Origin of the sequence: Mesorhizobium sp. B1-1-6 (assembly GCF_006443035.1) — a bacterium.
Classification (GTDB): Bacteria; Pseudomonadota; Alphaproteobacteria; order Rhizobiales; family Rhizobiaceae; genus Mesorhizobium.
In genome coordinates, this window is the sequence record NZ_VFWR01000003.1 from 56732 (window position 1) to 114402 (window position 57671).

At 62.5% G+C, this 57671-nt stretch carries 49 protein-coding genes and 1 tRNA gene (2 of these 50 running past the window's edge); 32 read left to right on the plus strand and 18 right to left on the minus strand.

Annotated elements, in window-relative coordinates:
• The 5 genes from pdxA to FJ979_RS32455 all read left to right on the plus strand — a co-directional run.
• Positions 1-725, plus strand: partial view of a 4-hydroxythreonine-4-phosphate dehydrogenase PdxA gene (gene pdxA, locus FJ979_RS06965; protein WP_210241464.1) — the 3' portion only. 307 nt of this gene lie to the left of the window's left edge; 725 of the gene's 1032 nt are visible here — the last part of the coding sequence; its start codon lies beyond the left edge, outside the window; it ends in the stop codon at positions 723-725.
• 41 nt (positions 726-766) lie between these two features.
• Positions 767-2251, plus strand: coding sequence for an aldehyde dehydrogenase (gene aldA / locus FJ979_RS06970; RefSeq protein WP_140513323.1), 1485 nt, complete (start codon positions 767-769; stop codon positions 2249-2251).
• Between the two features lie 76 nt (positions 2252-2327).
• A complete protein-coding gene (locus FJ979_RS06975; RefSeq protein ID WP_140557683.1) occupies positions 2328-3470 on the plus strand; it encodes a substrate-binding domain-containing protein in 1143 nt (380 codons plus the stop codon).
• 165 nt (positions 3471-3635) lie between these two features.
• A complete protein-coding gene (locus tag FJ979_RS06980) occupies positions 3636-5219 on the plus strand; it encodes a sugar ABC transporter ATP-binding protein (RefSeq protein WP_140580355.1) in 1584 nt (527 codons plus the stop codon).
• Between the two features lie 11 nt (positions 5220-5230).
• Positions 5231-6163, plus strand: coding sequence for an ABC transporter permease (locus tag FJ979_RS32455; RefSeq protein ID WP_210243821.1), 933 nt, complete (start codon positions 5231-5233; stop codon positions 6161-6163).
• Between the two features lie 121 nt (positions 6164-6284).
• Here FJ979_RS32455 and FJ979_RS06990 read toward each other — a convergent pair whose 3' ends face one another.
• The 6 genes from FJ979_RS06990 to FJ979_RS07015 all read right to left on the minus strand — a co-directional run bounded on the left by FJ979_RS06990 (position 6285) and on the right by FJ979_RS07015 (position 12639).
• Positions 6285-7502, minus strand: coding sequence for a DUF2235 domain-containing protein (locus FJ979_RS06990; protein WP_140557677.1), 1218 nt, complete (start codon positions 7500-7502; stop codon positions 6285-6287).
• A gap of 141 nt (positions 7503-7643) precedes the next feature.
• Positions 7644-8843 carry a mandelate racemase/muconate lactonizing enzyme family protein gene (locus FJ979_RS06995; RefSeq protein ID WP_140496529.1) on the minus strand — a complete coding sequence of 400 codons (1200 nt, stop codon included), beginning with the start codon at positions 8841-8843 and terminating at the stop codon, positions 7644-7646.
• 9 nt (positions 8844-8852) lie between these two features.
• On the minus strand, positions 8853-9179 hold the full coding sequence (locus FJ979_RS07000) for an NIPSNAP family protein (protein ID WP_140496531.1): 327 nt from the start codon (positions 9177-9179) through the stop codon (positions 8853-8855).
• A 102-nt stretch (positions 9180-9281) separates the two neighbouring features.
• Positions 9282-10643, minus strand: coding sequence for a mandelate racemase/muconate lactonizing enzyme family protein (locus tag FJ979_RS07005; RefSeq protein ID WP_140580357.1), 1362 nt, complete (start codon positions 10641-10643; stop codon positions 9282-9284).
• A gap of 66 nt (positions 10644-10709) precedes the next feature.
• Entirely contained in the window at positions 10710-11876 is a 1167-nt protein-coding gene (locus tag FJ979_RS07010) for a mandelate racemase/muconate lactonizing enzyme family protein (protein ID WP_140580358.1), read from the minus strand.
• Between the two features lie 52 nt (positions 11877-11928).
• Positions 11929-12639, minus strand: a complete 711-nt coding sequence (locus FJ979_RS07015) for a GntR family transcriptional regulator (RefSeq protein WP_140524027.1) — start codon at positions 12637-12639, stop codon at positions 11929-11931.
• A 214-nt stretch (positions 12640-12853) separates the two neighbouring features.
• Here FJ979_RS07015 and FJ979_RS07020 point away from each other — a divergent pair, with 214 nt between their 5' ends.
• The 8 genes from FJ979_RS07020 to FJ979_RS07055 all read left to right on the plus strand — a co-directional run bounded on the left by FJ979_RS07020 (position 12854) and on the right by FJ979_RS07055 (position 20821).
• Positions 12854-14332 (plus strand): sugar ABC transporter substrate-binding protein, encoded by a 1479-nt coding sequence (locus tag FJ979_RS07020; RefSeq protein WP_140580360.1) that lies wholly within the window; start codon positions 12854-12856, stop codon positions 14330-14332.
• Between the two features lie 78 nt (positions 14333-14410).
• Entirely contained in the window at positions 14411-15370 is a 960-nt protein-coding gene (locus FJ979_RS07025) for a sugar ABC transporter permease (protein WP_140513309.1), read from the plus strand.
• On the plus strand, positions 15367-16257 hold the full coding sequence (locus tag FJ979_RS07030) for a carbohydrate ABC transporter permease (RefSeq protein WP_140496543.1): 891 nt from the start codon (positions 15367-15369) through the stop codon (positions 16255-16257). Before FJ979_RS07025 ends, FJ979_RS07030 begins: the two co-directional genes overlap by 4 nt.
• 10 nt (positions 16258-16267) lie before the next feature.
• Positions 16268-17365: an ABC transporter ATP-binding protein gene (locus FJ979_RS07035; protein ID WP_140496545.1), complete on the plus strand. Its 1098-nt coding sequence runs from the start codon at positions 16268-16270 to the stop codon at positions 17363-17365.
• A 31-nt stretch (positions 17366-17396) separates the two neighbouring features.
• Positions 17397-18560 carry a mandelate racemase/muconate lactonizing enzyme family protein gene (locus FJ979_RS07040; protein WP_140580362.1) on the plus strand — a complete coding sequence of 388 codons (1164 nt, stop codon included), beginning with the start codon at positions 17397-17399 and terminating at the stop codon, positions 18558-18560.
• Positions 18561-18584: 24 nt separating this feature from the next.
• Positions 18585-19325 carry a ribonuclease activity regulator RraA gene (locus tag FJ979_RS07045; RefSeq protein WP_140524019.1) on the plus strand — a complete coding sequence of 247 codons (741 nt, stop codon included), beginning with the start codon at positions 18585-18587 and terminating at the stop codon, positions 19323-19325.
• Between the two features lie 784 nt (positions 19326-20109).
• Positions 20110-20406: a hypothetical protein gene (locus tag FJ979_RS07050; RefSeq protein WP_140580364.1), complete on the plus strand. Its 297-nt coding sequence runs from the start codon at positions 20110-20112 to the stop codon at positions 20404-20406.
• 70 nt (positions 20407-20476) lie between these two features.
• Positions 20477-20821, plus strand: a complete 345-nt coding sequence (locus FJ979_RS07055) for a hypothetical protein (protein WP_140496551.1) — start codon at positions 20477-20479, stop codon at positions 20819-20821.
• A 115-nt stretch (positions 20822-20936) separates the two neighbouring features.
• On the opposite strand, the gene ggt is transcribed toward FJ979_RS07055, so the two are convergent.
• The 3 genes from ggt to FJ979_RS07070 form a co-directional block, all read right to left on the minus strand.
• Positions 20937-22676: a gamma-glutamyltransferase gene (gene ggt / locus FJ979_RS07060; RefSeq protein ID WP_140580365.1), complete on the minus strand. Its 1740-nt coding sequence runs from the start codon at positions 22674-22676 to the stop codon at positions 20937-20939.
• 212 nt (positions 22677-22888) lie between these two features.
• Complete coding sequence (gene rhaI, locus FJ979_RS07065) at positions 22889-24181, minus strand: L-rhamnose catabolism isomerase (RefSeq protein ID WP_140580367.1); 1293 nt, start codon at positions 24179-24181, stop codon at positions 22889-22891.
• Positions 24182-24268: 87 nt separating this feature from the next.
• On the minus strand, positions 24269-26371 hold the full coding sequence (locus FJ979_RS07070; protein WP_140580369.1) for a bifunctional rhamnulose-1-phosphate aldolase/short-chain dehydrogenase: 2103 nt from the start codon (positions 26369-26371) through the stop codon (positions 24269-24271).
• Between the two features lie 187 nt (positions 26372-26558).
• Between FJ979_RS07070 and FJ979_RS07075 the strand changes: the two genes are divergently transcribed.
• The 7 genes from FJ979_RS07075 to FJ979_RS07105 all read left to right on the plus strand — a co-directional run bounded on the left by FJ979_RS07075 (position 26559) and on the right by FJ979_RS07105 (position 33695).
• A complete protein-coding gene (locus tag FJ979_RS07075) occupies positions 26559-27362 on the plus strand; it encodes a DeoR/GlpR family DNA-binding transcription regulator (protein WP_140580371.1) in 804 nt (267 codons plus the stop codon).
• 58 nt (positions 27363-27420) lie between these two features.
• Positions 27421-28416, plus strand: coding sequence for a rhamnose ABC transporter substrate-binding protein (gene rhaS / locus FJ979_RS07080; RefSeq protein WP_140496561.1), 996 nt, complete (start codon positions 27421-27423; stop codon positions 28414-28416).
• Between the two features lie 81 nt (positions 28417-28497).
• The gene (locus FJ979_RS07085) at positions 28498-30039 is read left to right on the plus strand and encodes a sugar ABC transporter ATP-binding protein (protein WP_140580372.1); all 1542 of its coding nucleotides are present in this window, start codon (positions 28498-28500) and stop codon (positions 30037-30039) included.
• Positions 30036-31013 carry an ABC transporter permease gene (locus FJ979_RS07090; RefSeq protein WP_140564780.1) on the plus strand — a complete coding sequence of 326 codons (978 nt, stop codon included), beginning with the start codon at positions 30036-30038 and terminating at the stop codon, positions 31011-31013. The genes FJ979_RS07085 and FJ979_RS07090 overlap by 4 nt, the downstream gene beginning before the upstream one ends.
• The gene (locus FJ979_RS07095; RefSeq protein ID WP_140580374.1) at positions 31010-32005 is read left to right on the plus strand and encodes an ABC transporter permease; all 996 of its coding nucleotides are present in this window, start codon (positions 31010-31012) and stop codon (positions 32003-32005) included. Before FJ979_RS07090 ends, FJ979_RS07095 begins: the two co-directional genes overlap by 4 nt.
• Complete coding sequence (gene rhaM / locus FJ979_RS07100; RefSeq protein WP_140496569.1) at positions 32005-32322, plus strand: L-rhamnose mutarotase; 318 nt, start codon at positions 32005-32007, stop codon at positions 32320-32322. The genes FJ979_RS07095 and rhaM overlap by 1 nt, the downstream gene beginning before the upstream one ends.
• Positions 32319-33695 carry an FGGY-family carbohydrate kinase gene (locus FJ979_RS07105; RefSeq protein WP_140557652.1) on the plus strand — a complete coding sequence of 459 codons (1377 nt, stop codon included), beginning with the start codon at positions 32319-32321 and terminating at the stop codon, positions 33693-33695. The genes rhaM and FJ979_RS07105 overlap by 4 nt, the downstream gene beginning before the upstream one ends.
• Positions 33696-33711: 16 nt before the next feature.
• Here the strand turns inward: FJ979_RS07105 and FJ979_RS07110 are convergent, their stop codons facing one another.
• Entirely contained in the window at positions 33712-34962 is a 1251-nt protein-coding gene (locus FJ979_RS07110) for a D-amino acid dehydrogenase (protein WP_140496573.1), read from the minus strand.
• Positions 34963-35068: 106 nt separating this feature from the next.
• The gene (galE, locus tag FJ979_RS07115; RefSeq protein ID WP_140496575.1) at positions 35069-36064 is read right to left on the minus strand and encodes a UDP-glucose 4-epimerase GalE; all 996 of its coding nucleotides are present in this window, start codon (positions 36062-36064) and stop codon (positions 35069-35071) included.
• A gap of 276 nt (positions 36065-36340) precedes the next feature.
• Between galE and hemA the strand changes: the two genes are divergently transcribed.
• Positions 36341-37618, plus strand: a complete 1278-nt coding sequence (hemA, locus tag FJ979_RS07120; RefSeq protein WP_140523996.1) for a 5-aminolevulinate synthase — start codon at positions 36341-36343, stop codon at positions 37616-37618.
• 74 nt (positions 37619-37692) lie between these two features.
• Here the strand turns inward: hemA and FJ979_RS07125 are convergent, their stop codons facing one another.
• Both FJ979_RS07125 and mscL read right to left on the minus strand, forming a co-directional pair.
• Positions 37693-38859, minus strand: a complete 1167-nt coding sequence (locus FJ979_RS07125; protein WP_140580376.1) for a pyridoxal phosphate-dependent aminotransferase — start codon at positions 38857-38859, stop codon at positions 37693-37695.
• A gap of 110 nt (positions 38860-38969) precedes the next feature.
• Positions 38970-39392, minus strand: coding sequence for a large conductance mechanosensitive channel protein MscL (gene mscL, locus FJ979_RS07130; RefSeq protein ID WP_140496583.1), 423 nt, complete (start codon positions 39390-39392; stop codon positions 38970-38972).
• 222 nt (positions 39393-39614) lie between these two features.
• Between mscL and FJ979_RS07135 the strand changes: the two genes are divergently transcribed.
• Entirely contained in the window at positions 39615-43121 is a 3507-nt protein-coding gene (locus FJ979_RS07135; protein ID WP_140513281.1) for a PAS domain-containing hybrid sensor histidine kinase/response regulator, read from the plus strand.
• Positions 43122-43294: 173 nt separating this feature from the next.
• Here the strand turns inward: FJ979_RS07135 and FJ979_RS07140 are convergent, their stop codons facing one another.
• Together FJ979_RS07140 and FJ979_RS07145 are read right to left on the minus strand one after the other, a co-directional pair.
• Complete coding sequence (locus tag FJ979_RS07140; protein WP_140513279.1) at positions 43295-43954, minus strand: response regulator transcription factor; 660 nt, start codon at positions 43952-43954, stop codon at positions 43295-43297.
• A 126-nt stretch (positions 43955-44080) separates the two neighbouring features.
• On the minus strand, positions 44081-44515 hold the full coding sequence (locus tag FJ979_RS07145; RefSeq protein ID WP_140496589.1) for a hypothetical protein: 435 nt from the start codon (positions 44513-44515) through the stop codon (positions 44081-44083).
• A 107-nt stretch (positions 44516-44622) separates the two neighbouring features.
• Here FJ979_RS07145 and FJ979_RS07150 point away from each other — a divergent pair, with 107 nt between their 5' ends.
• Positions 44623-44973, plus strand: a complete 351-nt coding sequence (locus FJ979_RS07150; protein ID WP_140496591.1) for a DUF952 domain-containing protein — start codon at positions 44623-44625, stop codon at positions 44971-44973.
• Complete coding sequence (locus FJ979_RS07155; protein WP_140580377.1) at positions 44970-46049, plus strand: quinone-dependent dihydroorotate dehydrogenase; 1080 nt, start codon at positions 44970-44972, stop codon at positions 46047-46049. The genes FJ979_RS07150 and FJ979_RS07155 overlap by 4 nt, the downstream gene beginning before the upstream one ends.
• Here the strand turns inward: FJ979_RS07155 and FJ979_RS07160 are convergent.
• Positions 46042-47304 (minus strand): MATE family efflux transporter, encoded by a 1263-nt coding sequence (locus tag FJ979_RS07160; RefSeq protein ID WP_246679288.1) that lies wholly within the window; start codon positions 47302-47304, stop codon positions 46042-46044. The genes FJ979_RS07155 and FJ979_RS07160 overlap by 8 nt on opposite strands.
• 228 nt (positions 47305-47532) lie before the next feature.
• Between FJ979_RS07160 and FJ979_RS07165 the strand changes: the two genes are divergently transcribed.
• Entirely contained in the window at positions 47533-48435 is a 903-nt protein-coding gene (locus tag FJ979_RS07165) for a histone deacetylase (protein WP_140564791.1), read from the plus strand.
• A gap of 3 nt (positions 48436-48438) precedes the next feature.
• On the opposite strand, the gene FJ979_RS07170 is transcribed toward FJ979_RS07165, so the two are convergent.
• Positions 48439-48702 (minus strand): DUF6460 domain-containing protein, encoded by a 264-nt coding sequence (locus tag FJ979_RS07170; RefSeq protein ID WP_140496599.1) that lies wholly within the window; start codon positions 48700-48702, stop codon positions 48439-48441.
• Between the two features lie 440 nt (positions 48703-49142).
• On the opposite strand from FJ979_RS07170, the gene FJ979_RS07175 reads away from it, so the two are divergent.
• The 5 genes from FJ979_RS07175 (at position 49143) to FJ979_RS32460 (ending at position 54579) form a co-directional block, all read left to right on the plus strand.
• Complete coding sequence (locus FJ979_RS07175; protein ID WP_140580381.1) at positions 49143-50171, plus strand: glycosyltransferase family 2 protein; 1029 nt, start codon at positions 49143-49145, stop codon at positions 50169-50171.
• Between the two features lie 69 nt (positions 50172-50240).
• A complete protein-coding gene (locus FJ979_RS07180) occupies positions 50241-51731 on the plus strand; it encodes a hypothetical protein (RefSeq protein WP_140580382.1) in 1491 nt (496 codons plus the stop codon).
• 202 nt (positions 51732-51933) lie between these two features.
• Complete coding sequence (locus FJ979_RS07185) at positions 51934-53826, plus strand: acyltransferase family protein (RefSeq protein ID WP_140580384.1); 1893 nt, start codon at positions 51934-51936, stop codon at positions 53824-53826.
• Positions 53827-53934: 108 nt separating this feature from the next.
• Positions 53935-54008, plus strand: a tRNA-Gly gene (locus FJ979_RS07190).
• A 205-nt stretch (positions 54009-54213) separates the two neighbouring features.
• Positions 54214-54579 carry a hypothetical protein gene (locus FJ979_RS32460; RefSeq protein WP_140649375.1) on the plus strand — a complete coding sequence of 122 codons (366 nt, stop codon included), beginning with the start codon at positions 54214-54216 and terminating at the stop codon, positions 54577-54579.
• On the opposite strand, the gene FJ979_RS07200 is transcribed toward FJ979_RS32460, so the two are convergent.
• The gene (locus tag FJ979_RS07200; protein WP_140513261.1) at positions 54557-55546 is read right to left on the minus strand and encodes a LysR family transcriptional regulator; all 990 of its coding nucleotides are present in this window, start codon (positions 55544-55546) and stop codon (positions 54557-54559) included. The genes FJ979_RS32460 and FJ979_RS07200 overlap by 23 nt on opposite strands.
• 289 nt (positions 55547-55835) lie before the next feature.
• On the opposite strand from FJ979_RS07200, the gene chvE reads away from it, so the two are divergent.
• Positions 55836-56906: a multiple monosaccharide ABC transporter substrate-binding protein gene (gene chvE, locus FJ979_RS07205; protein WP_140496611.1), complete on the plus strand. Its 1071-nt coding sequence runs from the start codon at positions 55836-55838 to the stop codon at positions 56904-56906.
• Positions 56907-57004: 98 nt separating this feature from the next.
• On the plus strand, positions 57005-57671 hold the beginning of the coding sequence (gene mmsA, locus FJ979_RS07210) for a multiple monosaccharide ABC transporter ATP-binding protein (protein WP_140496613.1). It continues 866 nt past the right edge of the window; only the first 667 of its 1533 coding nucleotides appear in the window; its start codon is at positions 57005-57007; its stop codon lies beyond the right edge, outside the window.

Genomic DNA, 57671 nt, shown 5'->3' on the forward strand with positions numbered 1-57671 from the left:
TCGAAAAGGCTGTTCGCCTGGCCCAGGCAGGCTCGATTGCCGGCATCGTTACGGCCCCTCTCAACAAGGAAGCGCTCAACCTGGCCGGCTATCACTATGCCGGCCATACCGACATGCTGGCAGAACTGACGGGCGCCCGCGATTCCGTGATGATGCTTGCCCATGGCGACTTTCGCGTCAGCCATGTCTCGACCCATGTGGCGCTGGCTCAAGTTCCCTCGAAACTGACCGGACCTCGTTTGCGCCGGGTTATCAAGTTGACTGTCGAGGCATTGCAGGGCCTCGGCATTGCGCATCCGCGCATTGCGATTGCCGCGCTCAACCCGCACGCTGGCGAAGGCGGCATTTTCGGTCGTGAGGACATCGACATCACGACCCCGGTCGTCGCCTCTTACACATCGCCCGATTTCACCGTGGTTGGACCTGTTCCGGGCGACACGGTCTTCGTCAAGCTACGTGCGCGTCAGTATGATGCGGTGGTCGCGATGTATCACGATCAGGGCCATGTTCCGGTGAAGCTGCTCGGCTTCAATGTCGATCCCGCGACCGGTGAATGGAAAGCGCTCTCCGGTGTCAATGTGACGCTCGGCCTTCCGATCATTCGTACCTCCGTCGACCACGGCACGGCCTTCGACATCGCCGGCAAGGGCATCGCCAACGAGGACAGCCTGGTCGAGGCGATCGAGTTCGCCGTCCAGATGGCCGCGGCAAAATCCAAACCTTAGGCGCCGGCACGCCTGCAACGCACGAAGAAGCGGATCGAACCATGGCTGTAGAGACGTCCCATCTCATGCTGATCGACGGCAGATTTGTCACCGGCGAAGCCGGCACGCGCCCGGTGATCAACCCGGCCAACGGCAAGGCTTTTGTCGACGTGCCCGAGGCAAGTCCGGATCAGGCTCGCCAGGCGATAGAGGCAGCCCGTAAGGCGCAGAAAGCCTGGGGGCTCAAATCACCCCTCGCCCGTGCGGCGATCATGAAGCGGATCGCGGTCTTGATCCGGCAGAACGCCCGACATCTGGCCGAGGTGGTCGTCAGGGAACAAGGCAAGCCGATCAATGAGGCCATGGGTGAAGTCGGCGGTGCGGCCGAGTTCTTCGACTACTACGCCGAGTTTGCCCGCCGCATTCAAGGTGAGATCCTGCCATCCGACTATGCGGGAGAGCAGGTCTGGATCCAGCGCGTACCCGTAGGCGTCGTCGCCGCCATCATTCCCTGGAATTATCCGAGCGCCCTGGTCAGCCGAAAGGTGGCGCCCGCCATGATCGCCGGCGACACCATCGTCCTCAAACCGCATGAAGACACGCCGCTTTCGGCGCTCGAAATGGCTCGCATCTTTGTGGAAGCGGGCGTGCCGGACGGCGTGGTCAACATCATAACAGGACGAGGCGAAACCATAGGCGAGGTGCTGTGCACGGAACCCGGCGTCGACCTCATCACCATGACCGGAAGCGTGCCGACCGGCAAGCGCATCATGGCGAATGCCTCGCGCAACCTGACGCCCGTTTCGCTGGAGCTTGGCGGCAAGGCCCCCTTCATCGTCCTGGCCGATGCCGATCTCGAGCTGGCGGTGCGGTCGGCGGCCACTTCGCGCTACATGAATTGCGGGCAGGTCTGCATATGCAACGAACGCACGCTCGTTCACCGTTCGATTTACGATCAGTTCGTCACGCGCTTCGTGGAGTTCTCGAAGTCGCTGGTCGTCGGTGATCCGATGCAGGCGAATACCGATATCGGTCCCAAAGTCAGTCGTGAGGAATTGGAAAAGGTCGAGGTGGTCCTGGCGGAAGCCGTCGCGGGCGGCGCGAAGCTGGCTCTGGCCGGCGGACGCCCGGCCAAGGCGCCGATCGACGGCGGCTACTGGCTCAATCCGACCGTATTGACCGACGTGACGCCCGACATGCCGATCATGACGCGGGAAATCTTCGGCCCGGTCGTGCCGATCATGCCCTTCGACACCTTCGAGGAGGCAGTCAGCATCACCAATGCCAGTCGCTATGGCCTGTCGGCCTATCTTTTCACCAACGATCTGGGTCGCGTCATGAACGCCGTCAACGAGGTTTCGTTTGGCGAAATCTATGTGAACCGGATCGGGCCAGAAATGCTGCAGGGCTTCCATGTCGGCTTCCGCGAGAGCGGATTGGGCGGCGATGACGGCGTACACGGGCTCGAGAGCTACATGCGCAAGAAGACGGTCTACGTGAATTACTCGGGTGCCGCCACGGCGGCATTGATGCCTTACGGGCGCTGAACAGCGCCCAGACAGTACGACCAGCCAGGTCGCTACCCGGCCAAAATGGCCGTTTCATCTCATCGGGAGGAATAAAATGCACTATCGTGGATTCATGGCGGCGGCTTTGGCCGTGGCACTGTCAGGACTGGCCGCATCTTCGGCGATCGCCGACGACACCATTCCACCGGAAGCAAAGGCGCTGCTTGAGCCGCTGCCCCTATCGCCGAGAGGCCAACCCGTTCCGGGCTTCCCGGACGGTCCACCGGCGGTGTCGCCAGACGTGCTGAAATTCTCCGATGCCGACCTTGCAAAGCTGAAGGCCGGAAAGTTCACCGCCGGGCTGGTGATGCACACCATGGATGCCGGCTGGCCCCAATTGCAGGTGGCCGGGATCTCGAACACGCTCAAGGATTTTGGCATCGAGGTTGTCGGAACCACCGACGCCAAGTTCCAGCCCGGCCAGCAGATCAGTGATCTCGAGCAGATGATCGCACGCAAGCCGGATGTGATCTTCTCGATCCCGATCGATCCGAAGTCCGAATCCGAAGCCTACAAGAAGGCGGCGGCAGCCGGCATCAAGCTGGTTTTCATGGACAACGTTCCGGTCGATATGGCGCCGGGCAAGGACTATGTGTCCGTTGTCGCTTCCGACAATGAGAAGAACGCCTATTTCGCCGCGCAGGAACTTGTCGGGGCCATTGGCGGCAAGGGCGAGGTCGGCATCATCACGCTGGTCTATGACTACTACTACTCTGTCGCGGCCCGCAAGGTCGGCGCACTCAAGGCATTCGGCGAACACCCCGACATCAAGGTCGCGGACGTCGGTACCTTCACCGCGCCTGAGAAGGCCTACGAGGTCGCCACCGCCATGTTGACGGCGCATCCCGACATGAAGGGCATCTTCGTTGCCTGGGACACGCCCGCGCAGCAGGTCGTGGCCGCGGCCAAGACACTCGGCCGCGACATCGTCATCACCACGAATGACATTGCCGCAGACAGCGCGCTGAACGTTGCACGTGGCGAGTTTCTGGCCGTGGGTGCGCAACGCCCCTATGACCAGGGTGTCGCGGAGGCCAAGGCGGCCGCGCTTGCTCTGCTTGGACATGACGTCCCGCCGTACATTTCGGTACCGACGTTGCGCGTCAAGAAGCTCGACCTTCTCAGTGCCCTCAAGCAGGTCACCAAGGAAGATGCGCCGGCTTCGGTGGTGAAAATCTGCAACGGCGAGTGCTTCTAGAGCAGTTCACCGTTTCACGGAAACGGCGAACCGCTCTATCTCTTTGTTTTTGCGCAATTCCAGACGGAAAACCGTACACACTTTTCCTGGAATTGCTCTGGCTCCTTCTTTCGCCGGCGGGCCGCAGCAGTCCGCCGGCGCTCCCCGAGCGATCGAGAAATCGTCATGGCCGAAGCGAAAACTTCAACGTCCCAGCGCCCTATCGTAACGATGCAACGCATCGGCAAGTCGTTTGGCGCGAACCGCGTGCTGTCGGACATTTCGTTCGAGGTCAAGGCCGGCGAAACGCATGCACTGCTCGGCGAAAACGGTGCGGGCAAGTCGACGCTCATGAAGATCCTCATGGGCGCGTATCGGACGGACGAAGGCCGGATTCTGTTCGACGGCGAGGACGTCACCGCCCTGTCGCTTCGAGAGAGGATCGATCGCGGAATCGCAATGATCTTCCAGGAGCTGAGCGTCTTGCCGAACCGTTCGGTTGCCGAAAACCTGTTTATCCTTCGCGAGCCGCTCGCCTTCGGCCGACGTGTCGATGCCAGAAAAATGCTGCGCGAGGCCCGGGCTCTGATCGAGCGATTTGCCTTCTCGCTCGATGCTTCGGCACGTGTGGGCGACCTGGCGTTCGCTCAGCGCCAGATGGTCGAGATTCTCAAAGCGATCTCGCGGGGCGCCAAGCTGCTCGTAATGGACGAGCCGACTTCGTCCCTGACCATCCATGAGGAGGAAACGCTTTTTCGGACAATCGGTCAGCTCAAGCAGAACGGAATCGGTATCGTCTACATCAGCCATCGCATGGCCGATGTGCTGCAGCTTTCGGATCGCATCTCGATCATCAAGGATGGGCGACTGGTCGGCCCGCTCGATCCGGAGAAGACGTCCATCGAGGATATCGCGGCGTTGATGTCCCGGCCCAAGGTCCAAACGCCTTCCCCTGCCGCAGCCGCGCCAGCAAATCGGCAGCCTGCAACGCCCGCCGGGACGCCGGCTCTTGAGGTCCGTGACCTTGCCACCTCGCGCAAACTGTCCGGCGTGTCGTTCTCGATCGGCCCGGGCGAGATCGTCGGCCTTGCCGGGCTTGTCGGCAGTGGCCGCTCGACCCTGGGCAAGGCCTTGTTCGGCATCCTTCCGGATGTAACCGGCCACATCGCCGTCGGGAGCGACCCCGTCCAGCCGGGCAGTGTCAGCAGGGCCATCGCTGCCGGTATCGCGCTTGTCCCCGAAGACCGTCGGCTCGAAGGTCTTGTGGGTGGACGTTCGATCGAGGAGAACCTCGCGCTTCCGCGCCTTTCCGAGTTCTCGCTGGCGGGTCCGTTCGGGCCGATGGCGAAGGCCCGGATAACGGCTCTGTTCAGACAATACCGGGACGATCTCAGTATCCTGTGCCGCGGTCCCTTACAGAAAGCCCAGGAGCTTTCGGGCGGCAATCAGCAGAAGATCGTCTTCGCCAAATGGCTGGCCATGAAGCCGAAGCTGTTGATCCTCGACGAACCAACCTCCGGCGTCGACATCAATGCCAAGCGCGATATGCGCGAACTTGTGCGCCGCACGGCCGGCGAAGGCGTCGCCGTGCTGCTCATTTCTTCGGAACTCGAAGAACTCCTGGATTTGTCCGATCGCATTCTGGTGATGGCGCAAGGGCGGATCACGCGCAGCATCGATCGCGCGGACGACGAGACAAAACTTCGCGCGTTGCTGCAGGCCGAGGCGGCCAGACAAGCCAGTGCGCGCGCCCAGGGAGTTGCAGCATGAAACCGTCCCCTATGCCCTCGCACGCAAATGCGATAAATTTTTTCCGCGATCACATCACCTATGTGATCTTCCTGGCGATAACCCTCTACTTCGTCCTGTTTGCTCCACACTTCGCGTCTGTGTCGACCGCAAGCGCGGTTCTGCGCATCACGGCCATCGTTTCGGCAATGGCGATCGGCATGACATTCGTCATCATCTGCGGCGAAATCGACCTGTCGGTAGGATCGGTTGCAAGTTTTTCGGGGATGATCGGAGCGCTGCTGCTCGGCCAGGATGTTCCCACCTACGTCGCAGCTCTTCTGGTGCTGGCAGCCGGCGCAGCGATCGGGGCCACCTCCGGCATCCTTGTTACAAAAATACGCATTCCATCGTTTCTTGTGACCCTTGGCATGCTGTCGATCTTTTCCGGACTGGCGCTGACGATCACCGGCACCCGGCCAGTGTCGATCGTCGACGATGATTTCTCGAACCTGTTCTGGAACGGTAGTTTTCTGGGCGTGCAGGCGCCAATCTGGTGGACAATCGTCCTAACTTCCGTCGGCTATTATCTTCTGCACCAGATGCCCTTCGGCAGGCGTGTTTATGCGACTGGTGGAAACCCTGTAGCCGCCCGCTTTTCCGGGGTGCGGACGGACAGCGTCAAAATTTTCGCCTTTGTGCTGTCCGGCATGATGGCATCCCTTGCAGGGATGATGCTCGCGGCCCGCTCCACCGCCGGCAATCCCAGCCTGGGGGCGGGTCTCGAACTCGACGTCATCGCGGCCGTGATCATAGGCGGGACAAGTCTCTTCGGCGGCTATGGATCGATCGTCGGTTCTGTCGTCGGAGCAATCTTCATAGGAATTCTCGGATTCGGTCTTCTCGTGCTCGGTCTTTCGACCAGCATCCAGGAGGTGATCAAGGGCGCTATCATCATCATTGCCGTCTCGTTGAACCGGCGTTGAAAGCAGCAGAGTTCCATGACCCGACGAAACGCGCGCGTTCCACGCGTTGACTGCCGAAGTAGGACCGACCCACCCGAAATTCTCTGCCGTCACAGACCTGCTGGCCCGCTCGGTGTCTGCGCTAGGTAGCGGCTTCGTTGGCCAGGTGGTCCTGCATGAGGTCACCATAAGGTTCAACATCGAATGCGGTTGGAAAATTCTCGGGCTTATAGGCCGGGATCGCCGCCTTCCGATCCAGAACCGACTGATGGACCAGCGGCCGCCGTTCCTGTCGCTCGATCGTGCGCGGCTCGGCTTGCGGTAGGTAGAAGCCGAGGACGGATTTTCGCTTCCATTCACGCCATTTGACGGACTTTGGGATCCACTCGAGCGGCTTCCAGCCCACGGTCATTGAATCATGCACGATCCCCAACGGATCGGGGCTGACGAACGTCATCGTCCCCTCGCCCTTCCCTTCCCCGAAGACAAGCCGCTCCAGCATGCGGGAATTGGTCTGCAATCCAAATGCTTTGGCCTGATCAACCATCCAGTCGAGCGGAAATTTGGATATGGCGCTTTCCTCTTCAGGATAGCCACCGCCGACATCGGAATGAGATCCGGCGAACCAGACTTGTTTGATATCCTGCTCTTTTGCCGGCGAAATCTTGTCGAAAGGATTTTCGACGAATGGCTGCGGCTCGACCCACCGGTTCAGCCGGAACATGCGACGATGCTCATCGATCGCAATTGCATGTCGAAAGACTTCGACGCTCGGGTTGGTCCTCGTATGCGGCAGTGTCAGGAGCTGTGGTAGAAGCCGGTCGCTTCGCGGCACGATGATCGACGCCACGGTGTCCCAAACACCAAGAAATCTGATGCGCGCGTCCCGGGCTCCTGAAACCTTGGAAAAGTGCCAGGCAACGCTAAGGTCGTGCTCATCGCTGGCTTGCTTGTAAGAGCTTACGGCATACTCAACGATGTTGAGTTGGTCCGGATGCAGCAGGCCGATCATGTGGATCAAGCCCGCAACGGCGCGGGCTGTATAGGCTCCGCGGCTGAAGCCAAAGAGGAAGATTACGTCCCCTTCGACGTAGTGCCTGCAGATGAAGGCGTAGGCGCCGGCGATTTCGGCGTCGAGACCATATCCAGTTGCGAGCTCGAACACGGATTTCGCGTTCTGGCGCCATCGCGTCCAGGCATCGCTGGCACCGATGGTTCCTATGCCGGCGTCATAATAGACGCGCTGCTCCTCATTCTTCTTCAGGATGCGGAACAACTTCAAGACATTCGAGAGATTGCGCTCGATCTGGTTTCCCGTTCCATCGCAGCAGACAACGATGTTTTTGCCAGTCCGCTTCAACGCCACCGCCTTTGAAGGTCCAGTTCAGACCAACCGACTTTGACCCAAGCTGTGGATCACATCAACAGGCGTCTGACAATGGATACCGATGAGAATGTAGCGGCGCGGTCGGCGTGGTTCCGGTGGCGAAAGAAGAGGGCTTCAATCAAAGAAGCCCGTATCCTCTTCCCTGAGATACTTCCTGGCTGCTTCGGCGTCGATATCGAGGCCCAGTCCCGGCGCTTCCAGCAGGTCCACCATGCTGTCCTTCACGATCTGCGACGGCAGGCCGATCACGAGATCCTCCCACCAGGGGTCAGAGGCGCTCGGATATTCGAAGGCAATGTAGTTGGCGGGCAAGGTGGCGCAAACGTTGATCAGGGCGCCGAGGCCCAGCAGGCCGTTGGCGGTGCCGTGCGGCGCCATCAGGATGGAGTGCATATAGGCGTGCTCGGCGACCCATTTGAGTTCGGCAATACCGCCGATATCGGCAGGATCGGGGCCGATGACGCGCACGGCCTGCGTCTCGATCAGCTCCTTGAAATTGTGCCGCAAGTAGATCTGCTCACCGGTATGGATCGGCGTCGAGGTGGAGGTTGTCAACTCCCGATAGGCCTGCGGATTGACCCATGGCACATAGTCGCCGGTCAGCATGTCCTCGAGCCACATCAAATTGTACTTCTCCACCGCGCGAGCGAACTTGATCGCATCGGGCAGCATCCAGCCCGGGCCGCAGTCGAGCGCCAGGCTGACCTTGTCGCCCAGCACTTCCTTCATGGCGATCACGCAGTCGAGCATGTGGTTGAAACCGCGCTCGCTGATCACGCCCTGATCCATGGCACCGTGATAGCCGGCCTTCTTCTGCGTCACGCCATAATGGAAGTCCTCGATGCTGTCCTTCATGTTCGAGTGGAACGAGATTCCTTGCTTGACCATGAAGAAGTTCTGCGGCTGCTCCATCATCCATTTGACGTCGGCCGCATAATCCTCCGGCCGGTCGCCCGCGCGTTTCCGGCGGATCGAGCCGTTATAGACGCGCACCTTGTCGCGCACCTTGCCGCCGAGCAGTTTGTAGGCCGGCACGCCAGCGGCCTTGCCGGCAATGTCCCACAGCGCATGCTCGATCGCGGAGACGGCGGCGCCATAGGGCTTGAACGAACCTCGCTGGCGGATCTTCAGCATCACCCGCTCGACGTCGGTCGGATCCTCGCCGATCAGCGCCTCGCGGAAATGCAGCACAAAGGGCTTGAGATAGGTCTTTGTGAACTCGACCTCGCCAAGGCCATGGAGGCCCTCGTCAGTGACGACGCGAACGATGGGATGCCGCCCGATGACGGCGCAGCGCAGGTCGGTGATCTTCATGGCACAGTCCTATTTCACAGACGAGAAAGCTGTCGGTGTGAGCAGCTGGCTGGCGATATTGGCAACGATCTGCCCGTCACGCTCAGACTCGTCCCGGGCCCTGTGCCATGCCGGATCGGTGACGAAAGCCGCCCATTTCGCCTCACGCTCGGCCAGCGATTCCCAGGCGAGGAAATAGGTAAGGCGATTGCTGTTTTCGCCGATCGCCGTGGTGAAAAACCCGGCTTGGCGGATGCCATGCCTCTCCCAGATGGCCAGCGTTTGGTCGGAAAAGCGCTTGAGCAAAGCCGGCAGCCTGCCCGGCAGGCAGTCGTAGATACGCAGTTCGTAGATCATGGTTTCGTCCGTTTCTTTCTTCGCCTCTCCCCTCGGAGAGGTCGACACGAATAGTCGGTCGTTGGCCCTGTGAGCTTGAGGAATGAGGGCTGGGCGTCTGGGCTAACTCCAGGTCCGGTCCCAGCTATATTCATTGTCCCAATGCTCGGTGGATTGCCAGATGCCGGTGACACCCGGCTGCAGATGCTGCGAGATCACCTCGTCTACGACGTCGTCGATCCCCAGACCCGGCTTGTCCGGAACAGTGATGAACCCGTCCTGCACGAGCGGCTTGGGAAGGCCGGTGACGATATCGTCCCACCAGTCGACATCGGCGGAGTGATATTCGAGCGCCATGAAATTCTCGGTCGCGGTGGCGACATGGGCCGCGGCCATCGCGGCGATTGGACTTTCGGCCATGTGGATGGCCATGGCGACGCCGTGATCCTGCGCCATGTCGCCGATCTTCTTGGTCTCCAGGATGCCCCCGCTGGTGAGCAGGTCCGGGTGGATAATGGAGAGGCCACCGCTCTTGAGCAGAGGCTCGAACCCCTCCTTGAGGTAGATGTCCTCGCCGGTGCAGATGGGCACCGTGGTGGCGTCCTGCAACTGCCGGTACTGCTCGGTGTACTGCCAGGGGATTACATCCTCGAGCCAGGCCGGCACGTATTTTTCAATTCGCCTGGCGAGCCGAATGCCGTTCTGCAACGAGATGTGGCCGACGTGGTCAATCGCGAGCGGGATCTCCATGCCGATGACCTCGCGAACCTCGGCAATGTACTGCTCGAGCAGGTCGAGGCCCTTGTCGGAAAAATGGAGGCCGGTAAACGGGTGGGCGACATTATGCAGGTCGTAGGCCGCGTTGCGGGCGCGCCGCTCATCAACGGTCTTGAGTGGGCCGCGGGCAGGATGAACGCGATAGCCTTCCAGTGAGCCGGCAGGAGACACGACCGCGCCGGGCACATCCGCGATCTGCATCAGCCCCAGATCCATCTTGAGGAAGGTGAAGCCGAGCTCCATGCGCTGCTTGAGACGTTTGCCGGTCTCTGTGCCGCTCGGCACGGTTGCATCGGTATCGCAATAGAGGCGCACCTTCTCCCGAAACCGGCCGCCGAGCATCTGGTAGATCGGAACGCCATAGGCCTTGCCGGCGAGATCCCACAGCGCGATTTCGACCGCCGAGACGCCGCCGCCTTGCCGGCCGTGCCCGCCGAACTGCTTGATCCGGCGAAACAGGCGATCGATGTTGCAGGGATTCTCGCCAAGCAACCGGCTCTTCAGCATCAGCGCGTAGGTGGCGCTGGCCCCGTCGCGCACCTCGCCAAGCCCGACGATGCCCTGGTTGGTGTAGATCTTGAGCAGCGCCGTTGTGAACGGTGCGCCGACGATTTCAGCCACCCGCATGTCGGTGATGCGAAGATCGGACGGCTTGGAGTTCATGTTCACCCGATCAAGGGCTTCGTCGGCTCCACCGGTCTTGGGCATCACTTATCCTCGTTTTGGTAGGCGGGCTTTTCGGCGGCATGCAGCCCCGACATGAGGCGACATGCGTCAGCCCAGCTCAATCTCGTGGGCTTGCAGGTACTCGCGGTCCATCTCGATGCCGAGACCGGGCTTCGACGTCAGTTTCAGGCTGCCGTTCGAAACGTCGAGCGGTGTGTCGATGAGATGATCGTATTTACCCAGGTTCCACTCCGACGTCTCGAGCTTGTAGAAGTTAGGAACTGTCATCATCACCTGCGCCCCCGCCACCACGTTGATCGGCCCCGCGGCGTCATGCGGCGAGACCGGGACGTAGTAGGCTTCGCACAGGGCAGAGATCTTCTTGAGTTCGGTAATGCCGCCGGTCCAGGTGACGTCAGGCATGATGTAGTCAGCGAGCTTGTTTTCGAGCACCGGCACGAAGTCCCACTTGGTGTGGCCGCGTTCGCCCCACGAGATGGCGGCGCTGACCTTCTCACGCACCTGCTTGAGGGCATTGAGGCTCTCGGGCGGGCAAGGCTCCTCGAACCAGTCGATCTGGCCGGCTTCCTCGAGGCTTCGGCAGAGGCGAATGGCGGTCGGAACGTCGAAACGGCCGTGCGCATCGATGAGGATATCGACATCAGGGCCCGCCGTTTCGCGGATCAGAGCCGTGAGTTCGGCCGCTTCGCGCTCGTCCTTGCGAGTCATGTTGCCATCGAGGTAGCCGTCCCGCTGTTCGCGCGACACGCCATCGGCGCCACGTCCCTGATGCGGGAAAGGATCAAACTTGAGCGCGGTGTGTCCGGACTCGACGATGTCCCGAATTTCGCGGACCACCGCCTCCTTGCTGGTAAATTTGGACTGGTTGGGATGGGTGTAGAGCGCGATTTCATCGCGCACCGGCCCGCCCAGCAGCTCGTAGATGGGCTTGCCCAAAACTTTGCCCCGGATGTCCCAGAGAGCTATGTCGATGGCGCTCACGCATTCGACCGCGGCGCCGCGGCTGCCCATATAGGTGAAGCTGCGGAAAATCTTGTGCCAGAGATGCTCGATCCGGGCCGGGTCCTCGCCGGTCACGGCGGCGCCGATCTGCCGTAGGATCGTGCAGAGCGCGCGGTTGGCGAGCTTGGTGGTGGTCGTGATCTCTCCCCAGCCGCTCACCCCCTCGTCGGTCGTCACTTCGACGAACAGGTACTCTCCCCAATAGGACGCATCGGACTTGATCAGCCACGGCCGAATGCTCGTAATTTTCATGTCAGCTACCTCTGTCTGATCGTCTGGCTAACGATGTTCTGGATCGCGCATTCTATCCGGCCCGAGCGGCGTTGCGCGCACGCATATGTTCGAGGATGTGCCGGCCGGAGCCCTCGACATGGCGAGCAACGAGTTCGGCCGCCTTGTCGGCATCTCCCGCCTTTACCAGCGCGATGAGCTCGCGGTGCTCGCGAATGATCGCGGCACGCCGGGCAAGCGTGAAATTGAAACGCCGGCTCACGGCTCGCAGCACTTCACGATGCTTCCACCAAAGCTCGGCGGCATGGCGGTTGTAATGCCGCTGGTACATCACGGTGTGGAAGGCGGTATCCAGCTCGCTGTGCCTGAACGTATCGGCGAAGTTGTTCTCTTCAATCAGGTCCTGGAGACGTTGGAGTTCGGCGATGTCCTCGCCGGTGGCCATATTCACAAACCATCGCGTCAGGGCCGGCTCGATCAGAACGCCGATCTCATAAATGTCGCGGACAAACTCTTGATCGATAGGCCGGACGCGCGCCCCGCGGTTGGGGAGAAAGGTGACAAAGCCTTCGCCGCGCAACAGCTGCAAGGCTTCGCGCACGGGGTTGGTCGAGGTGCCGTGGCGCCGGGCGAGATCAGTGACCACGAGCCGTTCGTTGGCGGCAAGCCGTCCCTCGATGATGTCTTCCCTGATCAGCTCATAAAGCGAGGCGCCCTCGCTGGACGCCCCTATGGGGTCAATCCCCACCGGTGGCTTGGCTTTGAAATCGTTTGGTTCGGCCAAGGCCGGCTCCCCTGGATTAATACACACCCTTTCCGATTAACACGCAAAGTTTCGATAAACAATGTACGATCTAACGCGTTGACAGGCAATTCATGATCTGAAAACGTACAAGGCTCCCGAACGGGTACACAGATACAAAGACGTCCTGCGATCAAACGAGCAAGACCGCTTTGCCTCGCCGCAAAGCGGCATGGGAGAACCAGGGAGGATACCTATGACGAGGATTATACTCGGCAGTGCGGTCCTGCGCGGCACTGTCGTCAGCGTTTTGGCGGCATCACTGATGTCCACATCGGCGCTGGGCGCAACGCCGGTCGACCTCAGCAAGTGGTCGCCGGAATATGTCCGCGCCATTGCGGGCACACAGGATTTCGACACGGCGGCCGATTGTGCCAAGGTCACCCCGCTGGACTACAAGGGGCGACTGACCTTCTGGTATCAGGGCGTGTTCGAGGGCGACCCCGACCTCCTGCGCCAGTACTACAAGGAATTCTTCGAAACCTTCCGCAAGACCTATCCAAACATCCAGCTCGAGGAGCAAGCCCTCACCTATAACGACCTTCTCGACAAGTTCCGCACCGCGCTCCTCGGCAATGCCGCGCCGATGGCGGTCCGCTTGCAAATCCTGGGTGGTACCGAATTCGCTTCAAAAGGCTATCTGCAGCCGCTGAAGCCCGAGGATGTGGGCTATTCGACCGAGGACTTCTGGCCCGGCGCCATGAAGGCCGTGACCTGGGACGGGGTGACCTACGGCATTCCAACCAACAACGAAACGATGGCGTTCATCTGGAACGCCGACATCTTCAAACGCGCCGGCCTCGATCCGGACAAGCCACCGGCAACCTGGGACGACGTCATCAAGTACTCCAAGCAGATCCACGACAAGCTCGGCATTGCCGGGTATGGCCTCGTGGCTCGCAAGAATGCCGGCAATACGCCGTATCGCTTCATGCCGCAGCTATGGGCCTATGGTGGCGGCGTCTTCGACGAAGCGGCGGCAAACCCGACCTATGAGCAGGTCGAGCTGAACAGCCCGCAGAGCAAGGCGGCGCTGCAGGCTTCCTACGACATGTATGTTCGCGACAAGTCGGTTCCGGTTTCGGCACTCACCAACCAGCAGGCCGATAACCAGCCCCTGTTCGTCGCCGGCCAACTCGGCATGATGATCTCGCACCCGTCCGACTACAATGTCATGCTCGACCTGCAGAAGAAGGCGACGGGCACCGACAAGGACAAGGCGCAGACCGTCATAGACAACATGCGCTACGGCCTGATCCCGGCCGGGCCCGACGGCAAGCGCGCGGTCGTGTTCGGCGGCTCGAACATCCACATCCTGAAGCCCGAATATGTCGAAGGCGGCAAGGTAGACGAGCCGGCGGCGAAGGCTATCATCTGCATGTGGACGAGCCCTGAATGGTCGCTGAAGATGGCCTATGCCGGATCGAATCCCGGCAACCTGAACGGCTTCAAGACCAAATGGATGAAGGAACGTCTGGACAACATCAAATTCCTCGATGTCACGACCTCGATGCTGCCATACGGCATCCCGTTCCCGGCGCTGCCGCAGGCCCCGGAGATCATGAACATCATCGTCCCGGACATGCTGCAGAATGCTCTGACCGGAGCGATGACCGTCGACCAGGCGGCGGACGACGCGGCCCAGAAGGTGAAAGACCTGATGGGCGGGCTCTAGCCTGCGCCTGACCCACGACCTAACCGGCTGCGCTGACAGCGCAGCCGGTTCGTTCCGAAGAAACAAGGGCATACCATCGTGACGATCGTGACCGGCAACGCCGAGGCGCGCCGAAAATTGCAACCCGGCAGGTCCGGTGCGCTGCGGAATATCTGGGAGCATCGCGCCGACTACGCGTACGTGCTGCCCGCGATCGCCGTGATGCTCATCGTCATCGCCTATCCGATCTACTACACGATCGAGCTGTCGTTCTATAAAACGCCGCCCGGCTTGCAGCTTCGTGACAAGACCTTCATCGGCTTCGACAACTACACGGCCATCCTCACCAGCGAGGTGTTCTGGAAAGTCACCTGGAACACGCTGATCTGGACATTCGGGTCCACCTTCATCTCCTTTGTCCTGGGGTTTGCCACTGCGCTGGCGCTCCACCGCGACTTTATCGGCCGCGGTATGCTGCGCGCTATCCTGATCATTCCCTGGGTCATCAGCGCGGTCGCCGCCTCCTATATCTGGAAGTGGATCTACCATTCGGATTTCGGCATCATCGGCGCAGTGCTGGTCGGCCTCGGATTGGCCGACCGACCGCCGAATTTCATCGACAACGTCAGCACGGTTCTCCCCTCGCTGATCGTCGTCAATATCTGGCGCGAGTTTCCGTTCGCCATGATCATGATGATGGCGGGCCTGCAGACAGTCCCCGAGCAGTTGCTGCTCGCCGCGAAAGTTGACGGAGCCAATGCCTGGCAGCGCTTCTGGCACGTCACCTTCCCGCATCTGCGCAACGTCTCGGTGGTGACGATCCTGCTGCTGGCAGTGGCCAACTTCAATTCCTTCATCATCCCCTGGATCATGACCGGCGGCGGGCCGTCGAATGCATCGCATATCTGGATCACCCATATTTACGAACTCGCCTTCGGCCGGCAGCGCTGGGGCGTGGCATCGGCCTATTCGGTGCTCCTGTTCATCATCCTGATGACGCTGGGCTACTTCTACGTCCGTGCGCTGAGCGGCAACGAGCGGAAGGAGGGCGGCGCATGAGCGCGATTGCCGAGACGGTCTCCCGAGGCCAGACCCGTCGCCGTATGCGCGTCGACGGATGGCGGTGGGCCGGGCGCATCTTTCTCGTGTTCATGCTGCTTTATACAGCATTGCCGATGATCTGGATGCTGATCACCTCGATCAAATCCGGGTTCGCGGCGACGCAATTCCCGCCGCAATGGTGGCCGGACGAGCCGACCCTCGCCAGCTATCAGAAACTGCTCGATCCGCAGAACAGCGTCGGCCAGGACTTCCTCCGCTTCTTCTGGAACAGCCTGTTCGTGTCGACCGTCACGACAATCCTTTCCGTAATCGTGGCTGTCCCCGCGGCCTACGCTTTTTCGCGCTTCAGTTTCCCCGGACGGAACTTCCTGTTCTTCGCCGTTTTGCTGCGCAACATGTTTCCGGCAGTGATCTTTCTCGTGCCGCTCTTCATCCTGATGCGCGCGATCGGCCTGGTGAACACGCACGGCTCGCTCATTCTCACCTATCTGACCTTCGGGCTGCCGCTGGCGATCTGGCTGCTCAAGGGCTTCTACGACAACATCCCGGTGCAACTCGAGCAGGCGGCGCGCATCGACGGCGCAACGCGGTTCCAGGCCTTCATCCTGATCGTGATGCCGCTCTCGACGCCTGGGATCATCGCCACCGCGATCTATTCCTTCATCGGCGCCTGGAACGAATACATCTACGCCTACACCTTCCTTTCCAAGAACGAGCAATTGACGCTGCCGGTCGGCATCCAGCGCTTCTTCTCGGAAAACACGACGGACTTTCCGGGCCTGATGGCGGCCAGCTTCATGATGAGCGTGCCCGTCGTGGTGCTGTTCCTCGTCCTGCAACGATACTTCGTACGCGCCCTTACAGAAGGCGCGGTCAAGCATTAGGGAGTTGCCAATGGCCCACGTGGTCCTCAAAGATCTCGTCAAGACCTATGGCGGCTTCAAAGCTGTCAACGATGTTTCGCTGACGGTCAATGACGGCGAGTTCGTTGCGCTGGTCGGCCCGTCAGGCTGCGGCAAAACAACCACGCTCAATCTCGTCGCGGGGCTGACCTCGATCACATCGGGCGACATCGTCATCGGAGACCGGGTGGTCAATGATCTCGACCCCAAGGACCGGGACATCGCAATGGTGTTCCAGAACTACGCGCTGTACCCACAGAAATCGGTCTACAAGAACCTGGCGTTCCCGCTGCAGATGCGCAAACTCTCCAGGGACGAGATCGACAAGAAGGTCAGGGAAGCGGCGCGCGTTCTCGACATGACGCACCTGCTCGAGCGCAAACCGCGGGAACTTTCGGGCGGGCAGCAGCAGCGCGTCGCCCTTGGCCGTGCCCTCGTCCGCGACCCCGCTGTGTTCCTCATGGACGAGCCGCTCTCCAACCTCGACGCCAAACTGCGCGTGCAGATGCGATCCGAGATCAAGCGCTTCCACCAGGACCTCAAGGCAACGATCATCTATGTGACGCACGACCAGCTCGAAGCCGTGACCATGGCCGACAAGATGGCGGTGATGAATGGCGGCTATCTGCAGCAATACGATTCACCGGCGCAGGTCTTTGCCCATCCGGTCAACATGTTCGTCGCCAGCTTTATCGGCAGCCCGGCGATGAGCCTCATTCCGCTGGAGGCTTCGACGGCAAACGGCAGCACCGCGCTGACCAGCGCGGAAGGCTGGACGCTTGAGCTGTCGCAACTCAACGCGCGCAAGGTCCAGGGAGCGACCACCAAGAAGGTCGTGCTCGGCGCGCGGCACTCGACGATCAAGCTGCACAAAAGCGCGGTCCCGGGCGCCATTCCGGCCAAGGCCTATACGGTGGAGCCGACCGGAGACGTCACCTTCGTGCAAGCATTCCTGTCGGGCGCCATCGTCAACATCAGCGTGTCGCCCAACGTCGCCGTCAAACCTGATGAGCGGATCTGGCTCGAGTTCGACCAGGAGCGGATGCATCTGTTCGACGGCGAAACTGAAATGGCCCTCAAGGCCGACTGAGACAGGGGATGCGCGTGGAACGCGGGCGTGTATGACTAAGAACCTGAAGATCACCGCGATCAAGCCCTACCCGGTATGGGTGGGAACGCGCAACCAGATGCTCGTCAAGGTCGAGACCGACCAGGGTATCTTCGGCTGGGGCGAAAGCGGCTTGAGCGGTCGCGAGAAAGCCGTAGCCGGCGCGGTCGAGCACTACCGCGAGTTTCTCATCGGCCGCGACCCGATGCAGATCGGGCGTATCTGGCAGGAGGTTTATCGCAGCCAATACTTCGAAGGGGGTCGGGTCCTGCAGGCGGCGATTTCCGCCATCGACATCGCCCTTCATGACATTAAAGGCAAGGCGCTGGGGGTGCCGGTCTACGAGTTGCTTGGCGGCAAGCAGCGCGACCGCGTGCCCACCTTCGCCTCGACCGGAGACGAGGCCGAGGGCGATGTTGCGATCGAACGCGCCCGCGAACTGCGCGCGCAGGGCTGGCAGGCGATCCGCTTCTTCCCCATCGGACAAAGCAGCAAGGACGTCTTCGAGCCGCGTGAATCGATCGGCCCTACCGCGAGCATGCTGAACAAAGCGCGCGAGGCGCTGGGCGATGAGGTGGTGCTCGGCGTCGATTATCATCATCGGCTGTCGGTGGCCGAGGCGGCGAGCTTCTGCAACAAGCTTGGCCGCGGCGTGCTTGATTTCCTCGAGGAGCCAATACGGGCCGAGACACCAGAGGCGTACGAGTCCCTTCGTACGATGACCGACATCCCCTTTGCCATCGGCGAGGAATTTGCCAGCAAGTGGCAGTTCCTGCCTTACATCGAGCGCGGCATCCACCAGTTCAACCGGCTCGATGTCTGCAATGTCGGCGGGCTCACCGAGGCGATGAAAGTCGCCGGCTGGAGCGAGGCGCACTATGTAGACCTGATGCCGCACAATCCCCTTGGCCCGGTGTGCACGGCCGCAACCGTGCATCTCGCCGCCGCGGTGCCCAACTTTGCGTGGCTAGAAACCAGGATCCCCGAAAGGAAGCTGGGTTTCGACAATTCCGACTTTTTCCCCGTACAGCCAAGGCTCGACGGGCCCGATTATCCGGTCAGCGACCTGCCGGGCCTCGGCGTCGAGGTCAATGAAGCGGCGGTCCAGGCGCAGAGTTTCCGTTTCTGGGAAGCGCCACATCTCAAGCGCCGCGACGGCTCTGTCACCAACTGGTAATTCAATTTCAACCGGAGTCCGAAAATGACGCATACTCCCGATATCACGCGGCCGCCCAAGGACCTGATCGACGCGCTAAGGGAGATCGGCGCCGCTACGGTCGCGGGCACACTTGGCCATATGGGCTTTCGCAATCCGCACATGGTCGGCCCGGTGCCGCAGAACCATGGGAAGTCGATCGTCGGGCCGGCACTGACATTGCAGTTCATGCCGCAGAGACCGGACCTCTTCACCGAGGGAGAATATGCCGATCCGGAGACGCAACTTCACAGACATGTGCTCTACCATGCCCAAGAGGGCGACGTGGTCGTCGTCGACGCGCGCGGCGACATGAGCTCCGGTGTCTTCGGCGATATGATGTCGACCTATTTCAAGGGCAGAGGCGGCGCGGGCATCGTCATCGACGGGTGCATGCGCGACCGGCCCAATGTCGAAAAGCTCGACCTGCCTCTTTGGCTGCGCGGCTGGACGCCAAATTATCATGTGCAGACCAGCATCTATCCCAATGCGGTCAACGTTCCGATTGCCTGCGGCGGTGTCACGGTGATCCCCGGCGACATCATTGTCGCCGATGACGACGGGGTGGTGGTGCTGCCCGTCGCAATGGCCTCGAAGGTCATCGAAGAATCCCAGAAACATCACGATTGGGAGGAATTCTCACGAATGAAACTCATGGGGGGCGCGCCGTTGCAACGCTACTACCCACTGCACCCAAGCGCGAACGACGAGTACGAGGCTTGGCGGAAAGCCAACGCCAAACCTTGATAGACAGGATGAGCTGACAGTCGCCAGCGCGCGTCAGCCATTCCCCCTAATTTATCCTGGCGCCGCGCTGTGCGTCGAACAGGTGCGCCTTGCGCATCATCATCTCCAGCCCGATCTCCTGATCAGGTTTGAATGGCGGCCGATCCCGGCTCTCCGCCCGCTCGTTGACCTAAGCTGGGTTTAATCCCTGGCCACTCCAGACCTGTCCCTGCCGAAAGCTGGCGGCTTTTGCATCGGGAGATACCTGACCGCGCTGGTGGCGACACATTACCGTAACGGAAGCGGTCCTATCATTCATTCGGTGATTTTGGGCGGGGGCCGGGATCGTCGGCCGGGACCGTCAAGATTAGGGGACCTGATATGGCCACGCAGCTTTGTCACATAGAGACAGCATTCTCGGGAGCGGGCTCGGCAATGGCTCCAAAGTTCGCGGAATCATGCGCTTGGGCGAATGCACGAGGCGTAACAATCTATCAGCGTTCAAAAACGGTATGGATCGCGGCCGGCGGCTATCGAGGCCGCGATTTGAAAGTAAAGGGACGGTCGCCTGCCACCGCGCTCGCACTATGGATTGAGGCTGTCCAGTACAGAGGTTCTACATGAGGCTGACCAACGAGGCGTCCAAGGCACGCAAGGAGATCAGCATCCATCGTATCGCCGCCCTGATACCAGCTTAGGATATCGCAGGCCGTCGCCGAAAATCGATCCCCGGCCGAGCTTTGTCCATGCGATCAGCCCGGCCGCTTTGGTCGAGCTGGTTCATCATGAGCCCGCGAGCGCCAGCATGACGCTCGCCCCAAGTGCGGAACGCACCTGGCTCAACATCAAGCGGACGCCCGGAGCTGAAAATTTTAGGCGGCCGCGTCTGGCGCCGCGGCTCCGGTCGCGTAAAAATGCTTCTGTCGAAGCTCGAATCAACTCCGCCATCATGTTTTCTCCAGAAGAAACGCCCATATTAAAAACAGGTTGGCGGACCGTTGCCATTCGGGCAGATACCGCTGGAGTTGCGGCGGTGATCCGCACCCGCCAAAACGGTTGGCGCGCCCTGCCGGAACGGTTGGATATCGCGGTCAACACGTAGGGAGAAACACGCGATCGGGTTGCGCTCGGCATGTGTTGATGGTTTGTTGCCGGTCAGCGGAGAACGAGTGATGCGAGAATCCATCGGTCAAGACGAATACGGGTCGACCAGCCCCTTCGATCCGGATGACCTGCCGAATTTGAATGCGATCGGGCCGGCCATGGGTAGCGGTAATGACTTCGAGAGATACGCGGTCGCCGTCATAATCGTGTTCGGCGCCCTGATCATAGGCGGGCTGATGGCCGCGTCGATGACCTTCGGCCACCGCAACGGTTTCCTGTTCGCGCTCGGCGGCGCCACATCGGCCTGGATATCGGGAAACGCGCTTCTGCTCGACCGGCCGCGCATCTACGCACTGTTCGTCGGCATCGCGGCCCTGATGCTGATCGCATCCACCGTCACGCTGATTTCGTGACGGCTTGATCGTCAATTAGAGCGGTCGTTTCACGGAAACTCAGGTCGCCCTGTCTTTTCGTTTTCGGTGCGATTGCGGACGCGGGTTCACGCGCTTGCGGAGTGCGCCAGTCCCATCAGTAGCCGAGCGCCTCGCCGGAAGCGGCGCGGCTGTCGATGGCGCCATTGTAGCGCGCGCCGCCACCCTTCCCGATTTCCGCAAGGCTCTTGCCGCCGACCAGGATGCCCGCCGCCTGGCCCCAGGTCTTGTCGCTGAGATCGAGGTGATAACCCATGCCGGCCAGCAACCTTTCGGTGTCCGGCGACAGGCCGAACGGCTCGATGTAGACCGTGTCGGGCAGCCATTGATGATGGATGCGCGGCGCGTCGATCGCCTCCTGGATGTTCATGCCGTGGTCGATGACGTTGACGATGGCTTCCAGCGTAATGGTGATGATGCGCGAACCGCCGGGGCTGCCGATGACCATGAACGGCTTGCCGTCCTTGGCCACCACGGTCGGGCTCATCGACGACAGCGGCGTCTTCTTCGGCTGGATGGCGTTGGCCTCGCCCTGGACCAGGCCGTAGAGGTTGGGCACGCCGGGCTTCTGGGTGAAATCGTCCATCTCGTTGTTGAGCAGGATACCGGTTCCGTCGGCGACGACGCCGGCGCCAAACGAGCCGTTGAGCGTGTAGGTGACCGCGACCGCGTTGCCGTCCTTGTCGATGATCGAATAATGCGTCGTCTCCTTGCTCTCGCCGAACCCCTTCGGCATCAGGTCCTGAGAGACGCCGGCCCGGAACGGGTCGATCTTGTCGCGAATGTCCTTGGCGTAGGCCTTGTCCAGCAGTTTCGAGACCGGATTGTCGACGAAATCGGGATCTCCGAGCGCCGAGTTGCGATCGACATAGGCGTGGCGCATGGCTTCGATCATGACATGCACGGTCTCTGCCGAACCGGCGCCGAGATAAGACAGCGGGTAGCCTTCCAGCACGTTGAGGATTTCGCAGATGATGACGCCGCCGGAGCTTGGCGGCGGCGAGGAAATGATCTCGTAGCCGCGATAGGAACAGGTCACCGGCTTGAGCTCGCGCACCGCATATTGTTCGAAATCGCCCTTGGCCAGGATACCGCCCTTGGCGCCGCTTGCCTTGACGATGGCATCGGCGATGGCGCCCTTGTAGAAGGCGTCGGGGCCTTTTTCGGAAATCGCCGAGAGCGACGCGGCTAGGTCGGGTTGGACCAGCCGCTCGCCGATGCCATAGGGCTTGCCATCCGGCTTCAGGAATATGGCCGCCGCAGCTGGATCCTTCGCCAGCCTGTCGGCACCTCCGGCAAACGAGGCGGCGTCACCCTGATTGAGGATGAACCCGTCCTTGGCATAGCGAATGGCCGGCGCCATGAGGTCCTGCCGGGACAAGGTGCCGTATTTTTCGCGCGCCATCTCGAAACCGGCGACGGAGCCCGGCACGCCGACGGCGAGGTAGCCGTCGAGGCTGGCGCCTTTCACCGGTTTGCCGTCCTTGTCGAGATACATGGTCTTGGTCGCGGCCAGCGGCGCACGTTCGCGGAAATCGAGGAAGGTCGACTTGCCGTCCTTGAAGCGGACAGTCATGAAGCCGCCGCCGCCGATATTGCCGGCGTTGGGATAGACGACGGCGAGCGCATAACCAACAGCGACCGCCGCATCGACGGCGTTGCCGCCCTTCTTCAGGACTTCAACGCCCACCTCCGACGCCAGATGCTGCGCGGTGACAACCATGCCGTTCTCGCCCTTGACAGGCGCTGGCGAGGCGGCGATGGCGGCCGCCCATGGCGCGAAAGCGATCGTGAAGGAGAGGCTGACGGCGATCAGCGTGCGGCGAGTGATATGCATGGCGAGGCTCCTGGCGGGGGAACGCCTAGGAAACCGTGTTGGGGTGATCGAGTCCACTAACAATTGAGGGAGCACGAGAAAGAGCCCCCACCCGGATTGCCATCCGACCTCTTCCCTAGTGGAGAGGAGGCCGTCAGCGCTCGCGCCAGTCTCTTCTCCCCAGCGGGGAGAAGGTGGCCGCGAAGCGGCCGGATGAGGGGGCGGGCTCGGCCTCAGACAATGCCACCGCTGCCGCCGGCAACGGCCGGGCGTTCCGCCGCGACCTTGGCGCGGTAGCCTGCCGCCCGGTAGGCGGCGACCGGGTCGATGGCGCCGCCGGTGTTCAGCCGCGCCATGGCCAAGATCGGCTCGACATCGGTGCGGTAGGCTGATTTTAGCGTCTGCGTTGCCATCAGCGCGTCATTGCCGTCCTGAAAACCTTCAAGCGCCTTGCGGTCGACCAGCAGCGCCTGCGCGTAGGCGCGCTGCACCTCGACCGCGGACAGCATCAGGCTCTCGATCGGATCGGTGACGTTGTGGCTCTGGTCGAGCATATGCGCCGGATCGAAGCCGTCGGCGCCGCACAGTTCGGCGTCGACCAGTTCGTTGAAGACCAGGAACAGCCGGTAGGGGTCGATCGAACCGGCATCGAGGTCGTCGTCGCCATATTTCGAATCGTTGAAGTGGAAGCCGCCGAGTTTCCTGAACTGGATCAGCCGCGACACGATCATCTCGATGTTGACGTTGGGCGCGTGGTGGCCGAGGTCGACCAGGCAGAACGCCTTGTCGCCGAGTTCCTTGGCAATAATGTAATTGGTGCCCCAATCCTGCACGACGGTGGAATAGAAGGCAGGCTCGTATATCTTGTGTTCGGTGAACAGCTTCCAGTCAGCGGGCAGCCCGACATAGACCTCTTTCATGGCTTCGAGATAGCGCTCGAACGCCTTGGCGAAGTTGACCTGGCCGGGGAAGTTCGAGCCGTCGCCGATCCACACCGTCAGCGCCTTCGACCCAAGCGTCTTGCCGATCTCGATGCATTCAAGATTGTGCTCGACCGCTTGCCGGCGCGTTCCGGCATCGGCATGCGAGAGCGAGCCGAATTTGTAGGACAGCTTTTGGTCCCTGGCGTCGGAGAACGTATTGGAGTTCATGGCGTCGAAGCCGAGGCCGAAACGCGAGGCCGCCTGCTTCAGCCGGTTCGGGTCGGCCTTGTCCCAGGGAATGTGCAGCGACACCGTCGGTGTCGCCTGCGTCAATTGCTTGATGACGGCGCAATCCTCGATCTTGTCGAAGATGTCGCGCGGTTCGCCGGCGCCGGGGAAACGGGCAAAGCGCGTGCCGCCGGTACCGACACCCCAGGAGGGGATCGCCACCGCGAATTTCTCGACCTTGTCTCGGATCGCGTCGATGGCGATGCCGCGACGGTCGAGCCGTTCGCCGAGCGAGGCGTAGTCACGCTCGAGGTCGGCCTTGCGCGCGGCGTTGTTTTTTTCGACGACGTCAGCCGAGATGATGGTTTCGGACACTGCTGTTCCTCCCAGATTTCGTTCGGCTGGCGCTGCCCCTCATCCGCCTGCCGGCACCTTCTCCCCGTGAACGGGGAGAAGGAAGGCCTAGCGCGTAAAGCTTTGCGCGTTGCCGGCGTCGACATTGACGATGTTGCCGGTCGACTTGGCCGACATGTCGGAGGCGAAGAAATAGATCGCTTCGGCGATGTCCTCGGGAAACACCGAGCGCTTCAGCATCGAGCGCGAGCGGTAATGTTCCTCAAGGTCGTCGGTCGACATCTTGTAGGCGGCGGCGCGCTGTTCCTTCCACTCGCCGGACCAGATCTTGGAGCCGCGCAGTACGGCGTCCGGATTGACGACGTTGACCCTGATCTGCGCCTCCGCGCCCTCAAGCGCCAAGCAGCGGGCGAGATGAATCTCGGCGGCCTTGGCGGTGCAATAGGCGGCAGCGTTCGGCGAGGCGGCAAGGCCGTTCTTGGAGGCGACGAAAACGACGTTGCCGCCGATCTTCTGCACCCTGAACAGCCGGAACGCTTCCCGCGAGACCAGGAAATATCCCGTCGACAGGATGTCCATGTTCTTGTTCCACAGCGCCAGCGTCGTGTCCTCGATCGGCGCCGAGGAGGCGAGGCCCGCGTTGGAGACCAGAATATCAATGCCGCCGAACTCGACCGCCGTTTCGGCAAAGCCGGCGACGACCTGATCCTCCGACGTGACGTTGATGACCACGGGGCGGACAAAATCCTTGCCATAGGCCTTGGCCAGTTCGTCGTTGGCGCTGGCAAGTGCTGTCTCGTCGATGTCGGCGAGCACCACGCAGGCGCCTTCGCGCAGCAGCCGGCTCGCCGTCGCGCGGCCGATGCCGCCCGCGCCGCCAGTGACGAGCGCGATCTTGCCGGCAAGAGCCTTGGGCTTCGGCATGCGCTGCAGCTTCAGATCCTCGAGCAGCCAGTATTCGATGTCGAAGGCTTCCTGCGCAGGCAGGCCGACATAGGAGGAGACGGTCGAGGCGCCGCGCATGACGTTGATGGCGTTGACGTAGAACTCCCCCGAAATGCGCGCCGTGGCCTTGTCGCTGGCGAAGGTGAACATGCCGACGCCGGGCATCAGATAGACCACGGCATTGGGATCGCGGATGGCGGGCGAGTCCGCATGCTTGCAGCTGTCATAATAGGCCTGGTAGCCTACGCGGTATTCGGCAATGTCGTCGGCCAGCCGCGCGATGACGGCATCGACATCGGGCTTGGCCGGATCGAACTCGATGACCAGCGGCCGGATCTTGGTGCGCAGGAAATGGTCCGGGCATGAGGTGCCGAGTGCCGCCAGCGGGCGCAGATCCCTGGAATTGACGAATTCGAGCACGGCGGCGGAATCGTCGAAATGGCCGAGCTTATGGCTCTTTTCCGAGATCAGGCCGCGGATCCTCGGCATCAGCTTCGCGGCGATGGCGCGGCGTTCGGCGGGGTCGAGCGACTTGACCGCTTCGCCACCGAAAATGGCGACACCCTCGGAACGCCGCTCGAACCACTCGATCGCCTGGTTGATCACCGAGATCGTCGTTTCGTAGCATTCCTTCGGGCTGTCGCCCCATGTGAACAGGCCGTGGCTTTCCAGGATGACGCCCTTGGCGGCTGGATGGTCGAGGCAGAATTTCTCCAGCCACAGGCCAAGTTCGAAGCCCGGCCGCTTCCACGGCAGCCAGCCTATGGCGTCGCCGAAGATTTCCTTCGTCAGGGCCTTGGAATCTTTGGCGGCAGCGATGGCGATGATGGCGTCGGGATGCATGTGATCGACATAGGGCTTCGGCACGTAGGCATGCAGCGGCGTGTCGATCGAGGCCGCGCGCGGATTGAGATTGAAGGTGCAGTGGGGCAGATAACCCACCATCTCGTCTTCATGCTCGACGCCGCGATAAAGGCCTTTGAGGGCTCGCAATTTGTCCATGTAGAGCGTGGCAAAACCATCAAGCTTGATCGAAGCGCTGTCGCCGCCGGAGCCCTTCACCCACAGCACTTCCACGTCCTGTCCGGTGAGCGGATCCTGTTGCCGGATTTTCGACGATGTGTTGCCGCCGCCGTAATTGGTGACACGCTTGTCGGAGCCGAGCGTGTTCGAACGATAGACCAGAAGCTCGGGATCGCTCATCCCCCTTACCTTCGCATCATCCCAAAGATTGGCGAGGCGCGAGCCGGAGCGCTTGTCGAGCATGGGTAATCCTCCCTTGAAGCGCGGACGGTGCGCTCCTCTTTTCGTCGGGAATGTCTACGCAAGGCGTGGCTTTGTCAATCACAAACGATCAACATCAATCATATTGCACTGCACAATGAAATTATATGATCGGAAATGATTGACACTGCGCGATTTCTAATGCCAGATGGCCATGCAGGGAGGAACCATGCACGAAAAAGAGCGCCACAGGATCATTCTGTCCGCCGTCCAGGAAAAGCCTGTGGTGACGGTGCAGGAAATGGTCGACCTGACGGAGTCTTCCGAGGCGACGATCCGGCGCGATATCGCGGCCCTGCACGTGCAAAAGCGACTGCGCCGGGTGCGCGGCGGCGCCGAGGCGATCACGCCGCCACAGTTCATCGGCCTTGCCGGCAGGCCTTTTTCCGTCAACGAGACGCTCAATGCCGCGCAGAAGCGGGCGATAGCGCGGGAAGCGGTGGAACTCTGCAAGGACGGCGAGCCGATCATCATCAACGGCGGCACCACCACCTTCCAGATGGTGCATTTCCTGACCGGCCGCCGCATGCCGATCTTCACCAATTCCTTCCCGATCGCCGAAAGCCTGCTCAAGCACTCCAAGAACACGGTGATGCTGTCCGGCGGCACCATCTACCGCGAGCAGAACATCATCCTGTCGCCCTTCGACAATGACGTGACGCGCAATTTCTACGCGCGCCGCATGTTCATGGGCGCCCAGGGGCTCGGGCCGCTCGGCCTGATGGAAGGCGATCCGCTCTTGATCCAGGCGGAACAGAAGCTGATCGATCAGGCCGACGAGTTGGTGGTGCTGGTCGATTCCTCGAAATTCCGCAAACGCTCCAGCCTGATCCTGTGCGGCCTGTCGCGCATCACCACCGTCATCACCGACGACGGCATCGAGGACCGCGAGGCAAAGATGCTCGAAACAGCGGGGGTAACGCTGATCGTCGCCCGCAAGTCGGCAAAGGAAGAATCTTCGCTGCAAGCCTGAGAGACACCCTCACGCCCGCAGCGGCGATGGAATGCAACGCTCAAGGGAGGAATATTCGATGAGCTTTCTGAAGAAACTGATGGTTACGGCGGCCTTTTCCGCCGCCATGGTCGTGAATGCCGCCTATGCCGAGAACGTCAAGATCGCGCTGGTGGTGAAGTCGCTCGGCAACGGCTTCTTCGACGCCGCCAACAAGGGCGCCGAAGAGGCGGCCAAGGAACTGGGCGATGTCGACATCATCTACACCGGCCCGACCAAGGCGACCGCCGAAGCGCAAATCGAGGTGGTCAATTCACTGATCGCGCAAAAGGTCAACGCCATCGCCATCTCGGCCAATGACGCCGACGCGCTGGTGCCGGTGCTGAAGAAGGCCATGGAGCGCGGCATCACCGTCATCTCCTGGGATTCGGGCGTCGCCAAGGAAGGCCGCCAGCTTCACCTCAACCCGTCCGATACCGGCCTGATCGGCGAGACCATCATCAAGCTCGCCGCCGACTATTTGCCTGAGGGCGGCGACGTCGCCATCCTGTCGGCCTCCTCGACCGCGACCAACCAGAACGCCTGGATCGACGCGGCCAAGAAGGTGCTGCCGGAGAAATTTCCGAAGATCAAGCTCGTCGCCACCGTCTATGGCGATGACGATTCGGCCAAGAGCACCGACGAAGCCAAGGGCCTCTTGAAGTCCTATCCGAACCTGAAGGCGATCATCGCGCCGACCACTGTCGGCGTCGTCGCCGCTGCCCAGGTCGTCACCGATGAGAAGCTGATCGGCAAGGTCAACGTCACTGGCCTCGCGCTGCCGTCGGAGTTCAAGAAGTTCATCGACAACGGCGCTTCACAGGCCGTGGCTCTTTGGAACCCGATCGACCTCGGTTACTCCGCCGTCTACCTCGCCCATGATCTGGCGGTGAAGAAGGAAGAGGCCAAGCCCGGTGCGACGCTGTCGATCGGCCGCGTCGGCAAGGTCACGCTCGACGACACCAATTCGGCTGCGATGGCTCCGCCCTTCCAGTTCGACAAGACCAACATCGAGAAGTTCTCCAAGATCTACTGATCCGGAGCTTCAAGCTGACGCGGCGGGGTTCACGCCCCGCCGCAACTTCAAACGCACCTTGTTTCAGGGCTTGATACGACCATGGACACGACAGCCCAACACGGCACGGTGAAGGACGGGCCCCTGGCCTCCACGCCGCGCCTGACGCTGTCCGGCATCTCGAAGAGCTTTCCCGGCGTGCGCGCGCTGCACAATGTCAGCCTCTCGCTCTATCCGGGCCAGGTGACGGCGCTGATCGGCGAGAACGGCGCCGGCAAGTCGACGCTGGTCAAGATCATGACCGGCATCTACCAGCCCGATGCGGGCACGATCAGCATAGACGGGCAGGACGTCACCCTGCCCAGCGCGCACGCCGCCTTCGGCCACGGCGTTACCGCCATCCATCAGGAAACCGTGCTGTTCGACGATCTGACTGTCGCCGAAAACATCTTTCTCGGCCATGCGCCGCGCACCCGCTTTGGCACCATCGACTGGCGCACCATGCGCAGAAATGCGCGCGAAGTGCTCGACACCATGCATGCCCGCCATATCGACGCCGATGCAAGGCTGAAGGACCTCGGCATTGCCAACAAGCATCTCGTTGCCGTGGCGCGGGCCATGTCGATCGACGCGCGGATCGTCATCATGGACGAACCGACGGCCGCCCTTTCGATGAGGGAGATCGAAGAGCTCTTTTTGCTGATCGAGTTCCTCAAGAGCGAAGGCAAGGCGATCCTGTTCATCAGCCACAAGTTCGACGAGATCTACCGCATCGCCGACCGCTACACCGTGTTCCGCGACGGCGAGATGGTCGGCGAAGGGCTGATCAAGGATGCCGCCCAGAGCCAGATCGTGCGCATGATGGTGGGCCGTGCGGTCGATCACATCTTTCCACAGCGCAAGGCCGAGATCGGCGCGCAGGTGCTGTCGGTCTCCGGCCTGTCGCACCCCACCGAATTCAACGACATCGGTTTCGAGCTGCACAAGGGCGAGATTCTCGGCTTCTACGGTCTTGTGGGCGCCGGCCGCAGCGAGGTGATGCAGGCGATTTCAGGCATCACTCGCACCTCCGGCGGCACGATCACGCTGGACGGCAAGTCGATCGTGCCGAAATCGGCGGCGGATTCGATCGAGGCCGGCATCGTCTACGTGCCGGAGGAACGCGGCAAGCAAGGCGTGGTGATCGGCCTGCCCATCTTCCAGAATGTTTCTCTCCCGTCGCTGGCACGCACCTCCAAATCCGGCGTGCTGCGGCTGGCGGAGGAATTTTCGCTCGCCCGCTCCTACACCGAGCGGCTCGACCTCAGGGCCTCCTCGCTCAGCCAGGATGTCGGCACGCTGTCGGGCGGCAACCAGCAGAAGATCGTCATTGCCAAATGGCTGGCGACCACGCCCAAGGTCATCATCCTGGACGAGCCGACCAAGGGCATCGACATCGGCTCCAAGGCCGCCGTGCACGGCTTCATGGCCGAGCTGGTGGCGCAAGGCCTGTCGGTTATCATGGTGTCGTCGGAGCTGCCCGAAATCCTCGGCATGTCCGACCGCGTCGTCGTCATGCGCGAGGGCCTTGTCGCGGCCGTCTACGACAACAACGGACTGGACGCCGAGACGCTGGTCCGGACGGCGGCGGGGATCGCGGCATGAAAACTTTGCTGAAATATCGCGAAATCTGGTTGCTGGCGGCCATCGTCGTGCTGATCGGGCTGATCTCGACGCGTTTTCCCGCCTTCGCCGACCCCGGCAATTTGCGCCAGGTGTTCAACGACACCTCGATCCTGATGATCCTGGCGCTCGGGCAGATGGTGGTCATCCTGACCCGTTCGATCGACCTGTCGATGGCGTCGAACCTCTGCTTTACCGGCATGGTGGTGGCGATGCTGAACGCCGCTCACCCGGCGATCCCGATCCCGCTGCTGATCGTCATTGCCCTGGTCGTCGGTCTGGTGCTCGGCGCCATCAACGGCCTTCTGGTGTGGCGGCTGAACATCCCCTCGATCGTGGTGACATTGGGCACGCTGACCATCTATCGCGGCGCCACCTTCGTCATCTCCGGCGGCGCCTGGGTCAATGCCGACAAGATGAGCCCCGAGTTCATCGGCTTCCAACGCGCGGCCTTACTCGGCATTCCGGTGCTGTCCTGGATCGCCATTCTGGTCATCGCGCTGTTCTTCATCCTGATGACGCGCACCGCGCTCGGCCGCTCGATCTATGCCATCGGCGTCAATCCGACGGCGTCGGTCTATGCCGGCATCGATGTCGGGCGGACGAAATTCATCGTCTTCTGCATCTCCGGCATGATCGGCGGGCTCGCCGGCTATCTCTGGATCTCACGCTACGTGATCGCCTCGGTCGAGGTCGCCAATGGCTACGAGCTCAACATCATCGCCGCCTGCGTCATCGGCGGCATCTCGATTGCCGGCGGCATCGGTTCGGTCGGGGGCGCGGTGTTGGGGGCGCTGTTCCTGGGCATCATCTCCAACGCGCTACCGGTCATCAACATCTCGCCCTTCTGGCAGATGGCGATTTCGGGCAGCGCCATCATCCTCGCCGTCGTGCTCAACGCGCGCGGCGAACGCCAGCAGGGCCGCATCATCCTGAGAAAAATGGAGGCGGCATGAGCGACGTCCCTGCCCCGCGCCACATTCCGGACCGGCTCGACAAGCCGTTTCGTTCGGCGATCTTTTCCTGGGAAGCGCTGCTGGTCGTGGTGACCCTCGCCATCTTCGCCATCAACAGCTTCGCCTCGCCCTATTTCCTCGACCCCTATTCGCTGTCGGACCTGACCTTCAACTTCACCGAGAAGGGCCTGATCGCCTTCGCCATGGCGCTGCTGATCATTTCGGGCGAGATCGACCTGTCGGTCGCCGCCATCATCGCGCTGGCCTCGACCATGATGGGCATGGCGGTGCAGGCCGGCGCCGGAACGCCGGTGCTGGTGGCGATCGGCATCGTCGTCGGGCTCGGCTGCGGCGCCTTCAACGGCCTGCTGGTCACGAGGCTTGGCCTGCCCTCGATCGTCGTCACCATCGGCACGATGAGCCTGTTTCGAGGCATCGCCTTCATCATCCTCGGCGACCAGGCCTACAAGGGTTATCCCGAGAGCTTCGCCTTCTTCGGCCAGGGTTACGTCCGGTGGGTGGTGTCGTTCGAATTGGTGCTCTTTCTCATCGCCGCCGTCGTCTACTGGTTCGTGCTGCACCGCACGAGTTTCGGCCGCCGCGTCTTCGCCATCGGCAACAATCCGGTCGCGGCACAGTTTTCCGGCGTGCGTGTCGGCCGCATCAAGTTCATCCTGTTCTGCCTGACCGGGCTGATGTCCGGCATCGCCTCTGTGCTGATCACCTCCCGGCTCGGTTCGACCCGTCCCTCGATCGCGCAGGGCTATGAGCTGGAAGTCATCACCATGGTGGTGCTTGGCGGCGTCAGCATCCTTGGCGGCGCAGGCAGCATTGTCGGCGTCGTGCTCGCCGCCTTCATCATGGGGCTGGTGACCTTCGGGCTCGGCCTGCTCAACGTGCCCGGCATCGTCATGTCGATCTTCATCGGCCTGCTCCTGATCATCGTCATCGCGCTGCCGATCGTCTGGCGGCGGCTGCGCGGGGGACGCTGATGGCCGAAAAATACGCGTTCAAGATGATGCTCAAGCCCGGCATGAAGGCGGAATACAAGAAGCGTCACGACGAGATATGGCCATCGCTGGTCGCGCTGTTGAAGCAGGCCGGGGTTTCCGACTATTCCATCCATCTCGACGAGGAGACCAACATCCTGTTCGGCGTGCTGTGGCGGCGGGACGACCATGGCATGGCCGACCTGCCGAAGCATCCGGTGATGCAGCGCTGGTGGGCAGACATGGCCGACCTCATGGAGACCAGGCCTGACAATGAGCCGGTGGCCGTGCCCCTGGAAACCATGTTCCACATGGCATGAGTGCCCCGCGCCACATCGCCGTCATCGACATCGGCAAGACCAACGCCAAGGTGGCGCTGGTCGACCTCGCCACGCTGCGCGAGGTCTCGCTGCGCCGAGTGGCGAACGCGCCGGTGCGGCAAGCCCGCTACCCGCATCACGACGTCGAGGCGCTGTGGGCCTTCATCCTCGACAGTCTTGCCGATCTCAACCGCGAACAGACCATCGACGCCGTTTCGATCACTACCCATGGCGCGACGGGCGCTCTGGTTGAGGCCTCCGGCGAACTGGTGTTGCCCGTGCTCGACTACGAATTCGACGGCCCCGAGGAACTCGCGGCCGAGTATGACGCGATCCGTCCGCCCTTCGCTGAAACCGGCACGCCGCGGCTGCCGCTCGGCCTCAATCTCGGCGCGCAATTCTTCTGGCAGCAGAAGCGCTTTCCGACGGAATTCGCCAGGGCAACGGCGATGTTGATGTATCCCCAATATTGGGCGCTGCGGCTGACCGGCATCGCCGCCAACGAGGTGACCTCGCTCGGCTGCCACACCGATCTGTGGAACCCGTGGAAAGCGGATTTTTCGGCAATGATCGACCGCCTCGGTTGGCGCGCGTTGATGGCGCCGGTGCGGCCGGCAAGGGACCGGCTCGGCCCGCTCCTGCCGGCGCTTGCCGAGCGAACGGGGCTCGATCCGCGGACGCCTGTGTTCTGCGGCCTGCACGATTCCAACGCCTCGCTGTTGCCGCATCTTCTCGCCGACGCGCCGCCTTTCAGCGTCGTCTCGACCGGCACCTGGGTGGTGTCGATGTCGGTCAGCGGCAGATCGGTGGCGCTCGATCCGGCGCGTGATACGCTGGTCAACGTCAACGCGCTGGGCGATCCCGTGCCATCGGCGCGCTTCATGGGCGGCCGCGAATTTTCCGTGCTGACGGATGATCAGCCGGAGAACTGGACCGAAGACGATGTCGGGGCCGTGCTGGCAAAAAGGACGCTGCTGCTGCCATCGACACAACAGGGGTCGGGACCGTTCCCGCATCATGCGGCGGCGTGGCTCAACGCTGACGGCATGAATAGCGGCCAGCGCTTTGCCGCCATCTCTTTCTATCTGGCGCTGATGTCGGCGACCTGCCTCGATCTGATCGGCGCCGACGGCCCGACCATTGTCGAAGGCCCTTTCGCCCGCAACCGGCTCTTTGTCGGCATGCTGGCGGCGGCGACCGCCAGAAGCGTCGTCGCCTCCGAAGCCGCGACCGGCACCAGCATCGGCGCCGCGTTGCTGGCATCGGACAAGGCTGAGGCGCATGGCAAGGGCTTGAGACAAGAACCGCCGGTCGACCCCGCCTTGACGGATTATGCAAGCACCTGGCGTGCGGCGGTCGAAGGGCGGGGCTAACTACGGATCCGCTTGCCTAATCTTCATAGACCAGCCCCTGTGGATCGATTTCGGGCTTTCGGCCGGCGACGAGGTCGGCGAGGAATTTGCCCGAGCCGCAGGCCATGGTCCATCCGACATGGCCGTGGCCGGTGTCGAGATAGAGATTTTTGTAGCGGGCCCGGCCGATGACCGGCACGGAATTGGGCATCATCGGCCGCAGGCCCGCCCAGAACATGGCCTTCTTCTCGTCGAAGGCGCCAGGGAAAAGATCCTTGCCGGTGCTGATGATGGTGTTGAAGTCAGCGGGCTTGAAGCTTCGGTCAAAGCCGGTGAACTCGGCCGTCGAGGACATCCGCAAGCGGTTGCCCAGCCTGGAATAGCCGATCAGCCGGTCCTCGTCGGCGCCACCCATAGTCGGCCCCTTGCTTTCGTCCTCCAGGGGGATCGTCGCGGTATAGCCTTTCACCGGATAAACCGGCAGGTCGATGCCGTAGCGGCGGCCGAGTAGGCCGCTTTCCGGGCCCATTGCGATGACAACCGCATCGCCGGCCACCGGGCCTGACGAGGTGATGACGGCCCGCACCCTGTCGCCTTCGATATCGAAACCTTCGACCGTGGTGCCGAACCGGAACTCGGCGCCAAGCCTCTCGGTCGCATAGGCGGCGAGCCTGTCGACAAACAGTTTGGAATCGCCAGTCTGGTCAGTGGGCGAATAAACCCCGCCGGCTATCTTGTCCTTCACCCCGGCAAGCCCCGGCTCCAGTTCGACCAGCCGGTCGCGCCCGACGATCTCGATCGGCAAGCCATGCTCGGCAAGATAGCGATAATTGTCGGTCCCGGTGTCGAGACTCTTCTGCGAGCGGAAGAAGTAGAGGATGCCCTTCTTGCGCTCGTCATAGTGGATGCCGGTCGCCTCCGACAGCGCATTGATGCAGTCGCGCGAATAGAGCGCGAGCCGCAGCTTGATGTCGGTGTTGGCGCGCAGGCGCGCCACCGTGCACTGGCGCAGGAAGCGCAGGCTCCAGGCGAGAAAATAGGGATCGAAGCGCAGTCGCACCTTGATGCCGAGATCGTGGTTGTAGAGCCCGCGCAGGAAGGTCTTCAGCGCCGCCGGGGAAGCCCAGGCGGTGGCATCGCCCGGCGACACCAGCCCGGCATTCGACTGGCTGGTGCCCCGCGCCGGCGCCGGATGACGCTCGATGACGGTGACCTCATGGCCGTCGCTCGCCAGATAGTAGGCGGCCGCCGTGCCGACGACGCCGGCCCCGAGCACCGTTATCTTCATGTCGTCCCCCCAAAAAAGGTCGAACCGGGCAGCGCGCTTCCGCACCCTCCGCGAACGCTTCCATAGCGCTTCGCGGAGCGGCTTGCGAGCCCTTGGGAAAACCCGCTCAACCGCGTGCGGAATTCTTCCCCGTCAGGATACGCTCCCAGGCGAGCGCATCTGCAACGATCTGGTCGAGATCGTCGCGTTGCGGCGTCCAGCCGAGTTCCGTCCGGGCGAGATCGGAATTGGCAACCACCGCGGCGGCGTCACCGGGGCGGCGCTCGCCCGTCCTGACCTCGAAATCATGGCCGAAGGCGCGGCGCACGCTCTCGATCACCTCCAGCACCGAGTAGCCGTGGCTGTAGCCGCAATTGGCGACGAGGCTCGCGCCCCCGGCGCGCAGCCGCTCAAGGGCCAGGCGATGCGCCGCGGCCAGGTCGCTGACATGGATATAATCGCGCATGCAGGTGCCGTCGGGCGTCGGATAATCGGTGCCGTACACCTGCATGAACGGCCGCTTGCCGAGCGCCGTCTCGCAAGCGACCTTGATCAGATGCGTGGCGCCCGGCGTCGACTGGCCGGTGCGCCCCCTGGGATCGGCGCCCGCGACGTTGAAATAGCGCAGCGCCGTGTAGCGCAGGCCATGCGCGATCGCCGCATCGCGCAGCATCCATTCGCTCATCAGCTTGGAGAGGCCGTAGGGCGATTCCGGCGCCAGGCGGGCATCCTCGCGCACCGGTTCCAGCCCAGCGCCGCCATAGACGGCGGCTGTCGAGGAGAAGATGAAGTTCGGCACGCCCTCGCGCACCGCCGTTTCGATCAGCGTGCGCGTCTTGCAGGTGTTGTTCTCGTAGTAGCCGAGCGGATCGGCGACGGATTCGGGAACGACGATCGAGCCGGCAAAATGGATGATCGCATCGACATTGTTGTCGCGGATGATGGAGCCGACCAATTCCTTGTCGGCGACATCGCCGACGACCAGCTTTGCCTCCGGTGCCACCGCCCATTCGAAACCGGTCGAAAGCCGGTCGAGAACGACCACGCTTTCGCCCGCATCCAGCAATTCCCAGACCATATGGCTGCCGATATAACCGGCGCCGCCCGTCACCAAAACCGTCATTCCGCGTCCTCGCATTCAAGATCTATCGGAAACTGTCTCAATACCGCTCTACTGGAAAGCCCGCCCCATGACCAATAAAACCCTGCGTAACCGACTTGGCCGGCATATGGCATCATGCCGAAACAAAAGCGCCCTACAGGCCGTTATCGCCAGGAAATAGGCCATGATCCGCCCCTCGTTAGGAACAGGTGCGGGGCGTGGCATTTTGACCAAAACGGGCCGGTGGACGGCCAATCGGGCAATGATTATGATCCAGCGCAAAACTGGGAAGCCGACATGAATTATCAGCGGTTCTTCGAGGACGCGATCGACCAGCTCCATGCGGAACGACGCTACCGCGTCTTTGCCGACCTCGAGCGCATAGCGGGCAAATTTCCGCGTGCCATCTGGCGCGCCAACGGCCGCGCAGAGGAAATCACCGTCTGGTGCTCCAACGACTATCTCGGCATGGGCCAGCACCCGGATGTCATCGCAGCGTTTCAGAACGCGGCGGGCCGGATGGGTTCGGGCGCCGGCGGCACCCGCAACATCTCCGGCACCAGCAATCCGCTGGTCGAACTCGAGCATGAGCTCGCCGACCTGCACGACAAGGAAGCCGCGCTGGTCTTCACCTCCGGTTTTGTCTCCAACGAGGCCTCGATCTCGACCATCGCGCGGCTTTTGCCCAACTGCCTGATCATCTCGGACGAGTTGAACCATGCCTCGATGATCGAAGGCGTGCGGCGCTCGGGCGCGGAAAAGAAGATTTTTCGCCACAACGATGTCGCGCACCTGGAAAGCCTGCTGCAGGCGGCGGGCCGCGAACGCGCCAAGCTGATCGTGTTCGAGAGCGTCTATTCGATGGATGGCGATATCGCGCCGATCAGAGAGATCGTCGACCTCGCCGAGCGCTATAACGCCATGACCTATATCGACGAGGTCCACGCCGTGGGCATGTACGGTCCGCGCGGCGGCGGCATCACCGAGCGGGAAGGCCTCGCCGACCGCATCGACATCATCGAGGGCACGCTCGCCAAGGCTTTCGGCACGCTGGGCGGCTACATCACCGGCACGAGCGCTGTCATCGACGCCGTGCGCTCCTATGCGCCGGGCTTCATCTTCACCACCGCGCTGCCGCCGGCCATCGCCGCCGCTGCCACCACCTCGATCCGTCATCTCAAGCGCTCGCAGGCCGAGCGTGACGCCCAGCAGCAGCAGGCGACGCGGACCAAGCAGATCCTCTCCGCCGCCGGCCTCCCGGTGATGGACTCGGCGACCCACATCGTGCCAGTGCTGGTTGGCGACCCCGAGCTTTGCAAGATGGCAAGCGACCGGCTGCTCGGCGTGCACGGCATCTACATCCAGCCGATCAACTATCCGACCGTGCCGCGCGGCACGGAGCGGCTGCGCATCACGCCGACGCCGTTCCATTCGGATGCGCTGATCGCCGAGCTGCAGGACGCCCTGGTCGAGACCTGGGACGCGCTCGGCATTTCCTATGGTTCAGCAGGACGACCTTCCGTGGCCAAGACCGACCGGATCATTCCCCTGCTGGTGCCCAAGTCAGGCGGCTGAAACCCGTTTGAAACTCCACTCCGGCGGCCGTCTGGGGCGCCGGAGCGACTTTCAATTCGGGCGTCATCAACCTCTCAAACAGTCGTCATCCACTTCGCCAGCCTGTGCGCCGCCTCCTCGAGCTGGTCGAGGCGGCGGTGGAAGCACAGCCTGAGGAAGGCTTCGCCGCCTGGGCCAAAGGCCGTGCCCGGCGCCAGGCCGACATTGGCCTTGTCGACGATCTCGAAGGCGGCGCTGCGCGAATCGGTGATGCCGTCCACCCTGAAGAACAGGTAGAAAGCACCTTGCGGCACGGTGAACCGGGCGCGGTCGGTGGCGCCGAGAATGCCGCAGACCAGATCGCGCGCCTTTCTTGCCCTCTCCACCTGTTCGGCGACGAAGACATCGCCTTCATCGAGCGCCGCGACCGCGCCGCGCTGCATGAACTGGGCGACACCTGAATTCGAATACTGGATCAGGTTCTCGAACACCTGCTGCAAACTCGGATGGGTCTTGATCCATCCGACGCGCCAGCCGGTCATCGCCCAGTTCTTGGAGAAGCTGTTCACGAACAGGATGCGGTCCTCTGCGGTCGCGATGTCGAGGAAGGACGGCGCGCGGCCTTGGCCATAGTGGAACAGCGAATAGATCTCGTCCGCGATGATCCAAAGGCCATTTGCCCGGGCGAGATCGAGAATGGCGCGCAAAGTCTCGTGGTCGGCGGTCCAGCCGGTCGGATTGGACGGCGTGTTGATGAACAACGCCCTGGTCTTGGGCGTGATGGCGGCCGCGATCTTCTCGACATCGCACGACCAGCCATTGCCGGATTGATCGAGCGTGACCGGCACCGGCACGGCACCGGCGATGGCGGCGGCGGCGTCGAAATTCGGCCAGGCGGGCGACAGATAGATCACCTCGTCGCCGGCACCGGCGAGCGCGTCGAGCGCAAGCTGGATCGCATGCATGCCCGAGCCGGTGACGATGAATTCGTCCTCGGCGAAGTGTTTGCCGAAATGCCTGTGGTAATAGCGGGCAAGCGCCTGCCTCAGATCGGGGATGCCCCTCTGCCAGGTGTAGAACGTCTCGCCACCGGCCAGCGCTTTCGACGCGGCATCGGTGATGAAGGACGGCGTCGGCAGATCGCCCTCGCCGGCCCAGAGCGGGATCAAGCCGTCGCGCAGCCTGCCATAGTTGACGACGGCGACGATACCGCTTTCGGGCGCAGCCAAGGCCTCGGGGCGCAGGTTCTGGATCAGGGTCATGGGCAGGTCCGTTCGAACAGGGATAGCATGCCGGCTGTTCTACTACGGGCGAAAGCAAAAAACCCCGGCCGTGAACGACCGGGGTTTTGGTCCAGAAGAACCTGATGTCTCTATCTCCTGGCAAGCAGATCGCGGATTTCGGTCAGAAGCTGCACATCGGCAGGCGGCGGCGCGGCGGCAGGCGCGGGCTTTTCGGCCTCCAGGCGCCTGCGCAGGTTGTTCACCGCCTTGACCATCAAGAAGATGATGAATGCGAGGATGAGAAAGTTCAGCACGACCGTGATGAAGCTGCCATAGGCGAAGACGGCGCCCTCTTTCTTTGCCTCCGCCAGCGTGCCCGAGTGGACGTTCGAGGACAGTCCGAAGAAGTAGTTGTTGAAGTCCAACCCGCCGAAAATCGCGCCCACGATCGGCATGATGATGTCGTTGACAAGGGAATCGACGATCCTGCCGAAAGCAGCGCCGATGATGACGCCGACGGCCAGGTCCATCACATTGCCCTTGGAAATGAATTCCTGGAATTCTTTCAGCATTTCGACCCTCCTTGCCATGATCGGCCGCGTTCTCCAGCGCCGGCCAAGCCCACAATAGCAAAAACCTCCGGTTGCAAAACCGGAAAAAGGGCCAAGGCACCGGTTTGTTTTTACCCGCATCATCAGACGTCCATGCGCCGAACGCCGCGATGGACTCAGCTTCCAAGCTGTGGTTGCGTGCGGTGAGCGGGCGTCGAGCCGGCCAGGGAGGAAGCGCGAGCCGTGCAGGGCTTGTTCATCGTTGTCATCGCGATCGCTTATGTGACGCTTCTGTTCGCCATCGCCAGCCTTGGCGACCGCCGCTCGGCCAGCTCCGGGCCCGGTCGCGCACGTCCGTTCATCTACGCGCTCAGCCTGGCCATCTATTGCACCTCCTGGACGTTTTTCGGTTCTGTCGGCCTGTCTTCCGAGCGCGGCCTGGAGTTCCTCGGCATCTATACCGGCCCGGTGCTGGTGTTCGTGTTCGGTTTTCCCTTGCTCAACCGTCTCGTGCGGCTGGCCAAGACCGAGAAGATCACCTCGATCGCCGACTTCCTCGGCGCGCGCTATGGCAAGAGCTTCACCGTGGCCGCCATCGCCACGCTGATCGCGACCATCGGCGCGGTGCCCTATATCGCGCTGCAGCTGAAGGCGATCTCCGGTTCCGTCAGCCTGATGGTCGAGCATTACACCGGCTCGCCGCCCTCGTTCGATCCTTTCGTCAGCGACATCTCGCTGGTGGTCGCCATGCTGCTGGCGCTGTTCGCGGTGCTGTTCGGCACGCGCCACGCCGACGCCACCGAGCACCAGGACGGGCTGGTGCTGGCGGTGGCGGTCGAAACCGTGGTCAAGCTTGCCGCCTTCCTGGCGATCGGCCTGATGGTCACTTTCCTGATCTTCGGCGGGCCCGGCGACATGTTCGGCAAGCTGGCCGAAAACGGCCAGGTGCGGCAGGCGATGAGCTATTCGACGTCACTCGCCACCTGGCTGGTGCTGACCTGCCTGAGTGGCTTCGCCATCATCCTTCTGCCCCGGCAATTCTACGTCACCATCGTCGAGAACCGCAGCGAGGCGGAACTGCGCACCGCGACATGGGTGTTTCCGCTCTATCTGGTGACGATCAACCTGTTCGTGCTGCCGATCGCCTTCGCCGGACTGTCGCTGGTCGGCACGAAGACGAGCAGCGACCTATATGTGCTGTCGCTGCCCTTGTTCGGCGGTCACGATTTCCTGGCCATGGCTGCCTTCATCGGCGGCCTGTCGGCGGCCACCGCCATGGTCATCGTCGAGAGCGTGGCGCTGTCGATCATGATCTCCAACGACCTCATCATCCCGCTGTTCGTGCGGCGGCTGCTGAGGACGACGTCTTCCGAAAACGAGGACTGGTCGACGCTCATCCTCAACGTGCGGCGGGCATCGATCTTCATCATGCTTTTCATCGCCTTCCTCTACTACCGCGAGAGCACCGACAGCGCGCGGCTGTCGTCGATCGGCCTGATGTCGTTCGCGGCGATCGCGCAATTCGCGCCGGCGCTGATCGGCGGGCTGATCTGGCGCGGCGCCAATGGCAGGGGCGCGGCCCTCGGCATGGTCGCCGGCATCCTGATCTGGGGCTACACGCTGCTGTTGCCATCGCTCGTCGCGCCCGAAACCGGCATATTGGTGCATGGCCTGTTCGGCTTCGAAGCGCTGCGGCCGCAGGCGCTGTTCGGCACCGTTGCGGAGCCGTTGAACCACGGCGTGCTGTGGAGCCTGTCGATCAACGCACTGTTTTTCGTACTGGGCTCGCTGTCACGCGCCGCGGTGCCGCTGGAGCGCATCCAGGCGTCGATCTTCGTGCCGCGCGAAGCCGGGCCGATGCCCAGCCTGCGCCGTTTCCGCACCGCCGTCACCGTCAACGACCTGAAGGACACCATCGCGCGCTATCTCGGCGTGCAGCGCACCGAGCGGTCGTTCCAGTCCTTCGAAAAGACCACCAACGTCATCCTGCATGGCAATGAGCAAGCCAGCATGGACGTCATCCGCTTTTCCGAGCAGCTTTTGGCCAGCGCCGTCGGCTCTTCGTCGGCGCGGCTGATCCTGTCGCTGCTGTTTCGCCGCCACGACCGCGAATCCAGGGATGCCTTCCGGCTGCTCGACGACGCCACGGAAGCGTTGCAACACAATCGCGACCTGTTGCAGATCGCGCTCGACCAGATGGAACAGGGCATCACCGTCTTCGACCGGGATTTCCGGCTGATCTGCTGGAACCGCCAGTACCGCGAGCTGTTCGACCTGCCCGACGACATGGGCCAGGTCGGCGTCTCGCTCGACCAGATCCTGCGCCATCTGGCGGAGCGCGGCGATATCCCGACCGACCAGCGGGTGACGATGCTCAACCGGCTGACCAGCTTCGTCAGCCCCTGGCAGATGGAACTGAAGACCAGCGGCCGGATCCTGGAGCTGCGCTCCAACCCGATGCCGGACGGCGGCATCGTCGCCACCTATGCCGACATTTCCGGCCGCGTCGAGCAGGACCTGGCGCTGAAGCGGGCGAACGAGTCGCTGGAACAGCGGGTGAAGACCCGCACCATCGAACTGACCAGGGTCAACGAGGAGTTGACCCGGGTCAACGAGGAACTGGCGCAGGCGCAGATGCTTGCCGAGGAGGCCAATCTGGGCAAGACGCGCTTCCTCGCCGCGGCCGGCCACGACATCCTTCAACCGCTCAACGCCGCCAGGCTCTACTGCTCGTCGCTGATCGAAAAGGCCGGCAAGGGCCCGGCCGGCAAGGCCGCGGTCAACATCGACTCCTCGCTGGAATCGGTCGAGACCATTCTGGGCGCCGTGCTCGACATTTCCCGCCTCGATGCCGGTGCCATGAAACCGGACGACACGGCCTTCAACCTAGACGCATTGCTGCGCCAGATCGGCAATGATTTCCGGCCGCTTGCCGCGGAAAAGCAACTCAAGCTGACGATCATGCCCTCGTCGCTGACAGTGATGACGGATCGCAACCTGTTGCGCCGCCTGATCCAGAACCTCGTTTCCAATGCCATCAAATACACACGTCACGGCCGCATCCTGGTTGGCGTGCGGCGGCGCGGCGAACTGGCGGAAATCCAGGTGATCGACACTGGCATCGGCATTGCCGGCGACAAGCTGAACACGGTGTTTCGCGAATTCACCCGGCTGGACGAAGGCGCGCGCGAGGCCGAAGGCCTCGGCCTCGGCCTTTCGATCGTCGATCGCATCGCGCGGGTGCTGAGGCTTGAGATCCGTATTTTCTCCAATCCGGGCAAGGGCACGCGCTTTTCCGTCATCCTGCCGGTGGCGGCCGTGCAGGAACCGAAACGCGAGGTCGAAACCAGGGCGCCGGCCCGCGCGGCGGCTTCGCTGGCCGGACTGAGCGTGCTGTGTATCGACAACGACGCCCGCATCCTCGAAGGCATGCGGCTGCTGCTCGAAGGCTGGGGCTGCGCCGTCGAGACCGTGTCCGGCACAACGAACCTGGATATCGCGATCCGCCGCCCGGACATTGTCCTTGCCGACTATCATCTCGATGGCGAAACCGGCCTCGACGCCATCGTCGGGCTGCGAGCGATCCACGGCGACGACCTGCCCGCCGTGCTGGTCACCGCCGACCGTTCCAACGAGGTACGCACGGCGGCGGCCGGGCTCGACGTCCCGGTGATCAACAAGCCGCTCAAACCGGCCGTGCTGCGCTCGATGATGGCCAGGGTCAGGCCGCTGGCGCCGGCGGCGGAGTAACTGTCAGATCTGCTTCATTTCGGCCCCGCCGACGGCGCCCAGGCTTCGAGATAGGCGCAAAACATGTCGGCCATCGCATCGGCATGGCTTCTATCTCTGCCGACGGGCGAGGCGTTTCCGAAAAACTGGTCGCCGGGCCGACATCCGCATAACCATCCGCCAGGTTCGGGCGCTCAGCTCACCGGCTGCAGCGGATCGCTGCCGATCTTGGACAGCAGGATCACCGCCTGGGTGCGGCTGTCGACGCCGAGCTTCTGCAATATCGCCGAGACATGCGCCTTGATCGTCGCCTCTGAGACGCCGAGCTCATAGGCGATCTGCTTGTTGAGAAGGCCTTCCGCCAGCATGCCGAGCACGCGGGTTTGCTGCGGCGTGAGCGCCTGCAAGCGCTTGATCAGGTCCGATATTTCGGGATCGCGCTCGACACCGAGATCGATGCCGGCCGGTGCCGCGATATCGCCCGCAAGGACCGATCGCACGGCGTCGCGGATTTCCTCCATGCTGGCCGATTTGGAGATGAAACCGGACGCGCCGAGGTCGAGCGCGCGCCGGATGGTCGCCGGGTCGTCATGGGCGGAGACCACCACCAGCGGCGCCGCCGGATGGATGCCGCGCAACGAGATCAGGCCGGAAAGGCCGCTCGCGCCCGGCATCGACAGGTCGAGCAGCACCAGATCGACCTCCTCGTTGGCCACGACCAGCGCCTTGGCGCTTTCGAAATCGCCGGCTTCGTGAATAGCGGTGACATTGCCGATGCCGGCAAGCGCTTCGCGCAACGCACCGCGAAACAGCGGGTGATCGTCGGCGATGACGAAAGAATAGCCTGATGGCAAATATCCCTCCCCGGATCCCTTGATGGTCTTCTGTTTTCTCGGGACCTGATGCAACGATTATGAGGCGCTTCGCGCTGTTTTCAAGCAGCAAAGCCGGCGCACCGGATTTCCCCAGACGGCCTGTCTTCAGGTCTTCTGCGAGTTGGGTTTGGCGCCGTCGCCGCTGTCCTTGTCCATATCCTTGACGATGCCCATGAAGCCCTTCAGGAAACGCTCCATGTAGCTCATCGTCTTGTTGAAATCCTCCTCGCTCGGCAATGTCGATTCGAGGCGGGCCGAGAGCGAATTCTCGAGCCTGGTGACGCGCTCGTCCATGGCTTTCATCGAAGTTTGCAGGCGATCGACCTCGTCCTGGAAGGCAGCGCGTTCATCGGCCGCCATCTTGCAGACGAGTTGGCCGGAACGCTCCTCGCAGATCGACATCGCGCCCGTCTGCGTGTCCATGCGGACATAGCCGTTGGCGGATTTCTCCAGACGATAGCGGTCGGTCTCCTCGGAAAAGGCGGACGCCGCGACCAGCGAAACGAGCGCGGCGGGGATCAAGATGTGCTGCAGACGCATGTTGTCCTCCATGGCCAAAGCCTGAGATATCGCATGTTTGCGCCGGAAATGGGGAAGACGCTTGGCACGGCCTTCCCCGCACGGCTGGTTCGGACTATAGCGCAACCATGTCTCAGATTATCTACAAGATAACCCCGGAAGGGCCCTGGCGCGAGGCCGAAGCGAACGGCCGCTTCACCGGTGCGCCGATCGATGTCGCCGACGGCTTCATCCATTTCTCCACGGCGGCACAGGTCAAAGAGACGGCGGCGAAGCATTTTGCCGGCCAGGCGGGGCTTCTGCTGGTCGCCATCGACGGGACCAGCCTGGGCGATGCGCTAAAATACGAAGCCTCGCGCGGCGGCGCGCTGTTTCCGCACCTCTACGGCGTGCTCGACCTGAAAGCCGTGCTGTGGGTCCGGCCGCTGCCGCTCGGCGCCGACGGCACCCACCAGTTCCCGGCGCTGGAGGCCGAATGAGCGTGCTCGACCGGATTGGCCAGAAGCTGCTCTTCACGTTCGACCCGGAAACCGCGCATGGCCTGTCGATCGCGGCGCTGCGCTGTGGCCTGCCGGTCGGCGCACGGACGGCGCGAGATGCGCGGCTGAAGGTCAGCCTCTGCGGCCTCGATTTCCCCAATCCGCTCGGCATGGCTGCCGGTTACGACAAGAATGCCGAGGTGCCCGATGCGCTTCTCGGCCTCGGCTTCGGCTTTGCCGAGGTCGGCACGGTGACGCCGCTGCCGCAGCCTGGCAATCCGAAGCCGCGCATCTTCCGGTTGCCGGCGGATGAAGCGGTGATCAACCGGCTCGGCTTCAACAATGAAGGCCATGCGGCCGCCGAGAAACGCCTGGTCGGCCGCAAAGGGCGCCCCGGCATCGTCGGCGTCAACATCGGCGCCAATAAGGACAGCGCCGACCGCGTCGGTGACTATGAGCGCGGCGTCATCCGCTTCGCGCCCTACGCCAGCTATCTCACCGTCAATATTTCCTCGCCCAATACGCCCGGCCTGCGCACCATGCAGGCGCGCGAACAGCTTGGCGAGCTCCTGTCGCGCGTCATGGCCGCGCGCGCGGCGGCGGCAAGGCAGCCGCCGGTGTTTCTCAAGATTGCGCCGGACCTGGTCGAAGCCGAGCTGGAAGACATCGCCGCCGAGGTCACCCAGAAGGCCATAGACGGCATCATCGTCTCCAACACCACCATTTCTCGCCCGGCGCTACGCTCCAGCGGCGCGGCAAGCGAGACCGGCGGGCTTTCCGGCCGGCCATTATTCGAGCGCTCGACCATCGTGCTGGCCCGTATGCGCAGGCTGCTGGGGCCGGACGTGGCCATCATCGGCGTGGGTGGGGTCAACTCCGCCGAAACGGCGCTGGAGAAGATCCGCGCCGGCGCCGATCTCGTCCAGCTTTACACCGGCATGATCTATGCCGGGCCGGCGCTGCCGGGACGCATCGCCGCCGGCATGGCGCGTTTCGCCGACACGGAACGGCTCAACTCCATCAGCGATTTGCGCGACCGCCATCTCGACCAATGGGCTTCAAGGCCGCTCAACTGAATGCCGTCCGCAGCCGCAACCGCAGGATGGCCAGCAGGCTGAGGCCACGCACCAGCAGGAAGACATGCAATGCCGCCCACAGCCCATGATTGCCGAAAGCGGGCGCCAGCGTAATCAGCGCGGCGGCGAAGGCCAGGAAAGACAAAAGCATCATGTTGCGCATGTCGCGCGACCAGGTCGCGCCGATGAAGACGCCGTCCATCTGGAAAGCCAGCACGCCGCTCAGTGCGGTGAAGGCCGCCCAGGGCAGGTAGGTGTCGGCCACCGAGCGGACTTCCTGCGACGTTGTAACGACGGCAACCAGATTGGCACCGGCCAGCAGAAGCACCAGGGTTGCGGCGCCCGCCAATCCGAACCCCCAGAACAGGGTCAACCGCACCGCGCGCCGGAACGGGTGCTCAGCCCGCGCACCGACGGCGCGGCCGGCGAGCTGTTCCGCGGCGGTGGCGAAACCGTCGAGGAAATAGCCTGCGACGAGGAAAAAATTCATCAGCACGGCGTTGGCGGCCAGCGTAACCGTGCCGAATTGCGCACCCTGGCGGGTGAACAGCCCAAAGGCGGCAAGCAGCGAGAACGAGCGGATCATGATATCGCGGTTGAGCGACAGCATGCGCAGGAACGCGCTCATGTCGAGCAGGCGTTGGCGTGGCACGGGCGGGCTTGCACTGAACCGCCTGATGACGATGGCGAGGCCAAGCAACATGGCCAGGAATTCGCCGGTGACGGTTGCCCATGCGACGCCGGCGACGCCCCAGCCAAGCTCCAGCCCAAGCAGGATGCAGAGCGCGATGTTGATGCCGTTCAGCACCAGCTGCAGCACCAACCCGAGCCCGCCCTCGCCTCGGCCGAGGACATAGCCGAGAATGGCGTAGTTGATCAGCGAGAAAGGTGCCGCGAGCAATCTGATGCCGATATAGACGCCCATCGCCTCGCTGACGCGCGGTCCGGCATCCATGAACCACCGCCCGCCGGCCGCGATCAGCGGCGAAAGCGCAGCCAGCACGATGCCGGCGACAACAGCGATCAGCACCGCGCGCCAGAACACCGCCTGTTCCTCCAGCGCGTCGTTGCGCCCGAAAGCCTGGGCGACCAGACCGGTGGTGCCGGAGCGCAGGAAATTGAAGGTGGTGAAGACGACGTCGAAGACCAGTGCGCCTGCCGCCAGGCCGCCAAGCAAGGCGGCGTCGCCGAGCTGTCCGACAACAGCCGTATCGACCATGCCGAGCAGCGGCGTCGTCAGGTAGGCGAGCGTCATCGGCACGGCGATGACGAGCACCGTGCGGTTGGTCACGACAAAGGATCCGGGAACGATTGGGGATCCGGCGTCGGCTGGGATTGCACCCTTCTCCAAAGAATTGCTGCCTTGCTGATTGCGGCTTGATCGAACAGCCGGTGTGCCCCATTTTCCGGCCACCGCGCAATCCACCCTTGCCATGGCGGCCAACCGAAATTCCGGTCTGGCGCGAGCCGCCGGATCCGGTCCATGTCCCTCCAGATCGTCCATCATCCCGACTACGACGCCGGCTTCGCCGTCAACCATCGCTTTCCGATGAGCAAATATCCGCTGCTGATGGAGGCCTTGCGCGCACGCGGACTGGCCATGCAGGGGGCGCTCAGCATGCCGGAAGCGGCACCCGCACCATGGCTGAAGCGTGCCCATGCGGCTGACTATGTCGACCAGGTCATCAGCTGTTCGGTGCCGGAAAAGATCGAACGCGAGATCGGCTTTCCGGTCGGCCCGCGCGTCTCGCTGCGCGCCCAACTCGCCACCGGCGGCACCGTGCTGGCGGCCCGGCTGGCCTTGCGCCACGGCATTGCCTGCAACACCGCCGGCGGCAGCCATCATGCGCGGCGCGCGCAAGGCGCGGGCTTCTGCACCTTCAACGACGTCGCCGTCGCTTCGCTGGTGCTGCTTGCCGAAGGCGCGGCGCGGAACATACTCGTGGTCGATCTGGATGTGCATCAGGGCGACGGCACGGCGGACATCCTGGCCGGCGATCCGCGCGTGTTCACCTTCTCCATGCATGGCGAGCACAACTATCCCGCGCGCAAGATCGCCTCCGACCTCGATGTCGCACTGCCCGACGGCACGGGCGATGCCGCCTATCTCGAAAGGCTGATCGCCATCTTGCCGGAGCTGTCCGCCCATGCGCGCTGGGACATCGTTTTCTACAATGCCGGCGTCGACGTCCATGTCGAGGACCGGCTCGGCAGGCTGGCGCTTTCAAACGACGGGCTTCGTGCCCGCGACGCCATGGTCATCGGTCACTTCCGCTCGCGCGGCATCGCGCTATGCGGCGTCATCGGCGGCGGCTATTCTACCGACGTGGCCGCGCTCGCGGCGCGCCACGCCATTCTGTTCGAGGCGGCGGCGGACTACGCCTGACCGCTATTTCCTGTAGTTGGCGATTCTGAGCAGGATGAACGCCGGAACCACGATCGCCGCACCCAGCAGAATATAACCCAGGAAGCGGTCGATGGCATGGAAGCCCAGATTCCAGAGATCCAGGAAGAATTTGCGGATGCCATAGAGCACGTCCATCGGCGACCAGCCGAAGGCGGTCATGACGAGGCCGACGAGGAACGACACCACCAGCAACTTCAGGAGTACCCTGAGCGGGGTGTCGCCGAGAAAGCGCGTCAATGCGGACAAGACCTGTCTCCGGCTCTGATCGCCCGACTCGGCGACAGGATCAGAAATACGCACTTGGCCGCCCCGCTTCAAGCCGGGCGGGCCAAGGCTCTGAACCTGGCTGACAAAGCCTATGACGGCCGGTCCGGCGGTGCCGCCGGCTTTTCATGATAGGAATTTTTTCCTTGACGGGGTGAAGGCAACTATGCTAGATATTTGGCTATGGTGCTGAGTTGCGCCAGGGACCCGCCGCACAGGCGGGTTTATCCGTTCAAGGCTCCGTCAACAGCGCGCCGTCGAAGGCTCCGAAGGAACTCGTTAACGCGGATCGTGCCCTGGTACCAAGCCGGCGACCATAGGCGCATGGCAGGCGAGCAGCCGGCGGCGGCTGATCGCGGCCGGCTTATCTGTTTTCTAACCAATTGCCGCTATGCCATTCCTGGAGCGGGAGCCAGGCTTTGATGGAAGCGGAAAAAATCGGCGCGCGCCGCGCGGTCATGCTTTCGGTTGTCGTGCCGTGCTATAACGAGCGGGACGGCGTGGCTGAGCTTCACCGACGCGTCACCGCCGCTTGCCTGGCGCAAAACCCTTCCTACGAGATCGTGCTCGTCATCGACGGGGCGACCGACGGCACCCGCGAGGCCGTTTTCGAACTGGCGCAAAAGGACGACCATGTCGTCGCCATCGACCTTGCCCGCAACTATGGCCACCAGATCGCGCTGAGCGCGGGGCTGGAGTTCTGCCGGGGCCAGCGCATCCTCATTCTCGATGCCGATCTCCAGGATCCGCCTGAACTGCTCGGCGCGATGATGGCGAAGATGGATGAAGGCTTCGATGTCGTTTACGGTCAAAGGGCCAAGCGTGATGGCGAAGGCTGGTTCAAGCTGGCTTCCGCGTCGATGTTCTACCGGCTGCTGCGCCGGATGGTCGACGTCGAGATCGCGCCGGACACCGGTGATTTCAGGCTGATGAGCCGCCGCGCCCTCGACCATCTGAACGCCATGCCGGAGCGCTACAGGTTCATTCGCGGCATGGTGAGCTGGATCGGGCTGAGACAGGCCGCCTTCTCCTATGAGCGGCAACGGCGTTTCGCCGGCGCCACCCACTATCCGCTCAAGAAGATGGTTCTCCTGGCTGTCGATGCGATGACCAGCTTTTCCATCGCGCCGTTGCGGTTTGCCTCGCTTCTGGGAATGCTTTCCGGCGCGCTGGGAATGGTCGTGCTCGGCTATACGCTGCTCGAATGGTCGCTGGGAAACGTGCTGCCGGGCTGGACCAGCCTTGCCGCGATCATGCTGATCCTGGGCAGTGTTCAGCTTCTGGTGCTCGGCATATTCGGCGAATATCTCGGCCGGATGTACATGGAGACGAAGCGGCGGCCGCTCTATTTCGTCAACGAGATCGTTTCGCGAAGCGATGTGGCCCTCGAAAACCAGGACCTGCCTGTCCACCGCCTCCAGGAAATGGTGAAGAGAGCCGCGCGTGGCTAAGGCGACGATCGACCGGCCGCAACGGGATCTCTCGACCGGAACGAACGCGAAATGGCCGGGGGCCGCGACATGAACCAAGCCAGGGCAATCGCGATGGCTACGCCGTCGCTCGAAGACGCACAGCGCAGCAGGCTGTTGTTCTGTCTTTTCTGCGCCTGCACCATTGCCTACGTGCTGATGAGGCATGCCAACTCCCTCCTTCTGGATCCTGACAGCTGGTGGCAGGTGAAGGTCGGGCTGGATTTCCTGGCGAACCGGACATTTCCGACTGTCGACCCCTATTCCTATACCTTCGCCGGCCAGCCCTGGATCGCCAAGGAATGGCTGGGGCAGGTGCTTCTGGCGCTCGCCTATGGCGCCGGTGGCTGGAATGGCGTCGTCACGCTGATCATCGCCACGATCGGCCTGACAGTCTTCCTGATGGGATGGTTCCTCAGCGCATGGCTGAAGCCGGTGTTAGCGGTGGTGCTGGCTTTCGTCGCGGCTTTCCTTGTCGCCCCGATCTATACGGCGCGCCCCCACGTCTTCACTTTGCCGATCATCATCATTTGGACGGCAATGCTGTTTCGCGCGGCGCAGGAGGACAGAGCGCCATCCCCGTGGCTGCTCGCGCTCGTCGTGTTGTGGGCGAACCTGCATGCCACATTCACCTTGAGCTTCGTCATCGCCGGCTTTGCCGGTCTGTATCTCCTGTCGCGCATAGGCCTGTCGAAACCGGTTCTCCTGGCGAAATGGGTCGCGTTCGGCCTGCTCTGCCCAGTGGTCAGCCTGGTCCATCCCTATGGCGTCAAGGCCATCCTGGCGACGCTTACCGTCGCCTATGGCAATGAAGCGGTGCCGCTTATCCTGGAGTGGCGGCCCTTCAACGCCCAGGAAGAGCTCGTCAAGGAAGCCGTGATGCTGCTGGCGCTTTTCGGGCTGTTGGTGTCACGGCTGCGGATTGGCTGGGCCAAGGCACTGTTCATCCTCTTCACCTTGCATGCCTATCTCAGTCACCAGCGGTTCATGTATCTGTTCTTCCTTCTGGTTCCGCTGGTGATCATGGCTGAGGTCGCACAGCAATATCCCGCACTTTCAGCCGCGACCTGGCTGGCGCAAAAGCGCGACGGATTGGAAAATTTCTTCGCCAGGCATTACTACGCAATCTCAGGCGCGGTGGCCGTCCTGCTGATCGGCGCGGTCTCGGTCCTCGGCAGCGTCCAACAGATCGCGCCGAGCCCGAAGACGTCCGCCAGCGGAGCACTCGCCTTCGCAAGGGATCAGCACCTGTCCGGCAACGTGCTGAATTCCTACAATTTCGGCGGCACGCTGATCTTCCACGGGATCAAGACCTACATCGACGGCAGGACGGACCAGCTGTTCCTGGACGGGTTCACGAAAGCCGACGACGCGACCGGACACAGTGACGGCAAACCACTGCTCGAGGCCCGGCTGAAGAAATACGCCATAGGCTGGGCGCTGCTGGCGGCCGGCGACACCCGCATTCCCTTCTTCGAGGAATTGGGCTGGAAGCGGGCCTACGCGGACGAATACGCCGTGATCTACCTGCCCGGCGCCTGATCCGCGGCGCCAGCCCAAACCGGCTTCGGCCCTCCAGCATTCGCCTTGACACCGATGTTGCGGTGCAGCAAATTGCACCGGAGAGGACGAACAAAGTGGGATCGAGAATCAAGGCTTTCTCGCATCGCGGCAATGCCGCCGCATGGGCCGGTGAACCGGGTGCGCCACGACTGCCGCCGGCCATGGCGCGCGAACCGGCCGCATGAACTACAGACGCGACATCGACGGCCTGCGGGCCATAGCGGTGCTGCCTGTCGTCCTCTTTCATTTCGGCTTGTCCGCCATCCCAGGCGGCTTCACCGGCGTCGACATCTTCTTCGTCATATCGGGCTATCTGATCAGCGGCAGCCTGCTCGACGATCTCGAACGCGGCCAGTTTTCGATCGGCCGCTTCTATTGGCGCCGCGCTCGGCGCATCCTGCCGGCGCTGACCTTCGTCATCGTGCTCGCAGGCACTGCCGCCTGGTTCATCCTTTTGCCATCGGACCTGCACGAATTCAGCCTCAGCGTCATCGCGGCCTCGACCTTCTGGTCGAACATCTATTTCTGGAAGACGACGAACTATTTCTCGATCGACGCCGAGCTGCGGCCGCTGCTGCACACATGGTCGCTCTCGGTCGAAGAGCAATATTACATCTTCGCGCCGATACTGGTGTACCTGATCTATCGCTATGCCTCGAAACGCTGGCTGACGATATTGCTGCCGATCGCGATCGGCAGTTTCGTCTTGGCGGTCATGGCGACCTCGATGGCGCCCACGGCGGGTTTCTACCTGTTGCCGACGCGCATCTGGGAACTGGCGCTGGGGGCCATGCTGATGCTGAGAAAGCCGCCGGCACTTGCCAGCCAGCCGGCAATGGAACTGATCGGCCTCGCCGGCTTTGCCATGGTCGCCTTCGGCTTCGTCACGATTTCGGAGAGCGACCCCTTTCCGGGCTACAATGCCTTGTTCCCCTGCATCGGCACCGCGCTGCTCATCTATGCCGGCCACGAAAGGGCGGGCGAACAGGGGCCGGCAACCATCGCCACGCGGGTGTTGCAGTTTCCGCCGCTGGTCTGGATCGGCCTCATTTCCTATTCGCTCTACCTCGTTCATTGGCCGATCAATTCCTTCGTCCATTACGTTTCGCTGAAAGCCATCGGCGTGCCGACGATCATCGCCATGACCGTGGCAAGCTTCGCCCTGGCGGCGTTCTCGTGGAAATATGTCGAGCAGCCGTTTCGGCGGAAACGGGCCTACACCGCACCGCTGCCTATCTTCGCCTTTTCCGCGACGGCAATCGTCCTGCTCTGCGTCGGCGGCGTGGCCGGGGCGCTCGGCAACGGTTTCCCGCAACGCTTCCCGGACTTTTCAACGGAACGGATCCAGGTTGGCGACTGGCGCAACGGCATCTGCTTCAACGAAGGCTCGAACCGGATCGAGGACTGGAACCTTGCCGCCTGCACCCGAACGAGCGGCTTTGCCACCAATGTGCTGTTGTGGGGCGATTCCTTCGCCGCCCACTATGTCTCGGGACTTGAAGCCAACGCCCAGAAAATCCAGGCTAACGTCATCCAATACACCTATGCCGGCTGCCCCCCGGACCTGACCTATTTTTCCTATGCCCGACCTGCCTGTACCAGCTTCAACGAGCGGGCCCTGTCGATCATCCGCGAAGCCAACATTCAGGCCGTGATCCTGAGTGGCCGATGGACCGACTACGAGGTCAGGGGCTTCGGCGGTCTCCAGAAGACGATCGACCGGCTTCGCCAGATGGGCGTCAAGGTCTACGTCATCGGCCAGTCTCCCGAATTCATCGCCGACGTCCAGAAAATCGCCTTCTTCGCAAGACGAGGAGATACCGCGAACATGTCCTGGCCGATGGCCATGGATCCGGACATCAACAAGCGGGTTCTGCCCTTCGTCAAAGGCGCTGACTTCATAGACCCGCTGACCTATCTGTGCGACGCCGCAGGCTGCTCGTATGCCGATGCCGGCAACAAGCAATTTCTCTATTTCGACTATGGTCACTTCTCTTCCGCGGGCGCAGCACTCGCCATCTCGAGATACTGGCCGAGCTTTGCAGCCGGCACCGAGATCGCGAAAGTGAGATAGCAGGCGTGACCGGCATGCGGCGCGCCGGTCGCTGGGACGGTACCGTGTGAAAAGTGAGCCGCTTTGCGATTGCCCGATGGCCAGCCCTCATGGTAACGAGGCTGCTGCGCGGGTATGATGTAATGGTAGCCTGTCAGCTTCCCAAGCTGAACGCGCGGGTTCGATTCCCGCTACCCGCTCCAGTCTACACCGCAAGGGGCTTGCACCCTTGCCAAGCCGCTCCAACTATCGGTTTCGCACGCATTCCGGGAAAACCGCTCCAGCCGTTTTCCCGGTATCGTTTTAGAGCCAAACACTAACCCAGACGCGCCTGCGCCAGCAGCGGACATGGCGGCGACCGCGGCGCCAATAGCTGCGGCAGACCCTGCGCCAGGCGCGGCGGCGCCCATGACGACGGTGCCGGCGATGCCACCGGCGATGCGAGATCTGCTCCACCTCGGCTTGATCGTCTCCTTCGAAGACGGCCGCATCAGCCCTGTCGAGGTCGTCCTTATCGAGTTCGTCAAGGATTCCGTTGCCGTTCGGGACCCCGGCAACTGCTCTGCCAGGCCTGGCCAGGCCTGCAAAAGCAACTGCCCCCGCGACGCCAAGCATTCCAGTAAGAAACAACCGACGTTCCATCAAAATCTCCCGAGTTGTTTATCATCGGCGCATCGTTCCCCGGCTCAAAACGAGCTCCGGCGCGAACGCCGATTGGCCTTTGAACGCACTTACCTGGTTTTTGTTCCGGTCACCCCACTTCGCGCAGGATGAAATCATGCAGCATCTTCGCCGCCGGCGACAGCGCACGGTTCTTCACTGTGATCAGGCTGTAAGGCCGAACCTCGATGTCGAATTCGGTCTGCACGACGTCGATGGCGCCGGCCAGCCCTTCGGGATTCTGGATGAATTTCGCCACCTGGACCGAGACCGGCGCGATGGCGTCGGAGTGCGCGACCATGACCAGGGTGAGGAGCAGCGAACTGGTGTTGAGGATGCGGTCCGGCAGCGCGATGTTGCGGTTCAGGAAATTGCTCTCCATGGCCTGGCGCAGCGGCGAGCCGCCGGACTGGAAAACCCAGTCATAGGCCGCGGTCTCCTCCAACCGAACCGCCTTGCCCTCGGTCAGCGGATGGCCCCGGCGCACGATCAGGCAGGCTTTCTCGACGCCGATCACACGGGACTCGAACAGCCGCGGGTTGAGATCGTCGGGGATGCGCGCGATGATGAAGTCATGGCGCGACGCGATCAACTCGCGCGCCAGCACGTTGGAGGTCTCGACCTGCATGGTGATCTCGATGCGCGGATAGATGCGGCGGATTTCGCGGATCGCCGGCACCGCGAGCTCGATCGCGGGCGCCGTCACCGCACCAAGGAACACCGAGCCGCCCTTGCCCGCCTTGAGTTCGGAGATCTCGCGATCGACCTCGCGCATCTCCAAGAGGATGGAGCGCGCGCGCCTGGCGAGCGCCTTGCCATAGGGCGTCAAGGTGACGCCGCGCGGCAGCCTTTCGCAGAGCGTGACGTCCAGCACGGCTTCCATCTCGGCGATCATGCGCGAGGCCGCCGGCTGTGAGATATTCATGACCTGGGCGGCGGAACTGACCCGGCCGTGATCGTCCAGTGCAACGATCATGCGCATATGGCGCAGGCTGAGGCCGCTGCGCAGCAGGGTCTCGCCGTCACCGGGGAGCACCTCGTAACCTTCTGAAATCCCGCCAGGATTGCGCAACGTTGCCATTGATTTCCCTTCGCTCCCAATGCCCTTGAGTTTAGCGTCAACGTATACCAGTTTCGGTATAGCAATCATCAAAGATCGCATTTGACAGTTATGGCAAAGGGACACACCCTTCGCGCGTCCTGGGGCGTGCCAGTCGATGACGAGGAAAATCGTGTCGATTGAAATCAGTCCCAGGGCCGATTGGGAGGATACCGGAGATCGATAGACGACAGCGGCGCTTGCGCTCCTGCTCGCCTGCGCGGCCCGCGAAGCCCCGAGGTGTCGCGTCCATCAACCAGGGAGAGTAATTGTGAAGATCATCAAGACGCTGGCCGCCGTCGCGGCCCTTGGCATCGCTGCCATGACCTATTCGGCGCACGCCGCCGACAAGGGTCTCGTCGGCGTGCTGATGCCCACCAAGACCTCGCAGCGCTGGATCAACGACGGCGATGCCGTCAAGTCCCAGCTCGAGGCTTTGGGCTATACGGTCGACCTGCAATATGCGCAGGACGACATCCCCAACCAGCTCAGCCAGCTGGAAAACGAAATCACCAAGGGTCCGAAGGCGCTGATCATCGCCTCGATCGACGGCACCACCCTGTCGGATGCGCTGCAGAAGGCCGCTGATGCCGGCGTCGTCGTCGTCGCCTATGACCGCCTGATCAAGAAGACGCCCAATGTCGACTACTACACCACGTTCGACAATTTCGGCGTCGGCGTGATCCAGGCGAATTCGCTGGTCAAGGGCCTCAAGGAGCGCTTCCCGAATACCAAGCCGTGGAACGTCGAACTGTTCGGCGGCTCACCCGACGACAACAACGCCTTCTTCTTCTACAACGGCGCGATTTCCGTCCTGCAGCCGCTGATCGATGACGGTTCGATCAAGATCAAGTCCGGCCAGACCGGCATGGACAAGGTCGGCACGCTGCGCTGGCTCGCCGCCACCGCCCAGGCGCGCATGGACAATCTGCTGTCAGCCAACTATTCGGACGGCAGCCGCGTCGATGGCGTTCTGTCGCCCTATGATGGCCTGTCGCGCGGCATCACCGCCTCGCTGCGCGCTGTCGGTTACGGCACGGAGGCCCAGCCGTGGCCGATCGTGACCGGCCAGGACGCCGAGACCGCCTCGGTCAAGCTGATCATCTCGGGCGAGCAGTACTCGACCGTGTTCAAGGACACCCGCGAACTGGCCAAGGCCACCGTCGAGCTCGTCGACAAGGTGCTCTCGGGCGGCAAGCCGGAAGGCCTCGACACCAAGACCTACAACAACGACGTCAAGGTCGTTCCCTCGATCCTGCTGACGCCGCATGAGGTCGACAAGTCGAACTACCAGGCCCTGGTCGTCGACTCCGGCTACATCAAGGCCGACGAACTGAAGTAAATTCGGTTGTATAGCCAGGGGTCCTGCGCAACGCAGGGCCCCTTTTCGTTCACCAGCGACCCCGGTATTGTTGCGGGTCTCGCAGGAGCACTTTACCCATGGCCTCGACGATTTTGGAGATGCAGGACATCACCAAGACGTTTCCCGGCGTCAAGGCGCTGTCGAACGTCAACCTTCGGGTCGAGGAAGGCGAGATCCACGCCGTGGTCGGCGAGAACGGCGCCGGCAAATCGACGCTCATGAAGGTGCTGTCGGGCGTCTATCCCTCCGGCACCTATGACGGCCAGATCATCTTTCAGGGCCAGGAATGCCAGTTCAAAGGCATTCATGACAGCGAACGCAAGGGCATCGTCATCATCCACCAGGAGCTTGCGCTGGTGCCGATGCTGTCGATCGCCGAAAACATCTTCCTCGGCAACGAACACGCCCGATACGGCGTCATCGACTGGAATGCCAACGAGGCGCGCACCAGCGCCCTGCTGAAGAAGGTGGGCCTCAAGGAGGACCCCAAGACGCTGATCACCAATATCGGTGTCGGCAAGCAGCAGCTGGTCGAAATCGCCAAGGCGCTGAGCAAGGAGGTCAAGCTCCTGATCCTCGACGAGCCGACGGCGTCGCTCAGCGAAAAGGACAGCCAGGCGCTGCTCGACCTTCTGCTCGAATTCAAGCGACAAGGCATGACCTCGATCCTGATCTCGCACAAGCTCAACGAGGTGAACCGGGTCGCCGACAAGGTGACCGTCATCCGCGACGGACGAACCATCG

Coding starts and splice junctions, on each gene's coding strand:
- FJ979_RS07160 (WP_246679288.1), bottom strand. CDS start 47,304: ATGACGCTCGCCTACCTGACGACGCCGCTGCTCGGCATGGTCGATACG.
- FJ979_RS07000 (WP_140496531.1), bottom strand. CDS start 9,179: ATGATCTACGAACTGCGTATCTACGACTGCCTGCCGGGCAGGCTGCCG.
- FJ979_RS07145 (WP_140496589.1), bottom strand. CDS start 44,515: ATGCGTCTGCAGCACATCTTGATCCCCGCCGCGCTCGTTTCGCTGGTC.
- FJ979_RS07095 (WP_140580374.1), top strand. CDS start 31,010: ATGAGCGACGTCCCTGCCCCGCGCCACATTCCGGACCGGCTCGACAAG.
- FJ979_RS06995 (WP_140496529.1), bottom strand. CDS start 8,843: ATGAAGATCACCGACCTGCGCTGCGCCGTCATCGGGCGGCATCCCATC.
- mscL (WP_140496583.1), bottom strand. CDS start 39,392: ATGCTGAAAGAATTCCAGGAATTCATTTCCAAGGGCAATGTGATGGAC.
- FJ979_RS07075 (WP_140580371.1), top strand. CDS start 26,559: ATGCACGAAAAAGAGCGCCACAGGATCATTCTGTCCGCCGTCCAGGAA.
- FJ979_RS07110 (WP_140496573.1), bottom strand. CDS start 34,962: ATGAAGATAACGGTGCTCGGGGCCGGCGTCGTCGGCACGGCGGCCGCC.
- FJ979_RS32455 (WP_210243821.1), top strand. CDS start 5,231: ATGCCCTCGCACGCAAATGCGATAAATTTTTTCCGCGATCACATCACC.
- FJ979_RS07175 (WP_140580381.1), top strand. CDS start 49,143: ATGGAAGCGGAAAAAATCGGCGCGCGCCGCGCGGTCATGCTTTCGGTT.
- hemA (WP_140523996.1), top strand. CDS start 36,341: ATGAATTATCAGCGGTTCTTCGAGGACGCGATCGACCAGCTCCATGCG.
- FJ979_RS07200 (WP_140513261.1), bottom strand. CDS start 55,546: ATGGCAACGTTGCGCAATCCTGGCGGGATTTCAGAAGGTTACGAGGTG.
- FJ979_RS07005 (WP_140580357.1), bottom strand. CDS start 10,643: ATGCCCAAGACCGGTGGAGCCGACGAAGCCCTTGATCGGGTGAACATG.
- galE (WP_140496575.1), bottom strand. CDS start 36,064: ATGACGGTTTTGGTGACGGGCGGCGCCGGTTATATCGGCAGCCATATG.
- FJ979_RS07070 (WP_140580369.1), bottom strand. CDS start 26,371: ATGCTCGACAAGCGCTCCGGCTCGCGCCTCGCCAATCTTTGGGATGAT.
- FJ979_RS07105 (WP_140557652.1), top strand. CDS start 32,319: ATGAGTGCCCCGCGCCACATCGCCGTCATCGACATCGGCAAGACCAAC.
- FJ979_RS07040 (WP_140580362.1), top strand. CDS start 17,397: ATGACTAAGAACCTGAAGATCACCGCGATCAAGCCCTACCCGGTATGG.
- ggt (WP_140580365.1), bottom strand. CDS start 22,676: ATGCATATCACTCGCCGCACGCTGATCGCCGTCAGCCTCTCCTTCACG.
- FJ979_RS32460 (WP_140649375.1), top strand. CDS start 54,214: ATGACGACGGTGCCGGCGATGCCACCGGCGATGCGAGATCTGCTCCAC.
- FJ979_RS06975 (WP_140557683.1), top strand. CDS start 2,328: ATGCACTATCGTGGATTCATGGCGGCGGCTTTGGCCGTGGCACTGTCA.
- rhaS (WP_140496561.1), top strand. CDS start 27,421: ATGAGCTTTCTGAAGAAACTGATGGTTACGGCGGCCTTTTCCGCCGCC.
- FJ979_RS07185 (WP_140580384.1), top strand. CDS start 51,934: ATGAACTACAGACGCGACATCGACGGCCTGCGGGCCATAGCGGTGCTG.
- rhaM (WP_140496569.1), top strand. CDS start 32,005: ATGGCCGAAAAATACGCGTTCAAGATGATGCTCAAGCCCGGCATGAAG.
- FJ979_RS07090 (WP_140564780.1), top strand. CDS start 30,036: ATGAAAACTTTGCTGAAATATCGCGAAATCTGGTTGCTGGCGGCCATC.
- FJ979_RS07050 (WP_140580364.1), top strand. CDS start 20,110: ATGACGCTCGCCCCAAGTGCGGAACGCACCTGGCTCAACATCAAGCGG.
- FJ979_RS07180 (WP_140580382.1), top strand. CDS start 50,241: ATGAACCAAGCCAGGGCAATCGCGATGGCTACGCCGTCGCTCGAAGAC.
- FJ979_RS07165 (WP_140564791.1), top strand. CDS start 47,533: ATGTCCCTCCAGATCGTCCATCATCCCGACTACGACGCCGGCTTCGCC.
- FJ979_RS07045 (WP_140524019.1), top strand. CDS start 18,585: ATGACGCATACTCCCGATATCACGCGGCCGCCCAAGGACCTGATCGAC.
- FJ979_RS07030 (WP_140496543.1), top strand. CDS start 15,367: ATGAGCGCGATTGCCGAGACGGTCTCCCGAGGCCAGACCCGTCGCCGT.
- FJ979_RS06980 (WP_140580355.1), top strand. CDS start 3,636: ATGGCCGAAGCGAAAACTTCAACGTCCCAGCGCCCTATCGTAACGATG.
- FJ979_RS07085 (WP_140580372.1), top strand. CDS start 28,498: ATGGACACGACAGCCCAACACGGCACGGTGAAGGACGGGCCCCTGGCC.
- FJ979_RS07010 (WP_140580358.1), bottom strand. CDS start 11,876: ATGAAAATTACGAGCATTCGGCCGTGGCTGATCAAGTCCGATGCGTCC.
- FJ979_RS07055 (WP_140496551.1), top strand. CDS start 20,477: ATGCGAGAATCCATCGGTCAAGACGAATACGGGTCGACCAGCCCCTTC.
- FJ979_RS07020 (WP_140580360.1), top strand. CDS start 12,854: ATGACGAGGATTATACTCGGCAGTGCGGTCCTGCGCGGCACTGTCGTC.
- FJ979_RS07035 (WP_140496545.1), top strand. CDS start 16,268: ATGGCCCACGTGGTCCTCAAAGATCTCGTCAAGACCTATGGCGGCTTC.
- FJ979_RS07125 (WP_140580376.1), bottom strand. CDS start 38,859: ATGACCCTGATCCAGAACCTGCGCCCCGAGGCCTTGGCTGCGCCCGAA.
- FJ979_RS07150 (WP_140496591.1), top strand. CDS start 44,623: ATGTCTCAGATTATCTACAAGATAACCCCGGAAGGGCCCTGGCGCGAG.
- FJ979_RS07155 (WP_140580377.1), top strand. CDS start 44,970: ATGAGCGTGCTCGACCGGATTGGCCAGAAGCTGCTCTTCACGTTCGAC.
- aldA (WP_140513323.1), top strand. CDS start 767: ATGGCTGTAGAGACGTCCCATCTCATGCTGATCGACGGCAGATTTGTC.